47 protein-coding genes and 2 pseudogenes (2 of these 49 only partly in view) are annotated in these 57464 nt (G+C 72.4%); 19 read left to right on the top strand and 30 right to left on the bottom strand.

Annotated features, from left to right (window positions below):
- Both QFZ64_RS05775 and xylB read right to left on the bottom strand, forming a co-directional pair.
- Nucleotides 1-107: the 5' portion of an ROK family transcriptional regulator gene (locus QFZ64_RS05775; RefSeq protein WP_307062991.1), read on the bottom strand. Its footprint begins 1102 nt before the window's first position; the window shows 107 of its 1209 coding nt (coding positions 1-107); its start codon is at nt 105-107; the stop codon falls past the left edge of the window.
- Between the two features lie 82 nt (nt 108-189).
- Nucleotides 190-1629: a xylulokinase gene (gene xylB / locus QFZ64_RS05770; protein ID WP_307062989.1), complete on the bottom strand. Its 1440-nt coding sequence runs from the start codon at nt 1627-1629 to the stop codon at nt 190-192.
- Between the two features lie 206 nt (nt 1630-1835).
- On the opposite strand from xylB, the gene xylA reads away from it, so the two are divergent.
- Nucleotides 1836-3002 carry a xylose isomerase gene (xylA, locus tag QFZ64_RS05765; RefSeq protein ID WP_307062987.1) on the top strand — a complete coding sequence of 389 codons (1167 nt, stop codon included), beginning with the start codon at nt 1836-1838 and terminating at the stop codon, nt 3000-3002.
- Nucleotides 3003-3420: 418 nt separating this feature from the next.
- Entirely contained in the window at nt 3421-3603 is a 183-nt protein-coding gene (locus QFZ64_RS05760; protein ID WP_307062985.1) for a hypothetical protein, read from the top strand.
- A gap of 167 nt (nt 3604-3770) precedes the next feature.
- Here QFZ64_RS05760 and QFZ64_RS05755 read toward each other — a convergent pair whose 3' ends face one another.
- Both QFZ64_RS05755 and QFZ64_RS05750 read right to left on the bottom strand, forming a co-directional pair.
- Nucleotides 3771-4697, bottom strand: coding sequence for a hypothetical protein (locus QFZ64_RS05755; RefSeq protein ID WP_307062983.1), 927 nt, complete (start codon nt 4695-4697; stop codon nt 3771-3773).
- Between the two features lie 119 nt (nt 4698-4816).
- Nucleotides 4817-5416, bottom strand: a complete 600-nt coding sequence (locus QFZ64_RS05750) for a class I SAM-dependent methyltransferase (RefSeq protein ID WP_307062981.1) — start codon at nt 5414-5416, stop codon at nt 4817-4819.
- Nucleotides 5417-5628: 212 nt separating this feature from the next.
- On the opposite strand from QFZ64_RS05750, the gene QFZ64_RS05745 reads away from it, so the two are divergent.
- Both QFZ64_RS05745 and QFZ64_RS05740 read left to right on the top strand, forming a co-directional pair.
- Complete coding sequence (locus QFZ64_RS05745; protein WP_307062979.1) at nt 5629-6042, top strand: roadblock/LC7 domain-containing protein; 414 nt, start codon at nt 5629-5631, stop codon at nt 6040-6042.
- 307 nt (nt 6043-6349) lie between these two features.
- On the top strand, nt 6350-7396 hold the full coding sequence (locus QFZ64_RS05740) for a DUF6397 family protein (protein WP_307071592.1): 1047 nt from the start codon (nt 6350-6352) through the stop codon (nt 7394-7396).
- Here QFZ64_RS05740 and QFZ64_RS05735 read toward each other — a convergent pair.
- The gene (locus QFZ64_RS05735) at nt 7383-8252 is read right to left on the bottom strand and encodes an acyl-CoA thioesterase II (RefSeq protein WP_307062977.1); all 870 of its coding nucleotides are present in this window, start codon (nt 8250-8252) and stop codon (nt 7383-7385) included. The genes QFZ64_RS05740 and QFZ64_RS05735 overlap by 14 nt on opposite strands.
- A 19-nt stretch (nt 8253-8271) precedes the next feature.
- The gene (locus QFZ64_RS05730) at nt 8272-10785 is read right to left on the bottom strand and encodes an RNA helicase (protein ID WP_307062976.1); all 2514 of its coding nucleotides are present in this window, start codon (nt 10783-10785) and stop codon (nt 8272-8274) included.
- A 144-nt stretch (nt 10786-10929) separates the two neighbouring features.
- On the opposite strand from QFZ64_RS05730, the gene QFZ64_RS05725 reads away from it, so the two are divergent.
- Nucleotides 10930-11724, top strand: a complete 795-nt coding sequence (locus QFZ64_RS05725; protein ID WP_307062973.1) for a metal-dependent hydrolase — start codon at nt 10930-10932, stop codon at nt 11722-11724.
- A gap of 22 nt (nt 11725-11746) precedes the next feature.
- Here the strand turns inward: QFZ64_RS05725 and QFZ64_RS05720 are convergent, their stop codons facing one another.
- Nucleotides 11747-12220: a DUF5709 domain-containing protein gene (locus QFZ64_RS05720; RefSeq protein WP_307062971.1), complete on the bottom strand. Its 474-nt coding sequence runs from the start codon at nt 12218-12220 to the stop codon at nt 11747-11749.
- 450 nt (nt 12221-12670) lie between these two features.
- On the opposite strand from QFZ64_RS05720, the gene QFZ64_RS05715 reads away from it, so the two are divergent.
- The 4 genes from QFZ64_RS05715 (at nt 12671) to QFZ64_RS05700 (ending at nt 16278) form a co-directional block, all read left to right on the top strand.
- Entirely contained in the window at nt 12671-13189 is a 519-nt protein-coding gene (locus tag QFZ64_RS05715; RefSeq protein ID WP_307062969.1) for a hypothetical protein, read from the top strand.
- Between the two features lie 278 nt (nt 13190-13467).
- On the top strand, nt 13468-14310 hold the full coding sequence (locus QFZ64_RS05710; RefSeq protein ID WP_307062967.1) for a DUF4097 family beta strand repeat-containing protein: 843 nt from the start codon (nt 13468-13470) through the stop codon (nt 14308-14310).
- Between the two features lie 175 nt (nt 14311-14485).
- Entirely contained in the window at nt 14486-15499 is a 1014-nt protein-coding gene (locus tag QFZ64_RS05705; RefSeq protein WP_307071591.1) for an ATP-binding cassette domain-containing protein, read from the top strand.
- Nucleotides 15496-16278 carry an ABC transporter permease gene (locus QFZ64_RS05700; protein ID WP_307062965.1) on the top strand — a complete coding sequence of 261 codons (783 nt, stop codon included), beginning with the start codon at nt 15496-15498 and terminating at the stop codon, nt 16276-16278. Before QFZ64_RS05705 ends, QFZ64_RS05700 begins: the two co-directional genes overlap by 4 nt.
- Nucleotides 16279-16345: 67 nt before the next feature.
- On the opposite strand, the gene QFZ64_RS05695 is transcribed toward QFZ64_RS05700, so the two are convergent.
- Together QFZ64_RS05695 and QFZ64_RS05690 are read right to left on the bottom strand one after the other, a co-directional pair.
- Complete coding sequence (locus QFZ64_RS05695) at nt 16346-18127, bottom strand: ABC transporter ATP-binding protein (protein WP_307062963.1); 1782 nt, start codon at nt 18125-18127, stop codon at nt 16346-16348.
- Nucleotides 18124-19974: an ABC transporter ATP-binding protein gene (locus tag QFZ64_RS05690; protein WP_307062961.1), complete on the bottom strand. Its 1851-nt coding sequence runs from the start codon at nt 19972-19974 to the stop codon at nt 18124-18126. Before QFZ64_RS05690 ends, QFZ64_RS05695 begins: the two co-directional genes overlap by 4 nt.
- 270 nt (nt 19975-20244) lie before the next feature.
- Between QFZ64_RS05690 and QFZ64_RS05685 the strand changes: the two genes are divergently transcribed.
- Nucleotides 20245-20997 (top strand): hypothetical protein, encoded by a 753-nt coding sequence (locus QFZ64_RS05685; protein ID WP_307071590.1) that lies wholly within the window; start codon nt 20245-20247, stop codon nt 20995-20997.
- Here the strand turns inward: QFZ64_RS05685 and QFZ64_RS05680 are convergent.
- A complete protein-coding gene (locus QFZ64_RS05680) occupies nt 20966-21430 on the bottom strand; it encodes a MarR family winged helix-turn-helix transcriptional regulator (protein WP_307071589.1) in 465 nt (154 codons plus the stop codon). The two genes, QFZ64_RS05685 and QFZ64_RS05680, sit on opposite strands and share 32 nt — an antisense overlap.
- A gap of 192 nt (nt 21431-21622) precedes the next feature.
- On the opposite strand from QFZ64_RS05680, the gene QFZ64_RS05675 reads away from it, so the two are divergent.
- Entirely contained in the window at nt 21623-23425 is a 1803-nt protein-coding gene (locus QFZ64_RS05675) for an ABC transporter ATP-binding protein (protein ID WP_307062959.1), read from the top strand.
- 207 nt (nt 23426-23632) lie between these two features.
- Nucleotides 23633-23863, top strand: coding sequence for a hypothetical protein (locus QFZ64_RS05670; RefSeq protein ID WP_307062957.1), 231 nt, complete (start codon nt 23633-23635; stop codon nt 23861-23863).
- Nucleotides 23864-24153: 290 nt separating this feature from the next.
- On the opposite strand, the gene QFZ64_RS05665 is transcribed toward QFZ64_RS05670, so the two are convergent.
- Nucleotides 24154-25239, bottom strand: coding sequence for an NAD(P)-binding domain-containing protein (locus QFZ64_RS05665; protein ID WP_307062956.1), 1086 nt, complete (start codon nt 25237-25239; stop codon nt 24154-24156).
- A 100-nt stretch (nt 25240-25339) separates the two neighbouring features.
- On the opposite strand from QFZ64_RS05665, the gene QFZ64_RS05660 reads away from it, so the two are divergent.
- Complete coding sequence (locus QFZ64_RS05660) at nt 25340-25762, top strand: YjbQ family protein (protein WP_307062954.1); 423 nt, start codon at nt 25340-25342, stop codon at nt 25760-25762.
- A 25-nt stretch (nt 25763-25787) separates the two neighbouring features.
- Here QFZ64_RS05660 and QFZ64_RS05655 read toward each other — a convergent pair whose 3' ends face one another.
- Entirely contained in the window at nt 25788-27521 is a 1734-nt protein-coding gene (locus QFZ64_RS05655; RefSeq protein WP_307062952.1) for a SpoIIE family protein phosphatase, read from the bottom strand.
- A gap of 550 nt (nt 27522-28071) precedes the next feature.
- On the opposite strand from QFZ64_RS05655, the pseudogene QFZ64_RS05650 reads away from it, so the two are divergent.
- Both QFZ64_RS05650 and QFZ64_RS05645 read left to right on the top strand, forming a co-directional pair.
- A pseudogene (locus QFZ64_RS05650) lies at nt 28072-29635 on the top strand (NAD(P)-binding domain-containing protein).
- Complete coding sequence (locus tag QFZ64_RS05645) at nt 29628-31076, top strand: class I adenylate-forming enzyme family protein (protein WP_307062950.1); 1449 nt, start codon at nt 29628-29630, stop codon at nt 31074-31076. Before QFZ64_RS05650 ends, QFZ64_RS05645 begins: the two are co-directional and overlap by 8 nt.
- 70 nt (nt 31077-31146) lie before the next feature.
- Here QFZ64_RS05645 and QFZ64_RS05640 read toward each other — a convergent pair whose 3' ends face one another.
- Genes QFZ64_RS05640 through QFZ64_RS05625 form a run of 4 tightly spaced genes read right to left on the bottom strand, consistent with a single transcriptional unit; the run spans nt 31147 to nt 36869 of the window.
- Entirely contained in the window at nt 31147-32751 is a 1605-nt protein-coding gene (locus tag QFZ64_RS05640; RefSeq protein ID WP_307062949.1) for an MFS transporter, read from the bottom strand.
- Between the two features lie 52 nt (nt 32752-32803).
- Nucleotides 32804-34168, bottom strand: a complete 1365-nt coding sequence (locus tag QFZ64_RS05635) for a cytochrome P450 (RefSeq protein WP_307062947.1) — start codon at nt 34166-34168, stop codon at nt 32804-32806.
- Nucleotides 34165-35235: an alpha-hydroxy acid oxidase gene (locus QFZ64_RS05630; protein ID WP_307062945.1), complete on the bottom strand. Its 1071-nt coding sequence runs from the start codon at nt 35233-35235 to the stop codon at nt 34165-34167. The genes QFZ64_RS05635 and QFZ64_RS05630 overlap by 4 nt, the downstream gene beginning before the upstream one ends.
- Nucleotides 35232-36869, bottom strand: a complete 1638-nt coding sequence (locus tag QFZ64_RS05625; protein WP_307062944.1) for an NAD(P)-binding domain-containing protein — start codon at nt 36867-36869, stop codon at nt 35232-35234. Before QFZ64_RS05625 ends, QFZ64_RS05630 begins: the two co-directional genes overlap by 4 nt.
- Nucleotides 36870-36931: 62 nt before the next feature.
- Here QFZ64_RS05625 and QFZ64_RS05620 point away from each other — a divergent pair, with 62 nt between their 5' ends.
- A complete protein-coding gene (locus QFZ64_RS05620) occupies nt 36932-38446 on the top strand; it encodes an aromatic amino acid ammonia-lyase (protein ID WP_307062942.1) in 1515 nt (504 codons plus the stop codon).
- On the opposite strand, the gene QFZ64_RS05615 is transcribed toward QFZ64_RS05620, so the two are convergent.
- Both QFZ64_RS05615 and QFZ64_RS05610 read right to left on the bottom strand, forming a co-directional pair.
- Nucleotides 38352-39623 carry a HAMP domain-containing sensor histidine kinase gene (locus QFZ64_RS05615; protein WP_307062941.1) on the bottom strand — a complete coding sequence of 424 codons (1272 nt, stop codon included), beginning with the start codon at nt 39621-39623 and terminating at the stop codon, nt 38352-38354. The two genes, QFZ64_RS05620 and QFZ64_RS05615, sit on opposite strands and share 95 nt — an antisense overlap.
- Nucleotides 39624-39679: 56 nt before the next feature.
- Nucleotides 39680-40351: a response regulator transcription factor gene (locus tag QFZ64_RS05610; RefSeq protein WP_307071588.1), complete on the bottom strand. Its 672-nt coding sequence runs from the start codon at nt 40349-40351 to the stop codon at nt 39680-39682.
- 834 nt (nt 40352-41185) lie between these two features.
- Between QFZ64_RS05610 and QFZ64_RS05605 the strand changes: the two genes are divergently transcribed.
- Nucleotides 41186-41401 carry a DUF4177 domain-containing protein gene (locus QFZ64_RS05605; protein ID WP_307062939.1) on the top strand — a complete coding sequence of 72 codons (216 nt, stop codon included), beginning with the start codon at nt 41186-41188 and terminating at the stop codon, nt 41399-41401.
- A gap of 37 nt (nt 41402-41438) precedes the next feature.
- On the opposite strand, the pseudogene QFZ64_RS05600 reads toward QFZ64_RS05605, so the two are convergent.
- The 9 genes and pseudogenes from QFZ64_RS05600 to QFZ64_RS05560 form a co-directional block, all read right to left on the bottom strand.
- Nucleotides 41439-41959 (bottom strand): annotated as a pseudogene (locus tag QFZ64_RS05600) (VWA domain-containing protein).
- Nucleotides 41937-44291, bottom strand: a complete 2355-nt coding sequence (locus QFZ64_RS05595; RefSeq protein WP_307062937.1) for a glycoside hydrolase family 3 N-terminal domain-containing protein — start codon at nt 44289-44291, stop codon at nt 41937-41939. Before QFZ64_RS05595 ends, QFZ64_RS05600 begins: the two are co-directional and overlap by 23 nt.
- On the bottom strand, nt 44288-46222 hold the full coding sequence (locus QFZ64_RS05590; RefSeq protein ID WP_307062935.1) for a cellulase family glycosylhydrolase: 1935 nt from the start codon (nt 46220-46222) through the stop codon (nt 44288-44290). The genes QFZ64_RS05595 and QFZ64_RS05590 overlap by 4 nt, the downstream gene beginning before the upstream one ends.
- A gap of 56 nt (nt 46223-46278) precedes the next feature.
- A complete protein-coding gene (locus QFZ64_RS05585) occupies nt 46279-47322 on the bottom strand; it encodes a LacI family DNA-binding transcriptional regulator (RefSeq protein WP_307062933.1) in 1044 nt (347 codons plus the stop codon).
- Nucleotides 47319-48146, bottom strand: a complete 828-nt coding sequence (locus tag QFZ64_RS05580; RefSeq protein WP_307062931.1) for a carbohydrate ABC transporter permease — start codon at nt 48144-48146, stop codon at nt 47319-47321. The genes QFZ64_RS05585 and QFZ64_RS05580 overlap by 4 nt, the downstream gene beginning before the upstream one ends.
- 14 nt (nt 48147-48160) lie before the next feature.
- Nucleotides 48161-49102, bottom strand: a complete 942-nt coding sequence (locus tag QFZ64_RS05575) for a carbohydrate ABC transporter permease (RefSeq protein WP_307062929.1) — start codon at nt 49100-49102, stop codon at nt 48161-48163.
- A gap of 82 nt (nt 49103-49184) precedes the next feature.
- Nucleotides 49185-50474 (bottom strand): ABC transporter substrate-binding protein, encoded by a 1290-nt coding sequence (locus QFZ64_RS05570; protein WP_307071587.1) that lies wholly within the window; start codon nt 50472-50474, stop codon nt 49185-49187.
- 197 nt (nt 50475-50671) lie between these two features.
- Nucleotides 50672-51775, bottom strand: coding sequence for an epoxide hydrolase family protein (locus tag QFZ64_RS05565; protein ID WP_307062927.1), 1104 nt, complete (start codon nt 51773-51775; stop codon nt 50672-50674).
- A gap of 98 nt (nt 51776-51873) precedes the next feature.
- On the bottom strand, nt 51874-53205 hold the full coding sequence (locus QFZ64_RS05560) for an amidohydrolase family protein (protein ID WP_307062925.1): 1332 nt from the start codon (nt 53203-53205) through the stop codon (nt 51874-51876).
- A gap of 101 nt (nt 53206-53306) precedes the next feature.
- Between QFZ64_RS05560 and QFZ64_RS05555 the strand changes: the two genes are divergently transcribed.
- A complete protein-coding gene (locus QFZ64_RS05555) occupies nt 53307-53780 on the top strand; it encodes a MarR family winged helix-turn-helix transcriptional regulator (RefSeq protein ID WP_307062923.1) in 474 nt (157 codons plus the stop codon).
- A 255-nt stretch (nt 53781-54035) separates the two neighbouring features.
- On the opposite strand, the gene QFZ64_RS35305 is transcribed toward QFZ64_RS05555, so the two are convergent.
- Nucleotides 54036-54704: a hypothetical protein gene (locus tag QFZ64_RS35305; RefSeq protein ID WP_373430554.1), complete on the bottom strand. Its 669-nt coding sequence runs from the start codon at nt 54702-54704 to the stop codon at nt 54036-54038.
- Between QFZ64_RS35305 and QFZ64_RS35300 the strand changes: the two genes are divergently transcribed.
- Complete coding sequence (locus tag QFZ64_RS35300) at nt 54655-54858, top strand: hypothetical protein (protein ID WP_373430793.1); 204 nt, start codon at nt 54655-54657, stop codon at nt 54856-54858. The genes QFZ64_RS35305 and QFZ64_RS35300 overlap by 50 nt on opposite strands.
- A gap of 84 nt (nt 54859-54942) precedes the next feature.
- Here QFZ64_RS35300 and katG read toward each other — a convergent pair whose 3' ends face one another.
- Entirely contained in the window at nt 54943-57177 is a 2235-nt protein-coding gene (gene katG, locus QFZ64_RS05540; RefSeq protein ID WP_307062921.1) for a catalase/peroxidase HPI, read from the bottom strand.
- A 24-nt stretch (nt 57178-57201) separates the two neighbouring features.
- Nucleotides 57202-57464 carry the 3' portion of a Fur family transcriptional regulator gene (locus tag QFZ64_RS05535; RefSeq protein WP_307062920.1) on the bottom strand. It continues 181 nt past the right edge of the window, so the window shows 263 of its 444 coding nt (coding positions 182-444); its start codon lies beyond the right edge, outside the window; the stop codon is at nt 57202-57204.

Genomic DNA, 57464 nt, shown 5'->3' with positions numbered 1-57464 from the left:
ACGGTGTGCATCACGCGCGCCAGATTGCGCCGACGCATGCCCGCCTGGGTGTCCGGCAGCCGACGGCCGGGGCTGGTCGGATGGGCCTCGTGCAGCGGTGTGGTCATGCCTCCCCCGTCATCTCGTCGGTCCACCGGTCACACCCGGCGCCCGCTTGCACGGACGGGGTGGAACCGCGCCTCCGGTCACTCAGCGCGACTCCTTCTCCAGCAACGCGGCCGCGTCGGAGAGTACCCCGGTGATCCGTTCCATCGTCGCCTCGTCCCGTTCCACGGACTCCAGCACGGGCCCCCGGGCGGTGTCCCAGCGTCGCGCGACGGCCGCCGGGTCCTCGCCCGTCAGCAGCCCGGCGGCCTGGGCGGCGGCGCCGAGCGCGACCAGTTCCTTCGCCTCGGGCACCTGCACCGGGCGGCCCGACAGCCGGCGCACCGTCTGCTGCCACGCCGCGCCCCGGGCGCCGCCGCCGATGAGGAGCAAGGGGGTGTCCCGGTCCGCGTCCTCGTCCAGAACCAGGTCCAGGGCGCCCAGCAGTGCGTGGACGGCGCCGTCGTACGCCGCCTGGAGCAGCTGCCCGGGGGTCGTGTCGTGCCGCAGGCCGTGCAGCAGTCCGGAGGCGTGGGGGAGTGCGGGGGTGCGCTCGCCGTCCAGGTAGGGCAGCAGGGTGACGCCGGTGCCCGGTTCGACGGCCTCGCGGTCCAGGCCGAGCAGGGCCGCGATCCGGTCCACGGCGAGGGTGCAGTTCAGCGTGCACGCCAGCGGCAGCCAGTCACCGCGGGCATCGGCGAAGCCCGCCACCGTGCCGGTCGGATCGGCCGGGCGGCGTGTCGAGACGGCGTACACCGTGCCCGAGGTGCCCAGGCTCAGGACGGGGGTGCCGGGGCGCAGGCCGAGGCCCAGTGCGGCCGCCGCGTTGTCGCCGGTGCCGCAAGCTACCAGAGTGCCCTTGGCGAACGGCAGGTCGTGGCCGTCGCGCACGGTGCCGGCCACCTCGCCGGGCCGGACCACGCGGGGCAGCAGCGTCCGATCGAGCCCCACGCGGGCGAGGATCTCCGCGTCGTAGTCCTCCGTCGAGGACGCCCACCAGCCCGTGCCCGAGGCGTCACCACGGTCGGTGGTGCCCTCGCCCGTGAGGCGTTCGGTGAGGTAGTCGTGCGGCAGGCGCACCGCCGCGGTCGCGGCCGCCGCCTCCGGCTCGTGCTCCGCGAGCCAGGCCCACTTGGTGACCGTGAACGAGGCGCCCGGAACGCTTCCGGTGCGCTCCGCCCACGCCTTGGGACCGCCGAGCTCGTCCACCAGGCGGCGTGCCTGGGCGGCCGAGCGGACGTCGTTCCACAGCATCGCCGGACGCACCGGCTCGCCCCGGGCGTCGAGCGTCACCAGGCCGTGCTGCTGGCCGCCGATCGACACCGCGGCCGCCTCGCGCGCCGTGTCACCGCACTGGCGCAGCGCCTCGCCCAGCGCGTCCCACCACTGGCGCGGGTCGCTCTCGCGGCCCGCCCCGGACGAGACGGTGTGCGGCGCCTGACCGCTCGCGATCACCCGCCCGGTCGACGCGTCGACGACCAGCGCCTTGGTGGACTGGGTGGATGTGTCCACACCGACGACGAGCGGACCCTCGGCTGCTGACATCGGGCTCTCCCTCTTCCCGCGGCTCGCGGGAGCCGACCTGACCTGGTTGTTCGCGTGTCCCGGACCGCTCGCGGCCCAGGCGTGTCCCGCGCCTTCGGACCCCTGCGCCGGAGACGGCACCCCCGGGTGTCTTCCCAGAGCTGCGATCGCATACTAATTTGTAAAGCGCCATGACGAATAGTCCCCAGCATGCAAGGAGCCGTGGCATGAACTACCAGCCCACCCCCGAGGACAGGTTCACCTTCGGCCTGTGGACCGTCGGCTGGCAGGGTCGGGACCCCTTCGGGGACGCGACCCGCCGCGCCCTGGACCCGGTCGAGTCCGTGCAGCGCCTCGCCGAGCTCGGTGCCCACGGAGTCACCTTCCACGACGACGACCTGATCCCCTTCGGGTCGAGCGACACCGAGCGCGAGTCCCACATCAAGCGCTTCCGGCAGGCCCTGGACGCCACCGGCATGAAGGTGCCGATGGCCACCACCAACCTCTTCACGCACCCCGTCTTCAAGGACGGCGCGTTCACCGCGAACGACCGGGATGTGCGCCGCTACGCGCTGCGCAAGACGATCCGCAACATCGACCTGGCGGCCGAGCTGGGTGCGAAGACCTACGTGGCATGGGGCGGCCGTGAGGGCGCCGAGTCGGGCGCCGCCAAGGACGTGCGTGTCGCACTCGACCGCATGAAGGAGGCGTTCGACCTCCTCGGCGAGTACGTCGTCTCCCAGGGCTACGACCTCCGCTTCGCCATCGAGCCCAAGCCCAACGAGCCCCGCGGCGACATCCTGCTGCCCACGGTCGGTCACGCCCTCGCGTTCATCGAGCGCCTGGAGCGCCCGGAGATGTACGGCGTCAACCCTGAGGTCGGTCACGAGCAGATGGCCGGCCTGAACTTCCCGCACGGCATCGCCCAGGCGCTGTGGGCGGGCAAGCTGTTCCACATCGACCTCAACGGTCAGTCCGGCATCAAGTACGACCAGGACCTGCGTTTCGGCGCCGGTGACCTGCGTGCCGCCTTCTGGCTGGTCGACCTCCTGGAGAGCGCCGGTTACGACGGCCCGCGGCACTTCGACTTCAAGCCGCCGCGGACCGAGGACCTCGACGGCGTGTGGGCGTCCGCCGCCGGCTGCATGCGCAACTACCTCATCCTCAAGGAGCGCGCGGCCGCCTTCCGCGCGGATCCGGAGGTCCAGGAGGCCCTGCGTGCCTCGCGGCTGGACGAGCTGACGCAGCAGACCGCGGCCGACGGTCTCCAGGCGCTGCTCGCCGACCGGACCGCCTTCGAGGAGTTCGACGTGGACACGGCCGCCGCCCGCGGCATGGCCTTCGAGCGGCTGGACCAGCTGGCCATGGACCACCTGCTGGGTGCGCGCGGCTGACCGCACGCCCCGCACACGGGGGAGTGGGGAACGGGGGAGGGGAAAAGGGCGGTCCGACACGTGGGTGTGTCAGACCGCCCCGACCCGCGTTCGGACGCCGCTACGCCGCAAGCGCTTCCCGCGCTCGAGGTGCCCGGCTCCGCCGATGAGAGGACGGTGTTCCCGCGGATTCCGCCGGAGGTGAAGGACGCGCGTATGGGGGGAGACTGGGGGGTGTGGCTCAGGGTCGGCTCAGGGGTGCGATCAGGGATGTGTCAGGGTCGCGGAAGGAACCGCACAAGGCCCGCACCCGTTCTTTGCACAGAGGGCCGGAGCAGACTCCGCACCAGGGGCCGGCGCAGACGGCCGAGGGCAGTTCTGGAAAGGGTCCGGGCGGAGTCCGGACAAGGAGCGGCAGCTGCCGCGCAGGAGGCGACACATGTCGAGGAACGCGAAGATCGCCGTGGGCGGAGTGCTCGTCGGCCTCATCCTGTGGATCTGGCTGCCCTGGTGGGCGGCTCTGCTGATCGTCCTGGGGATACCGGCGGCCGCGTACCTGGCCCTGGACCCCTCGCAGCGTCGTCGGCTGCGGCGTGTGTCGCGCAAGGAACTCGGGCGCTGACCGAAACCCCGGGCATGGTCGGGGAGTCCTGACCCCCACATCACCGAGGCGCGCCCGAGCCGACGGGAGTGCCCGTGAGGCGGACCGGGTCGCCGGTCAGGCGGGTCGGGGGGCGGTCGTGCGGCTCGTCGGCCCGGAACCACTACGTAGTGTTCGCCGGTTCACGCTCAGGCCGGGCGGACCGCCATCCTGTCCAGAGCCTCCAGCAGGCCCGGCAGCTCGGGGCCGCGCCCCACAGGGAGGATTTCCCCGGGCTCGTCGTCCAGCAGAAGGAACGCCATGTCGTCGGTCCGGGCGACCAAGGACCAGCCCGGACCGTCGGCCCGCAACGTACGCGCGTTGTCGGACGCGAAGGAGGAACGGACCCGGCCCAGCGGCGGAGGATTGTCCGCATAGGCCCGCGCCTCGGCGAGGACGCGGCGGATTTCACGGGACTTGCTTCCCGGCGCCCCCTGCCCGCCGTTTCCGGCAGGTGCGCCCGCACCCGCGTCACCCTGCCCGGCTCCGCTGCTCCCGGCGCCCACTTCGGAGGGTGAGGCGTCCCCGGTCGTGCCGGAGCTGTCGGCTGTGGTGTTTCCTCCCGCTTGAGCGGAGACGTCGTCGTCGATCTGCGACCGCCAGGCCGCCCACTGCAGTGCGATCTCGTCGGCACCGAGCCGACGTTGAGCCGGACCCCAGACGGTGGTGTCCGGTGGGGCCAGCGGAGGCCGGTCCGTGAGCTCGGGCGGCGGATCATGTGGTGCGGGCACCCCGGGCGCCGCTACGGCGACCGCGAGGGGCCAGCCGGGCAGTGCGGCGACGACCGACCGCTCGTCGGGCGACAGGTCGTACTCCATCCCGCAGTCCCAGGAGGCGATGGCGACGGCGACCAGTGACACGTCGTCGACGACGACCGTCCACCGTGCGCCCTCACTGTCCTGACCGATCACAAGGCCGTACCCGTCCGCGAGAGGCGCCAGTCCCAGAGCCGCGCAGGCCGCCGGATAGTCGTCGCCCAGCACACTGGGGAAGTTCGCAGGCGTCAACAGGATTGCCGTCAGCACATACAGCGCATCGTCCTCGACAGTCACGACGTCCTCATCCGTCCCGGCCATTGCCCTCCTCCTCTCTGCTCGCCCCTCGGCGCTCCGCGCACCCTAATGCGCTCACGCACCAGTTGTCACGAGTGCGAAGCACACGCGGACCTGCGCGTGTGCCGCTCGCCCGGTCCTGCTCAGGGCTCACGCACGGCCAGTGCCAGGAACCGCGTGTCCTCGTCGACGTACGACGTCATGCGCCAGTCGGAACGCGCGAGCAGCGGTCCCAGATTCGCTTCGGCGCGCAGATCCCCAGAAGTGAGAGGGCGGCCCTGGCGCGCGGCGAGGGCCGCCCGGCCGATCGGATGGAACAGCGCGAGGACGCCACCAGAGCGCACGACACGCGCCAACTCCCGTAGATTTCCAGCCGGATCGGGCAGATGCGAGACAAGGCCTGCGGCGAACACGGCGTCGAACGACGCGTCGCGCATCGGCAGCCGTGCCACGTCGGCGAGCAGCAGTCGACCGGCCCGCTCCCGCCCGGCCCGTACGGCGGCCGCCAGCATCGCCGGGGTCAGATCGACGCCCACCACCGTCCCCGCGTCACCCACCACCGACCTCAGTGCCGGCAGGGCCCGCCCCGTGCCGCATCCCGCGTCCAGGACCCGGTCACCGGTCCGCAGCCCGAGGCCGGCGACGGCGGCGGCGTACGCGGGACCGTCGTCCGGGAACCTCCGGTCCCAGTCGGCGGCCCGAGCGGTGAAGAACTCCTGTACGCGTGCGTGGTCATCACTCATGCACGGCATGATCCCGCACCGCGGGGGAGACGCGCCGGTCGTCCCGCACCCGGTCCCGGCGCTCCCACTGTGCCGGGACCGGTAATCGGCCGCCGTCGGTCCTCGGTCAACTTCCGTGCCGCACCCCGGTCCTGCTTGCCCGTGCGCCGCCCGTGGTGAAGGCTGGCCGGGCGGACCCCGGAGAGGGGGAGCCGGACGGGGGGAGACGGACCATGGCACACAACAAGGGGCTCGGCTGGCTGCTCGACGACCTGACCCAACGCGTCGAGCACGTGAGGCACGCGCTGGTGCTGTCCAACGACGGGCTGGTGACCAGCACAAGCACGGGTTTACGCAGGGAGGACGCCGAGCATCTGGCGGCCGTCTCCTCAGGACTGCACAGCCTGGCCAAGGGATCGGGGCGGTACTTCGGTGCCGGTGGCGTCCGGCAGACCGTGATCGAGTTCGACGACGCCGTCCTCTTCGTGACCGCCGCCGGCGAGAGCAGCTGCCTGTGCGTCCTGAGTGCCGCCGAGGCCGACGTGGGCCGGCTCGCCTACGAGATGGCACTGCTCGTCAACCGAGTCGGTGAACACCTCGATGTGGACACACGAGGACCGGAGCGGCCACCCACCACCGGGTTCTGAGCCGGCCGCCGGCAGCCGCGCGTTGCCGGTCGCCGGTACTGGGTACTGCCCCGCCACCGGGCCCGCCGCCCACGGCCTCCGCCGGGTCCCGCATGCCCGTGCGCATGCGGTGCGTCCGGAACTCACTTCCGACCCTCGCCCCGACTCCTCCGTCCTGCGTGAACGATGCGCGCCGGTGAGTTATCCACAGGCTCACCCGGTGCTGCGCGAATGTGGCTACGTTTTTCCGAGGCGAGCGCACACCGGCGCGAGCACCGCTCCACGGGGGAGAACCACCATGTCCGGCAAGACCAAGTTCCTGAACGTCATGCACACGTCGGCCCCACCGCAGCACTCGCAACGGGCGCCGTACTCCGCACCCTCGGGCGCCACCGTCACGTTCGCCCGGGCCGCGCGTGAACTGCAACTGCGACGAGCCGAGTTCGACCTCGCCGTGCATCTCGGGCGCATCCGTACGGTGCCCGACGAGGGAGGCGGGGGCGAGAGCCACCGGGTGGCGCAGGAGGAGATCGAGCGGCTGCGCGACGATCCGGGATTCCCCGAGAGTCTGCGGGAACGCGTGCGCACCGTCGGCACCCAGGAGGGCGCGGAGCTGATGGGAGTGACGACAGCGCGGTTCACCCGGTTCGCCCGGCTGGGCCTGGTCGTGCCGGTCACGTTCTACCTCAACCGCTACCGGGCCGTGGTCTGGCTGTACCTGGCGGAGGAGACGCAGCGGTTCGCCGCCGACAGGAACAACGCCCCGTTGCTGACCGGCCGCACCCCGCAGGGACTGCGCGACCAACTGGAGGCCGGCCTGGACCTGCGGCCCCGCAACTGGCGCGGCAGGCATCTGCGCTTCCTGTTGCGCCGGACCGAGGACCCATGGGCACGGGCGGGCGCGACGGCCTCCCTGCTCGATCCCCTTCTCGTGGCGGAGCTGGTGCCCGACCCCTACGAGCGGGCACACCTCAACCGCCACCGGCCCGACCGGCCCGCCCTCTTCGTCGCGGAGTCACCAGCCGCCCGGATCACCGCACACGTCATGAAGGCCGACGACCCGGACGAGATCGACTGGCTCCAGGCCGGCCTGGAGCAGGAGCTCGCCGCGGCGCGGCGACACCGGCCCGCCCCACGCCCCACCCGGTCGCTGTCGCTCGTACAGCAGCCCGAGGCAGCCCAGGTGACCGGGCCAGGGCCGAGCCCGGCCGACCCGGAACGGGTCCGACGGCGACAACCGCTGCGATGGCTGGGCCGCGGCCGACTCCGTCCCCACAGGCGGGCGTACCGGGGGCCGGAAAGCCGGGGGCCGGTGTCTCGGGAGTCGGTGCCTCGGGGGAGGCACCGGAGCGACGCCTCCGCTACAACGCCCTGAACAGCCCCTCCTGGACCACTGACACCAGCATCCGCCCCTGACGGTCGTAGATGCGCCCGCGGGCCAGACCACGGCCGCCCACCGCGATCGGTGACTCCTGGTCGTAGAGGAACCATTCGTCCGCGCGGAAGGGGCGGTGGAACCACATGGCGTGGTCCAGCGAGGCCATGTCGAAGCCGCGCGGCCCCCACAGCGGCTCGACGGGCAGGCGCACGGCGTCCAGGAGCGTCATGTCGCTCGCATAGGTCAGCGCGCAGGTGTGCACGAGGGGGTCGTCGCCCAGCGCCCCGACGGCCCGCATCCACACGGCGCTGCGCGGTTCGGCGTTCCCGACATCCTCGGACGTCCAGCGCAGCCGATCCACATAGCGGATGTCGAAAGGCTGCCGCCGGGCCATCCGCTCCAGTACCTCCGGGACCGCGCCGAGATGCTCCCGCACCTCCTGCGACACCGTCGGCAGCGACTCAGGATCCGGCACCTCCCGCGCCGGAGGCAGCTGGTGTGTGAAACCCCCCTGTTCCGGCTTGTGGAAGGAGGCGGTCAAGGTGAAGATCGTGCGGCCCTGCTGCACGGCGGTGACGCGGCGGGTCGTGAAGGACCGCCCGTCACGCACCCGTTCGACCTGATACACGATGGGCACACCCGGGATGCCCGGGCGCAGGAAGTACGCGTGCAGCGAGTGCACCGGGCGTTCACCGTCGGTGGTACGGCCCGCCGCGACCAGTGCCTGGCCGGCGACCTGGCCGCCGAAGACCCGCTGCAGGGACTCCTGGGGGCTGCGGCCGCGGAAGATGTTGACCTCGATCTGCTCCAGATCGAGCAGGTCGACGAGTCTCTCCGCCGGATTCGGAGTCATGGAACGCGCCTTCCCGTGCTCAGAGCTGGCCGACGTCGGTGACTCGGATGACGGCGCGGCCCTCGGCGTCCGAGGCCGTCAGATCGACCTCGGCGCTGATGCCCCAGTCGTGGTCGCCGTTCGGGTCCGCGAAGGCCTGGCGGACCCGCCACACCCCGGCGCCCGCATCCTCCTCGATCATCAGCAGTCGGGGGCCGCGCGCGTCCGGACCGGTGCCGAGCTCCTCGTACTCGTCCCAGTACTTGTCCATCGCCTCGCCCCAGGCGTCCGCGTCCCAGCCGGCCTCCCCGTCCAGCTCGCCGAGTTCCTCGACATGATCCAACGCGGCCAGCTCGACCCGCCGGAACATGGCGTTGCGCACCAGCACCCGGAAGGCGCGGGAGTTGGCGGTGACCGGCTTGACCTGGTCGGCCTTCTCCTGGGCCTGCTCGGCGGTCATCACCTCCGGGTTGGCGAGCTGTTCCCACTCGTCCAGCAGGCTGGAATCGACCTGACGGACCATCTCGCCCAGCCAGGCGATGAGGTCCTCGAGGTCGTCGGACTTCAGGTCGTCGGGGACGGTGTGGTCGAGGGCCTTGTAGGCGCTGGCCAGGTAGCGCAGCACGATGCCCTCGGTGCGGGCGAGCTCGTACAACGACACGAACTCGGTGAAGGAAAGCGCCCGTTCGTACATGTCGCGGATGACGGACTTCGGCGACAGCGGATGGTCGCCGACCCACGGGTGGCTCTTGCGGTACGTGTGGTACGCGTGGAAGAGCAGTTCCTCCAGCGGTTTGGGGTACGTCACGTCCTGGAGCCGTTCCATCCGCTCCTCGTACTCGACGCCGTCCGCCTTCATCGCCGCCACGGCCTCACCACGCGCCTTGTTCTGCTGGGCGGCGAGGATCTGCCGGGGATCGTCCAGGGTGGACTCCACGACGGAGACCATGTCGAGCGCGTAGGACGGCGACTCGGGGTCCAGCAGTTCGAACGCGGCCAGCGCGAAGGTCGACAGCGGCTGGTTGAGCGCGAAGTCCTGCTGGAGGTCGACGGTGAGGCGCACGATCCGGCCGGTGGAGTCCGGAGTGTCGAGCTTCTCCACGACCCCGCCGTCAAGCAGCGAGCGATAGATGGCGATGGCCCGCCGGATGTGCCGCAACTGCTGCCTGCGCGGCTCGTGATTGTCCTCCAGCAGATGTCGCATCGCCTCGAAGGCGTTGCCCGGGCGGGCGATCACCGACAGCAGCATCGTGTGGGTCACGCGGAAACGGGAGGTGAGCGGCTCGGGCTGCGAGTCGATCAGCTTTTCGAAGGTGTTCTCGGTCCAGCTGACGAAACCCTCGGGCGCCTTCTTGCGTACCACCTTGCGGCGCTTCTTCGCATCGTCACCGGCCTTGGCGAGCGCCTTCTCGTTCTCGATGACATGCTCGGGCGCCTGGGCGACGACGAAACCGGCGGTGTCATAACCCGCCCGTCCCGCGCGGCCCGCGATCTGGTGGAACTCCCGCGCGCGCAGAGTGCGCACCCGATTGCCGTCGTACTTCGTCAGCGCGGTGAACAGCACGGTCCGGATGGGCACGTTCACCCCCACACCCAAGGTGTCGGTGCCGCAGATGACCTTCAGCAGACCGGCCTGTGCGAGCTTCTCCACCAACCGCCGGTACTTGGGCAGCATGCCGGCGTGGTGCACACCGATGCCATGGCGTACGTAGCGGGAGAGGTTGCTGCCGAACTTGGTGGTGAAGCGGAAGCTGCCGATCAGCTCCGCGATCTGCTCCTTCTCCTCCCTGGTGCACATGTTGATGCTCATCAGCGCCTGCGCCCGCTCCACGGCCTGCGCCTGGGTGAAGTGCACGATGTACACCGGCGCCTGCCGGTTGGCCAGCAGTTCGGTGAGCGTCTCGGTCATCGGGGTGTAGCGGTACTCGTACGACAGCGGCACCGGGCGGGTTGCCGAACGCACCACCGCGGTGGGGCGGCCGGTGCGGCGCGTGAGGTCGCTCTCGAAGAAGGAAACGTCGCCGAGCGTCGCCGACATCAGGACGAACTGGGCTTGCGGCAGCTCCAGGATCGGGATCTGCCAGGCCCAGCCGCGGTCGCCCTCGGCGTAGAAGTGGAACTCGTCCATCACGACCTGGCCGACGTCGGCCTGCCGACCGTCGCGCAGCGCGATGGACGCCAGCACCTCGGCCGTGCAGCAGATGACAGGGGCGTCGGCGTTGACGGAGGCGTCACCGGTGAGCATGCCGACGTTCTCGGTGCCGAACACCTTGCACAGCTCGAAGAACTTCTCCGAGACCAGCGCCTTGATCGGCGCGGTGTAGAACGTGACCTCGTCCCGGGCGAGCGCCGCGAAGTGCGCGGCGGCGGCGATCATGCTCTTGCCCGAACCCGTCGGGGTGGAGACGATCACATTCGCGCCGGAGACCACCTCGATCAGCGCCTCCTCCTGGTGCGGGTAGAGGGTCAGCCCCCGTTCCCCGACCCACGACTCGAAGGCTTCGTACAGGGCGTCGGGGTCGGGGGTCTGTGGGAGCTGATCGATAAGGGTCACCCTCCCATCTTGCCTGCCGACGGCACCGGAGGGGGAATCGGCTGCGGGCGCGAAGATCGCGAACGCTAGGCTGTGGCGCCGGTGCGGCGTCGGCTCACGCGCACAACTCGGCAGAGCGAACGAGGAATGGGGCGGGACACGGCCATGATGGGACCAGCGCACTCACTGTCGGGAGCGGCGGCCTGGCTCGGCGTCGGAGCGGCGACGGCCGCGGCCGGGCACCCGATGCCCTGGCCGGTGCTGCTGGTCGGCGCCCTGATCTGCGCGGGGGCCGCGCTGGCTCCCGACCTGGACCACAAGGCGGCCACCATCTCGAGGGCCTTCGGACCCTTGTCCCGCTGGCTGTGCGAAATTGTCGACAAACTGTCCTACGCCGCCTACAAGAGCACGAGGAAACAGGGCGACCCCCGACGCTCGGGCGGTCACCGCACGTTGACGCATACGTGGCTGTGGGCCGTACTGATCGGCGCCGGCACCTCCGTCCTCGCCATCACGGGCGGACGCTGGGCGGTGCTGGCGATCCTCTTCGTGCACATGGTGCTGGCCATTGAAGGCCTGCTGTGGCGCGCGGCGCGCGGGTCCAGTAGCGACGTCCTGGTGTGGTTGCTGGCCGCGACGAGCGCCTGGATCCTCGCGGGCATCCTCGACAAGCCGGGCAACGGGGCGGACTGGCTGTTCACGGCGCCGGGCCAGGAGTACCTGTGGCTGGGACTGCCGATCGTGCTGGGCGCGCTGGTGCATGACATCGGGGACGCGCTGACGGTCTCCGGCTGCCCGGTCCTGTGGCCGATACCGGTGGGCCGCAAGCGGTGGTATCCGATCGGCCCGCCGAAGGCGATGCGGTTCAGGGCGGGCAGCTGGGTCGAACTGAAAGTGCTCATGCCGGCGTTCATGGTGCTCGGCGGGGTCGGCGGCGCGGCGGCGCTCAACTACATCTGAGCCACGGCCCACCCGCCGGCCGTCAGGCGTACGGGGCGGTGTCCTCGTCGACGATGTGCACGGCCGCCTCCTCGGCGGACGCCGCGGCACCGTCGATGCCGACATCCGTGGCCAGGAGCCTGCTTTCCTCGTCCTCGTGAGCGCCTTCGTCGGGAGCCACCAGGCGACCGGAACGGGCGGCGCCCACCTCGTTGTCGACGGGCTCCCCGTCACCGTCCGGCGTGTCGCCGATGCCGTCGCCGTCCACGGCTGTCGGGTCGGGCAGCTCCTCCGCCAGACGTTGGTCCAGAGACTCGCCCCGCCTGCGCTCCGCCGCGGTCACCCCCGTGTGCTCCACCGCCCAGGGCCGCTCCGGGGGCGACCAGCCCCGATCGAGTGGATCGGCCACTCCGTCGCTCTCCAGGGTGTCCTCGACGTCGAGAAGTCCCGAGTCCTCCTGGATCTCGGATCCGTCGGGCTGGTAGACGTCGTCCCCCCATCCGTCGGCGCTGGACACGAGTACCTCCAAGGAAGGGGACGCGCGCCCGGGCCGCCTGGTGCGGCCGGAGGAGCGCACGTACCCGGCACGGACCGGGATGCCGTGAGCCGTACGGGCTACGGCGGTCTCCGCGACCGGTGACACCTCAAGCGTTCCACCTTGTCCGGACCCTTCGCAAACGGCCCGCTCGGGGGCGGGATTTCCGCAGGGCCCCTCGCGTGCTCGCACCGCCTGGAAGGCGCCGAGTGGCGCACGAGTGGCGCCATCGGGCGCAACGTGGTGCCAAGTGGCGCCATTTAGTGCCAAGCTCTTGCCTTGCGCGGCCTGTGCAGCCGGTGTGCCATGTGAACTCGTCGGATCGGGCTGCCAGGTGTCGTTGCAGCTCGGGCGCGTTTTCGGCGATCAGCGCCCCATGTCGGTCGCCGTGAGGGGTTGCAGGTGGCGCCACTGTGGTGCCATGATGGCGCCATGGACCTCACCCCGTACGTCGAGACCCTCCGCCGCGAACTCGCGGTGGCCGCCGAGGCCGGCGGCGAGGACGCCCGCGAGCTGGCCGAACGGCTCACCGCCCCCCTGGAGTCGGCGACCCGTCTGACCATGCTGAACGTGCTCTCGGCCGCGATGGACGAGATCACGCGGGAGCTCGCCCCGGGGTCCGTCGATCTACGGCTGCGCGGGCTGGACCCCGACTTCGTGGTGACACCACCGCCCGTCGACATCGTCGCCGCGGAAACGGCCGTCACCCACCACGTCCAGCCACTCAAGGCGTCGGCGTCCGTCGGAGGTGACGAGGGCGGCACCGCACGGGTGAACCTGCGCCTGCCTGCCCACCTCAAGGTGCGCGCGGAGGAGGCCGCGAGTCGCGAGGGGCTGTCGGTCAACGCCTGGCTGGTCCGGGCCGTGTCGGCCGCCGTCGAGGGCGGCACGCCGTCACGTACGGCGGAGCGGACCACCATCGGACAGAGCTTCAAGGGCTGGGTGCGCTAGGGCCTGTCTCTCAATTCCCGCCTGCCGGGCGACGCCATGCACGCACTCTCGCCGCACCGGCCCCTGACCCGAGTACATCCAGTACGAGGGCCAGGGGCCGGCACGCCGAGAGCACGCACTTGACGCCGCCCGGCCCGCCCTCCAGGCGGACGACGGGAATTGAGAGACAGGCCCTAGCCGCGCCCACGCCCACGCCCCCGCACCAGGAAAAGCGCGCTCACACGAGACCACGTCCCACCAGTGGGGACGACCACACGAGCCAAGAGGACGGGACAGCCATGCCTTCTTTCGACACTTCCGAGCCCATCGCGGTCACCGCCCACGTGGGCGCCGGCTCCCTCCGCCTCGCCGCGGGCGACCGCTCCGAGACGGTCGTCGAGGTGCGGCCCCGCGACCCGAAGCGGGACAAGGACGTACGGGCCGCCGAGCAGACCGAGATCGCGTACGCGGGCGGTGAGCTGACCATCAGGACGAAGGAGCGTCGCATGCTCGGGCCCTCCGGTCTTGTCGACGTGACGGTGGCACTGCCCGCGGACTCGCGCGTCGACGCCACCGGTTCCTGGACCCAGGTGATCGGCGTGGGCCGGCTCGGCGAGGTCCGGGTCAAGACTTCGGGGGGTGATGTCCGCCTCGACACGACAGGGCCACTGGCACTGACCGTCTCCCACGGGTCGATCACAGTGGAACGGGTCGAGGGCGCGGCCGAGGTCACCGCCAGCTTCGGCAGTTTGCGCTTCGGTACTCTCAGCGGTTCCGCGGTCCTGAAGAACTCGCACGGCACCACGGTCGTCGGCGCCGTCATCGGTGACCTGCGAGTGAGCGGGGCCAACGGCGACATCGACATCGCGCGGGCCGAAGGCTCCGTCACCGCCACCACCGCTCACGGCGCCCTGCGGATCGCCGATGTCGCCCGCGGCACCGTGCAGATGGAAACCTCCTACGGCGCCATAGAGGTGGGAATCCGCGAGGGCACGGCCGCCTGGATCGATGCGAGCTCCGGTTCCGGGCAGGTGCGCAACACCCTTTCGGTTTCCGACGCCCCGGCGACCACCGAGGAGACCGTCGAGGTCCGTGCCCGGACCCGGCACGGCAACATCGACGTGCTGCGCGCCCGGGCCTGAACGCCCTGTACGGCGCCCATGCTTGAACCCTCGCATCGCGCCCGGCCCTGAACACCCGTACCGCGCACCCGGCCACCCGCCGACCAGCCGTCACCGTCTGGTCGCCCGGGCCCCTCCCCTCGCGTCACCCTCCAGCCGCACCTTCCAGAAGGAGAACTCCATGGCTTCCTCTGTCATGCCCACATCCAAAAAGGAGGGCGGCTCACGCTCGGAGGCCGTCTCCACCGTCGGCCTGCGCAAGTCCTATGGCGACACGACCGTGCTCGACGGGATCGATCTGCGTGTCCCGGCCGGATCCGTCTTCGCGCTGCTCGGCCCCAACGGCGCCGGCAAGACCACCACCGTACAGATCCTGTCCACGCTGACCGCCGCCGACGGAGGGCAGGCCCAGGTCGCCGGTCACGATGTCGCCACGTCAGCGGACGGGGTGCGTGCCGCGATCGGGGTCACCGGACAGTTCGCCGCGCTCGACGACCTGCTCACCGCCGAGGAGAACCTGCTCCTGATGGCCGATCTACTGCGCCTCGGCAAGAGGGAAGGGCGCGACCGCGTGAAGGAGTTGCTCCAGCGGTTCAGCATCGCGGACATCGCGCACAAGCGGGCCGCGACCTTCTCCGGCGGCTTGCGGCGTCGTCTCGATCTCGCCATGACGCTGGTGGGCGACCCGCAGGTGATCTTCCTGGACGAGCCGACGACCGGGCTCGACCCACGTAGCCGACGCACCATGTGGGACACGGTGCGCTCGCTGGTCGCGGGCGGCACCACGATCTTCCTCACCACTCAATACCTTGAGGAGGCCGACCAGTTGGCCGACCGGATCGCCGTGCTCGACGGCGGCCGGATAGTCGCCGAGGGCACCGCCGACGAACTCAAGGCACAGATCCCGGGCAGTCATGTACGACTGCGGCTCACCGACTCGGACGAGTACGAGCGTGCGATCGCTGTCTTCCCCGGCGCGGTCCGCGACGACGAGAACCTCACCCTGCGCGTGGCGGGCGACAGCGGGCTCGACGCGCTGCGCGCCCTTCTCGACCGGCTCGATGCCGCCGGTGTCCGTGCCGCCGACTTCTCCGTGCACACCCCCGACCTCGACGACGTGTTCCTCGCCCTCACCGGCGACGGCACCACCGGTGCGGGCCCCGACATCGACACCAGCACCCCGACTCCCGCCAAGGAGACCTCGCGATGAGCACTGTCACCTACGCCGTGCACGACTCGATGACGATGCTGCGGCGCAACCTGAAACACGCGATTCGCTACCCGGCCGTCGGTTTCGGCAGCGCGTTGACGCCCATCCTGATGCTGCTGCTTTTCGTGTATGCCTTCGGTGACTCCATCGGCGCGGGGATGGGCGGAGGGCGGGACGCGTATCTCGACTACCTGACGCCCGGCATCATCATCATGGGTGTGGCCGCCGGCTCGATGTCCACCTCGATCGCGGTGTGCTCCGACATGACCGAGGGCATCATCAACCGCTTCCGCACCATGAACATCACACGCTCGTCGTTCATGACGGGACACGTCCTCGGCAGCGTGCTGCAGACGATGATGTGCCTCGTCCCGGTCGTGGGGATCGCGTTCGCCGTCGGTTTCCGGTCGGACGCGAGCCCTCTCGAATGGCTCGCCGCCACCGGCCTCCTCGCGGCCATCGCGTTCGCGGTGACCTGGTTGTCGGCCGCGCTCGGACTGATCTCGAAGACCGTCGAGTCGGCGAGCAACAAGCCCCTGCTGGTCCAGTTCCTCCCGTTCCTCGGCTCGGCGTTCGTACCGGCGGACTCGATGTCGCCGGGGCTGCGCTGGTTCGCCGAGAACCAGCCCTTCACACCGATGACCGAGACGCTGCGCGGGCTGCTCTCCGGTTCGGCGATCGGCACCAACGGCTGGATATCCCTCGCCTGGTGCGCCGGCATCGCCACGGTCGGCTACGTGTGGTGCCGCTCGTTGTTCAACAGCACCACCACGCGCTGAGGGGCGTGCCACGCCCGGCCTTCCCTCCGATCCCCTCCATCGACGAAGGCGGCCCCGTGCCATCGTGTCACCCGTGCCAGGAACGCCACAGGGCCGCGTACGCCCCGTCGGCGGCCACCAGGTCCACATGGCTGCCGAGCTCACTGATCCGGCCCTCCTCGACCACGGCGATGATGTCCGCGTCGTGCGCCGTGTGCAGCCGGTGGGCGATGGCGACGACGGTGCGGCCATCCAGCACTCGGGCGAGCGAACGCTCCAGATGGCGGGCGGCACGCGGGTCGAGCAGCGAGGTCGCCTCGTCCAGGACCAGGGTGTGCGGATCGGCGAGGACCAGCCTGGCCAGCGCGATCTGCTGGGCCTGGGCGGGGGTGAGGGCGAAGCCGCCGGAACCCACCTCGGTGTCCAGTCCCTCGGCCAGCGCCCGCGCCCAGTCGTCCGCGTCGACCGCACCCAGCGCCGCCCACAGTTCCGCGTCCTGCGCGCCGGTGCGGGCGAGCAGCAGGTTGTCGCGCAGGGAACCCACGAAGACGTGGTGCTCCTGGTTGACGAGGGCGACATGGGAGCGGACCCGCTCGGCGGGCATCCGGGACAGCTCGGCGCCGCCCAGGGTGATCGCTCCTTCACGAGGGGCGTAGATACCGGCGAGCAGCCGGCCCAGTGTGGACTTCCCCGCCCCGGACGGCCCGACCAGCGCGACCCGGGTTCCGGGCGCGACCGACAGCGACACCTGGTGCAGTACGTCGATGCCTTCCCGGTAGCCGAAGCGCACACGGTCGGCCCGGATGTCGCGGCCCTCGGGCGTCAGCGCACCGTCGCCCGCGTCGGGCTCGATGTCCCGGACGCCGACCAGCCGTGCCAGGGACACCTGGGCCACCTGCAACTCGTCGTACCAGCGCAGGATCATGCCCACCGGTTCGACCAGCATCTGCGCGATGAGGGCGCCCGTGGTGAGCTGTCCGACGTCGATCCAGCCGTTGAGGACGAAGACGCCGCCGACCATCAGCACCGAGCAGAGAACGGTGGTGTGCGTGAGGTTGACGACCGGGAACAGCACCGACCGCAGCCAGAGCGTGTACCGCTCCCACGCGGTCCACTGCCGCACACGCAGCTCCGACAGTGCGATCCGGCGTCCACCGAGACGGTGCGCCTCGACGGTGCGGCCGGAGTCCACGGTCTCGGCGAGGGCCGCGGCGACGGCGGCGTAGCCCGCGGCCTCGGAGCGGTAGGCGGACGGCGCCCGCCGGAAGTACCAGCGGCAGCCGACCACCAGCAGCGGCACGGCGAGCAGCACGGCCGGCGCGAGCGGCGGTGCGGTCACGGCGAGGCCGCCGATCAGCAGCGCCGCCCACACCACGCCGATGGCGAGCTGGGGGACGGCCTCGCGCATCGCGTTGGCCAGCCGGTCGATGTCGGTGGTGATCCGGGAGAGCAGGTCGCCGGTCCCGGCCCGCTCCAGGACCCCGGGCGGCAGTCCCACCGACCGTACAAGGAAGTCCTCACGCAGATCGGCGAGCATCCGCTCGCCGAGCACCGCGCCGCGCAGACGGAGTTCCCGCACGAACACGGCCTGGACCACGAGCGCCACCACGAACAGCGCGATGACGCGCTCCAGATGAATGTCGCGGGCGTGCTCGGAGACCCGCTCCACCAGGCCGCCCAGCAGGTACGGGCCCACCATCGAGGCGACCACGGCGATCGTGTTCACCGTGATGAGGAGGAGGAAGGCCCGGCGGTGCCGCCGGAACAGTTCGACGACGTACGCGCGCACGGTGGCCGGGGCGCCGACGGGGAGCGTGTGCGCCGTCGTCGGGGCCGCCGGGTCGTAGGCCGGGGGCGTCACGCCGATCATGCGTTCTCCTCGATCTCTTCGCGTACACCGTCCGCCGACGGTGACGCGTCCTCCGCGTCCGGGGTCGGTTCGGTTCCGGCCGGCGCACGGGCGTCCCCTCGGGCCGAGGCGGTCTCCTCGTCGGTCTCGCGCGTCACGACCGCCCGGTACCGAGGGTCGGTGTGCACCAGCTCGCGGTGCTCACCGACCGCCGCGACCGCACCGTGGTGCACCAGGACCACCCGGTCCGCCAGATCCAGCAGCAACGGCGAGGAGGTGAACACGACGGTGGTACGGCCGGCGCGCAGGGAGCGCAGACCCTCGGCGACACGCGCCTCGGTGTGCGCGTCGACGGCGGAGGTCGGCTCGTCCAGCACCAGCACCTCCGGATCGGTGAGCAGCGACCGGGCCAGGGCCAGCCGCTGGCGCTGCCCGCCCGACAGCGAACGCCCGCGCTCGGTGATCCGGGTCTCCAGCGGTTCCCGCGCGGACGGCGAGGCCTGCGCCAGGGCGTCCAGCACGTCACCGCACTGGGCGGCGGCGAGCGCCTCCTCGCTGCCGACGAGACCCGAGGTGGGCACGTCCAGCAGATCGCGCAGCGTGCCGGAGAGCAGCACCGGATCCTTGTCCTGCACCAGGACGGCGGTGCGGGCCACGTCGAGCGGCAGTTCGTCCAGCGCCACCCCGCCCAGCAGCACGGAGGTACTCCTCTCGGCGGGATGTCCGCCAAGCCGTTCGGCCAGCAGACCCGCCGCGTCGGGGTCCCCGCAGACCACCGCGGTCAGCCGCCCGGCGGGGGCGAGCAGCCCGGTCGCGGGGTCGTACAGGTCACCGGAGGGCACCGCGGCCTCTCCCGTTCCCCCGGCGTCGGTGGCGCGCTCCAGGGACAGCACCCGGGCCGCCCGCCGCGCGGAGGGCCGCGAGAAGGAGTACGCCATCGCGAACTCCTCGAAGTGCTGCAACGGATAGGTCAGCAGCAGCACCGAGCTGTAGACGGTGACCAGTTCACCGACGTCGATCCGGCCGTCCCGCGCCAGGGCCACGCCCCGCCAGACCACCGCGATCAGCAGCAGACCGGGCAGCAGCACCTGGACGGCGGAGATCAGCGACCACATCCGGGCGTTGTGCACCGCCGCCTTGCGTACCTCCTGGGAGGCCCGGCGGTAGCGGTCGAGGAAGAGCGCCTCACCACCGATGCCGCGCAGTACCCGCAACCCGGCGACGGTGTCCGAGGCCAGCTCGGTGGCACGGCCCGCCTTCTCGCGCTGGACGTCGGCGCGCCGGGTGGCGCGCGGCAGCAGCGGCAGCACGGCGAGCGCCAGCACGGGAACGCCGACGGCGACGAGCACGCCGAGCGCCGGCTGATAGACGACGAGGGCCACGCAGACCACGATGACGGTCACCGCCGCGGCGGTGAACCGGGACACGGCCTCGACCAGCCAGCCGATCTTCTCGACGTCACCGGTGGACACGGAGACGATCTCTCCGGCGGCCACCCGCCGGGTCAGCGCCGCGCCGACCAGTGCGGCCTTGCGGGCCAGCAACTGCTGGACGCGGGCGGCAGCGGTGATCCAGTTGGTCACCGCGGTGCGGTGCAGCATCGTGTCGCCCAGGGCGATGGCGGCCCCGCACAGGGCCAGCAGCCCGCCCGTCCAGGCCAGCCGGGTCGCGGAACCGTCGACGACGGACTGCACCGCCAGGCCGACGCAGAAGGACAGCCCGGAGACGGAGAGGAAGTGCAGCAGGCCCCACAGCAGGCTCCGCAACTGCCCCCCGAGCTGATTGCGGAAGAGCCACCACAGGAAGCGGGGACCCGAACGTGCGTCCGGCACGCCCGGATCGGGATACGGAAGGTCTTGGATCTGCATGACGTCCCAGCAGTTCGGGTGTGCTCGGGTGGGGCGGACGGTGCTCGGGGTGCGGTTCCGGTGCCGGTCCGTCCCGGTCGACGGGCCGGGGGAGCCGGCGGGCGGGTGCACAGCAAACCGTGTCAGGTTCGCCGCGCGGAGTACGTGGAGGCAACCGATTTTCCACCCGCTGCGTGCCCGTGTGCCCATCGGGACTCCGTCGTGTCTCAACCCGCCCACAAACGAGGGGCCGTGCGTGGTTGCCGAGGAAACGATGGGACGATGGACGGCATGCGAATAGGCGGTGTGAAGGATGCTGTACGCGCCGGAGCCGCGGCCGCGGCCTGTGGTGTCCTGCTGATGTCCCTGTCGGCATGCGGCGGTTCGGACGGCGGTGGCGGGGCGAAGGCCGACGGCGCGGCGGCCGTCCGCACCGGTCAGGCCAAGGCGCGGACGACCGGTCTGAAGGCGATCCCGGATGTCGGCGACCGGCTGCGGAGTCAGATCCCCTCCGCCTCCCGCCAGGTCGTGGCGGTCTACGGCGACGGCCGGAACTCCACCGGCTCCACGGTCGCCCTGTACACCCGGCACGGCTCCACCTGGGACCGCACCCGCGTCTGGCAGGGGCACAACGGCAAGAAGGGCTGGACCACCGATCATCACGAGGGCGACAACCGCAGCCCCGTGGGAGTGTTCACGCTCAGCGACGCCGGCGGTGTCCTCGCAGACCCCGGCGCCAAGCTGCCGTACACCCGGTCCGCGTCCTTCCAGGCGCCGCACTACTGGTCCAAGTCGCACTGGCACGACTTCGACTACGTCATCGCCATCGACTACAACCGCGTCAAGGGCACCTCGCCCAACGACCCGACCCGGCCCGAGGGACAGACCAAGGGTGGCAGCATCTGGCTGCACATGGACCACGGCAGCGGGACCTCCGCGTGCGTCAGCCTGTCCAAGTCCGGGATGGAGTACCTGCTGCGCACGCTCGACCCGAACCAGCACCCGGTGGTGGTCATGGGGGACAAGGCCGATCTGAAGGTCTAGCGGGCGCGTTCGGCGGTGGTGCGGTCCGCGTGCCGCCGCCGTGCGGTCCCTCCACCAGCGCGTCCAGCAGGTCCTCGAGCGCCGTGCGCTGATCGACCGACAGGGGCGCGAGGATCTCCTCCACCGCCGACCGGCGTGCCGCGTGCAGTTCGCGCAGTGACGCCAATCCGTCGTCCGTGAGTTCGATCCGGGTGACCCGGCGGTTCGTGGGATCGGGCACCCGGCGCACCTTGCCGCTCGCCTCCAATCCGTCGACCAGCGTCGTCACGGCCCGGGGAACGACCTCGAGCCGGGCGGCGAGATCCGCCATGCGCGGCGGCTCCCCGTAGTGCGCCAGAGTGCGCAGCAGCCGGGACTGGGCAGGGGTGACGCCCAGGTTGCGCTCCTGCAGATGATGCTTCTGAATGCGGTGCACCCGACGGGTGAGCCGCATCAACTGCTCGGCGAGCAGCCCTTCCGCGTCAAAACGGTCGGACGGGCCCTGAGGGTGGTGGGACGGGCCGTCGTGGTCGGCGGAGCCGGACATGGTCATGACGGAACAATATCAGGATGCAGTTCATTGTGAGTATAGGTAACAATGAGCTATGCTCCGTCCGTCATCGACGCCTCACCACCCGTAGGAGCCATGCCCCGCGACGACATCAACTGGACCCCGTCCCCCGGCACCTCGCCCGACCAGCCCCGGCAGGTGCGCCGCATCCTGAGACTCTTCAAGCCCTACCGCGGCCGGCTCACGGTCGTCGGCCTCCTGGTCGGCGCCTCCTCGCTGGTCGCCGTCGCGACACCCTTCCTGCTCAGGGAGATTCTCGACGTCGCGATCCCCCAGGGCCGCACCGGGCTGCTGAGCCTGCTGGCGCTCGGCATGATCCTCAGCGCCGTCGTCACCAGCGTCTTCGGTGTCCTGCAGACCCTGGTCTCCACGACCGTCGGCCAGCGCGTCATGCACGACCTGCGCACCCAGGTCTACGGTCGGCTGCAGCGCATGTCGCTCGCGTTCTTCACCCGCACCCGCACCGGCGAGGTGCAGTCCCGCATCGCCAACGACATCGGCGGCATGCAGGCGACCGTCACCTCCACCGCGACCTCCCTGGTCTCCAACGTCACCAGTGTCGTCGCCACCGTCGTGGCCATGATCGCCCTCGACTGGCGGCTCACCGTCGCCTCGCTGCTCCTGCTGCCGGTCTTCGTCTGGATCAGCCGCCGGGTGGGCAGGGAGCGCAAGAAGATCGCCACCCAGCGCCAGAAACAGATGGCCGTCATGGCGGCGACGGTCACCGAGTCGCTCTCGGTGAGCGGCATCCTGCTCGGCCGCACCATGGGCCGTGCCGATTCCCTCACCCACTCCTTCGCCGCCGAGTCCGAGAGCCTCGTCGACCTCGAAGTCCGGTCGAACATGGCCGGGCGCTGGCGCATGGCCGTCATCAGCGTCGTCATGGCCGCCATGCCCGCCTTCATCTACTGGGTGGCGGGCATCGCCCTCCAGGTCGGCGGACCGTCGATCTCCCTGGGCACGCTGGTCGCGTTCGTCTCCCTGCAACAGGGCCTGTTCCGGCCGACCGTCAGCCTGCTGGCCACGGGAGTACAGATCCAGACCTCCCTGGCACTGTTCCAGCGCATCTTCGAATACCTCGACCTTCCCATCGACATCACCGAGCGGGAGAACCCCGTCCACCTGGACAAGGTCAGGGGCGAGATCCGTTTCGAGAAGGTCGCCTTCGCCTACGACGACAAGAGCGGTCCCATCCTGCGGGACATCGACCTCTCGATCCCGGCCGGCGGCAGCCTCGCCGTCGTCGGCCCCACCGGCTCCGGCAAGTCCACGCTCAGCCATCTGGTGCCCAGGCTGTACGACGTCACGGGCGGCCGGGTCACCCTCGACGGCACCGACGTGCGCGACCTGGACTTCGACACGCTGGCCCGCGCGGTCGGCGTCGTCTCCCAGGAGACATACCTCTTCCACGCTTCGGTCGCCGAGAACCTCAGATTCGCCAAGCCCGAGGCCACCGACGAGGAGCTGTACGCGGCGGCCACGGCGGCGCAGATCCACGACCACATCGCGTCCCTGCCCGACGGCTACGACACGGTGGTGGGCGAGCGCGGCCACCGATTCTCGGGCGGGGAGAAACAACGCCTCGCCATCGCCCGCACCATCCTCCGGGACCCGCCCGTGCTCATCCTCGACGAGGCGACCAGCGCCCTGGACACCCGCACCGAGCACGCCGTGCAGGAGGCAATCGACGCGCTGTCGGCCAACCGCACCACCCTGACCATCGCCCACCGGCTCTCCACCATCCGCGGCGCCGATCAGATCGTGGTCCTGGACTCCGGGCGCACGGTCGAACGAGGGACGCACGACGAACTGCTGGCCCGGGGGGGCCGGTACGCGGCGCTCGTCAACCGGGACGCCCAGCTGGAGCCGACGGGATGAAGGTATGTCAGGTTCGTCAAAATATGCGGGTTGCGGTGCCGCATGCGGACGCACGCCCCAGCGAGGGCACACGAGGAGTTCGGTCCGTCTGACCCCTCGCGGCCGCGCCGCCCTCCTCACGGCCGGAGCCGTCCTCGCGGCCGCGCCGTGTCGGTGCCGCCGGCCACTGTGGGCGGCGGGAACCGGGAGCACCGGCCCCGGACACTCGTGATCCCGGAGGAGTGGCGGGCCGACCAGGTCCACGCGGCCGCCGACGAGGCCCTCGGACCGCCCGCGAGCACCACCGTGAAGTCCCTGCCGAAGGCGGACCTGAAGCTGCCGGCGCAGGCTCACGGCGACCCGGCGGGCTACCGTTTCCCGGCGACGTACCCGGTCGACGAGAAGACGACGCCGGGGCCCCTGCTGCGGTTGCTGGTCGACACCGTCAGGAAGAAGTGATCTCCAACCCCGGCGAGGACGTGCTGTGCGCCGCACTGAAACCGACCCCGGAACCGGCTGTGCTTCGTCACCGTCGAGCCGGGCGACCCCCGCTTCACCGCGGCGTACGAGGAACACCGGCGCAACATGGCCGCACTCGACCGGCTCCGGGCGAGCGGGACGCGTTCCGGCGTCGCGCTGACGCGAACGCCGCGTGCCGACACAAAAGCCACATGCCCGGCGCCGGAGCTGAACAACCGGCCCAAGGCCCCCGGCCTTTGGCTCCCGGCCCCGGCCCCCGGACGAGCGACTCAGGCGACCGCTGCCGGTTCCGCGGTCGGCAGACGGAGGATGTCCCGTACCGCCGCCCGGCCCGCCCGGTTGGCACCGATGGTGCTGGCCGAGGGACCGTAGCCGACGAGGTGGACGCGGGGGTCGGCCACCGCGCGGGTGCCCTCGACGCGGATGCCACCGCCCGGCTCACGCAGCCGCAGTGGGGCGAGGTGCCCGATGGCGGCCCGAAAACCGGTCGCCCACAGGACGACGTCGGCGTCCACCCGCTGCCCGTCGTCCCACTCCACGCCGTTCTCCGTCATCCGGTCGAACATCGGCCTGCGGTCCAGGACGCCGTCGGCGAGCGCCTGCCGGATCGCGTCGTTCAGCGGCAGCCCGGTCACCGAGACGACGCTCTGGGGCGGCAGCCCCCGGCGCACCCGTTCCTCGACCAGCGCCACGGCGGCCCGCCCCACGTCCTCGGTGAACGGAACGTCGCGGAAGACCGGCGGGCGCCGGGTGACCCACGTGGTCTCGGCGGCGTACGGGGCGATCTCCATCAGGTGCTGGGTCCCGGACGCGCCACCGCCCACCACGATCACCCGCTGCCCGGCGAACTCCTCGGGGCCGGGGTACTGGGCGGTGTGCAACTGCCGTCCGCGGAAGGTGTCCCGGCCCGGGTAGCGGGGCCAGAACGGGCGGTCCCAGGTGCCGGTCGCGTTGATCAGCGCCCGTGCCGACCAGACACCGGCGGAGGACTCCACACGTAGCCGGCCGCCCACGCCCTCCCGCACGGCGGAGACGTCCACCGGACGCCGCACCCGTAGGTCGAAGGCGCTCTCGTACGCGGCGAAATACGCGGCGATCACCTCGGAGGAGGGGCGCTCCGGGTCCGCGTCCGTCAGCTCCATGCCCGGCAGCGAGTGCATCCCGTGCACCTTGCCGTACGTCAGCGACGGCCAGCGGAACTGCCAGGCGCCACCCGGGCGCGGGGCGTGGTCCAGGACCACGAAACCGGTCTCCGGCTCGGAGCCTGTGCGCCGCAGATGGTACGCGGCGGACAGCCCCGCCTGCCCGGCACCGATGACCACGACGTCGACCTCACGCGCCCCACTGTCGTTCATGTTTCTACCAACCCCGGTGCAAGCGTCGGTCTTCCCGGTCCGCCCCGGCGGCGGGCGAGCCGAGGAGTGTGAAACAGCGCACCCGGGTGAGGATGGGGGCATGCCCGAAGCCTTCACCACTCGTGTCCTGAACGTGTCCTCCGGCAGCTCGGAGAGGGTCGTCGACCTCACCCGCGACTGCGAGGCCTTCCTGCGCGACGCCGCGGCGGGCCGTGACGGCCTGCTGAACGTCTTCGTCCCGCACGCCACCGCGGGCGTCGCGGTCATCGAGACCGGCGCCGGCAGCGACGACGACCTGCTCGCGGCCCTGCACACCCTGCTGCCCGCCGACGACCGCTGGCAGCACCGCCACGGCAGCCCCGGCCACGGCCGCGACCACGTCCTGCCGGCCCTCGTCCCGCCCCACGCCACCCTCCCGGTGGTCGACGGCACGCTCCAGCTCGGCACATGGCAGTCCGTGTGCCTGGTCGACACGAACGTGGACAATGCCGACCGCACGGTCCGGTTGAGCTTTTTGGGATGAATCGGGCGGTACGTCGTCGCCGAGGCTATGCCGCCGTGTGGAAGGGGGTGCGCAGCGCGAGCATGGCGACGTCGTCGTCGTTGTCGTCGGGGCGTACCCGTTCCAGCAGGGCGTCGCAGAAGGAGTCCAGGTTGCGGTGGGCGAGGGAGGCCGCGTGACGGTACAGGCGGCTGAGCCCGTGGTCGATGGAGTGATGGGGTGATTCGACCAGCCCGTCGGTGTAGAACAGCAGCGTGGACCGGGGCGGCAGGACGGTGACGGAGTCGGGGCGGGGTCTGACGACCTCTGTCCCGAGCAGCATGCCGTGGGCGCCGTCGAGGTACTCGGCCTGACCGTCGTGGGTGATGAGCAGGGGCGGCGGGTGGCCGGCGTTCGTCCAGTGCAGGCGCCACAGCGCGTCGTCACCGCGGGTGAGCCTGGCGAGGATCATGGTCACCATGGGGACCTCGGCTATGTGCATCACGGCCTCGTCGAGCTGGGTGACGACGGCGCTGGGTGCGGCCGCCGGCCGGGACCAGACGAAGGCGCGCAGCATGTTGCGGACCTGCGCCATGCCGGCCGCGGCGTCGAGGTCGTGGCCGACGACGTCGCCGATGGCCAGTGCGTGGGTGCCGTCGCCGAGTGTGAAGGCGTCGTACCAGTCGCCGCCCACGGACGAGGCATCCGGGGACGGCAGGTACCGCGCGGTCATCTCCAGTCCGCGCACGGTGGGGAGCTGGGGCAGCAGATGGCGCTGCATGGTCTCGGCGACCTTGCGCTGACGCTGGTACAGGCGCGCGTTGTCCAGGGCCAGGCCGGTGCGGCGGGTGAGATCTTCCAGCAACGGCAGGTCCGCGAGGGTGAAGGGCTCACGGTGCCGCGCGCGGCCCAGGGTGAGGGCGCCGAGCACGTCGCGCAGACCCCGGATCGGTGCGATGGCGGCGGAGTGCATGCCCGTCGCGGTGAACAGGCGCTGCTGTTCGACCGCGATGCCGGAATCGGGCGCGCCCTGGTAGGTGGAGGGGCCGGCCAGCGAGGAGGCGGTGCCGCGCAGCGCACGCGACAGCGGCATCGGGGACTCCTCCGGCACGGGAGGCATGGGGCCCTGCAGGTCGTCCCGTTCGACGAGGACCCCGTCCTTGTGCTCCACGACCAGGGCCCGTCGCACCTCGTCGCGTTCGGTGAGCAGGTCGAAGACCGCCCAGTCCGCCAGCCGGGGGATGGTGAGGGCCGCCAGCCGGTGCAGCGCCTCGTCCACGTCCAGGGTCGAGGTGAGCTGCGTGGTCGTCTCCGCGAGCAGGGCCAGCCGGTCGAGTTCGGTCAGTCGTGTGGAGTGGACGTCCTCGCCGGGGAGGGATTCGCCCGGCTGCGGCGGCTCGTACAGCAGTACGAGGGCGCCGGCCGTCTCCGGGGCCGACGTGTAGGGCGTGACCAGCCAGCACGACTGGAACAGGGTGCCGTCCCCCCGGGCGAACCACTCGGCGTCGCCGTGCCGGGTGTCCTTGCCGAGGACCGCGTTCCTCAGCCGGCAGCGGAGGCGGGGTACGGCGTTGCCGTGCTCGTCACGGTGCAGCAGGTCGTGGAAGTCCTTCCCGACGAGCTCCTCCAGCCGCCGGTCCAGCGTCCTGAGAGCCGGCTCGTTGGCCGCGACGACGAGGCCTGCCTGATCGAGGACGAGGGCAGCCGTGCCCACCCCCTCCAGCGTCGCGTCGAGAGGCGCACCGAGCCGTGCCCGTTGCCCGGGAGGGTTCCCCGAGCCGGCAGCGGCGGTGTCGTTCATGTCTCTCCTCGGTCCGAAACGCAAGTCCAGCTACCCCGCCTGGAGCATTCCATGGCAGACGGCCCGCGGTCACGCACACGTGCGCGAAACCATGTGGACTCGCACGACGCCGCACGACGGCGCACGACGGCGCACGACTGCGACGGCTTGCGGAGCCGCCTCACGCCGACACGGGCATCGTCACGGCCTCCGGCAGCCCGTGCACGGTGTCGTCGCGGCGTCGTCGCCGCGCCGCCGCTCGCCGGTGCCGCAGGTCGTTCCGGACCGCCCGCTCTCCCGCGCACAGTGGTGGCCGTTCTCACAGCCCTCCACCGTGAAGGCTCGCAGACGCCGAGGAGCGTGTGCAACCGGAGCGCCCGGAACCCCGCGGGTACGGCGGGCAGGCGGCGGGCAGGCGGCGGACCGCCGGCCCGGGGGAGCGAGGATCGGGGCCCGGGGCCCGAAGTCGGGTGCCGAAACCGGGCGAGCGGCCGCCGGGGCGCTCCGGGCGCGCCCCGGGACGCCGCCGAATCTCAAAGGCCTCTGATTTCGCCTCGCTAGCGTCCGGCCCATGGTGCGCGACTATCTCATCGTCGGGGCCGGACCGGCCGGACTTCAACTCGCCTCACTGCTGGAACGCGACGGGCGCGACTACGTCGTCCTGGAGCGGGGGAGCGGGCCGGGGACGTTCTTCACCCGGTACCCCCGCCATCGGCAACTGATATCGACCAACAAGGTGAACACGGGCTTCACGGACCCGGAGCTCAAGCTGCGCATGGACTGGAACTCGCTGCTCAGCGACGACCCGGAGCTGCTGTTCACCCGGTACACCGAGCGCTACTTCCCGCCGGCGGACGACTTCGTGCGCTATTTGACCGACTTCGCCGCACGTACCGGCGTACGCGTCGAGTACGGGACGGAGGTGGTCCGGGTCTCCCGCACGGACGGCGTCTTCACCGTGCACGACGGCGGCGGACGGACCTGGCGGGCCAGACGCCTCGTCATGGCCACCGGCATCTCCCGGCTCTACGAGCCGGACATCCCGGGCTTCGAACTCGCCGAGCGGTACGACACCTTCGACCCGGATCCCGCCTCCTTCACCAACCAGCGAGTGCTCGTCATCGGCAAGGGGAACTCCGCGTTCGAGACCGCGGACGGCCTCATCGAGAAGGCCGCGGTCATCCATCTGGCCGGACCGCACTCGGTCAAGCTCGCGTGGAAGACCCACTACCTCGGCCATCTGCGCGCGGTGAACAACAACTTCCTGGACACCTACCAGCTCAAGTCCCAGAACGCGGTGCTCGACGGCACCGTGGAGAGCATCGAGAAGGCCGACGGCGGCGGCTTCCGGGTGATGCTCCGCTACGCCCGGACCTCGGAACCGCTGCGCGAGCTGTACTACGACCGGATCATCGCGTGCACCGGCTTCCGCTTCGACGCCTCCGTCTTCGACGAGGACTGCCGCCCCGCCCTCGTCATCAAGGACCGCTTCCCGGAGCAGACCTCGTCCTTCGAATCCGTCAACGTGCCGGACCTCTACTTCACCGGCACGCTGATGCAGCAGCGGGACTTCAAGAAGTCGACCAACGGCTTCATCCACGGCTTCCGCTACGCGACCCGCGCCCTGCACCGCATCCTGGGCGCCCGCCACCTCGACACCCCCTGGCCGGCGCGGGAGTTGGAGGCGACACCGGAGGCGATCGCCGACGCCGTCATCGCCCGGGTCAACCGTTCCTCGGACCTGTGGCAGCAGTTCGCGTTCCTCGGTGACGTGGTCGGTGTGGACGGCGTAGGGGGCGTGGACGGCGACCGGGCCGTGTACCAGGAAGAGGTTCCGCTCGACTACGTCGTCGACGGGTCCCTCGGGACCGCCGCGCACCGGTTCGTCGTCGACCTGGAGTACGGGCTCGACCACGACCAGGCCGACCCCCTTCGACGTGGGCGTCCCGCGCGTCCTGGAGAACGACGTCGAGCACGCCATGGACTCCACGTATCTCCACCCCGTCGTCCGGCACTACCGGGACGGCGTGCTCGCGGGGACCCACCACCTGGCGGAGAACCTGGAGAACGAGTGGAACCTGCCGGCCGTCCACCGGCAGCCGCTCATCGCCTTTGTGAGGGAGAGCCTTGGCTGAGCAGTTCCCCGGCCCCGTGCTGGACCTCCTCGACGCGGCGGGCGGACGCACGGTGTTCGAGCACGGCGGCGAGGAGGTCTCGGGGGCCCGGCTCCTCGGCATGGTGCGGCGCGCGGTGCGCGGCCTGGGCAAACACGGGGTCGGACCCGGGGACGGCGTCGCCATGCTGCTGGGGGTCGGGCCCGGGGCGTTCGCCGCGATCATCGCCGCCCATGTCGTCGGGGCCCGTGTGGTCGGCGTGCGCCCCGGTCTCACGGGACCGCAGCGGGAGCATCTGCTGCGGGACGTCGCCGTGCGGGTCACCGACCGCTTCGACGACTCCGCCGCCCACGGGGCCGGGCTCGTCCTCGCGCTCGACGACCTGCTGTCGGCGCCCGACGGCGGCGAGCGGCCGCGGGTGCGGGCACGGCCCGGGGACGTCGCCCGGCTCCTGCACACCAGCGGCAGCACCGGCCTCCCCAAGGCGTGCGTCCAGACCTACGCGGCGATGACCGCGGGCTGGGCCCACCGCCCGGAGGCCTGGCCGCCCGCCGTGCGCGAACTCGCCGGGCGCCTGGACCGGTTCCTGGTGTTCGGCACCCTGGCCAGCCAGGTGATGATGGAGTACGGGCTGCTGGCGCTCGCCGCCGGCGGCACCCTCGTCACCGCCGACCCGCCGGTCCTCCCCGACGCCCTGGTGCGGTACCGGGCGACCGCGAGCGTCATCACGGTCGCCCGGCTGACGAAACTCGTGGCGTCGCAGCGCGCCTCGCCCGTGGACCTCGGCAGCCTGCGGGCGCTGATGGTGTCGGGTTCACCGCTGGAGCCGGGGCGGCTGCGGGAGGCCGCCGAGGTGCTCGGCCCGGTCGTCTTCCATGGCTACGGACAGACCGAGACCGGCATGATCTCCATGGCCACCCCGGACGAGCCGGCGGGCTCCCTCGGCCTGCCGCCCGTCGATCTGGAGATCCGCGACCGCTCCGGCCGCCCGGTCCCGCCCGGCACCGACGGCGAGCTGTTCGTCCGCACCCCGGCCCAGGGCTCCGGCTACTGGCGGGAACCGGACCTCAGCGCGGAGGTGTTCACCGACGGGTGGGTGCGCACCCGCGACCTCGGCCGTCTCGACGCGTCGGGACGACTGTGGCTCACGGGGCGCGTCCGCGACGTGGTCATCGTCAACGCCAACGTGTACTACGCCGGGCCCGTCGAGCGGCGGCTCGCCGCCCATCGCTCGGTGGCCGAGGCGTACGTGGTCGCCGTGCCCGACGACAGCACCGGCGAGGCCGTCCACGCCTTCGTGGTGCCCGCCGCCGGCCGCCTCCCGGACCTCGGCGAGCTGCGCGCGTGGGTGACGGCCGAGCTGGGCGGGGCCTGCGCGCCGACCCGGCTCACCCTCCTCGACGAGGTACCGCTCACCGCCGCCGGGAAGCCCGACAAGCGCCGCCTCGCGGTGGGGAGTTAGCGGGCCGGACCGTCGAGCGCCAACGGGCCGCATCGACGGGGCCGGGCCTACGGGCCGGATCGCCGAGGAGTCAGCGGGCCGGATCCGGGTCGCCTCCCGGCGCGTCCTCCTTCTCCGGTGTGCGCGATGCCGGCGCGGGCGCCTTGGTGGCGGGGACGCCCGCGCCGTGCACGAGGGCGTCGAGTTCGGCGTCCAGCCGGACGGTGGTGTCCCCGGGGCCGGCGGCGGCGGACCGGGGGTCGCTGCCGCGGAGGGCGACGGCGATCCCCGCCAGAGCCACGGGGAGCGCGACGAGGACCGCGGCGGTGCGCATGCCTCCCGGCGCGGAGAGGATCAGCGCGACCAGAGGGGGACCGAAGGCCCCGCCGGACTTCCCGACCGCCGCGGCCCAGCCGCCCGCCGTCCCCCGGATGGCCAGGGGGTAGATCTCGGCCGTGTAGGGGCCGATGAGCGCGATGACCCCGGCGGTTCCGGCGAACAGCAGCATCACGGCCGTCAGCAGGACGGGCCGGCCGCCGTTCATCCCGACGAGGGCCAGCAGGAGCAGGGCGGTGACGGTGAGCGCCGCGTAGACGACCATGGTGCCCTTCGCCGACCAGCGCATGTACAGCCACGCGGCCACCACACAGGTGGGGATCGACAACAGCGACGAGATGAACAGCAGGGTGGCGGCGGACATGCCGTGGGGGTGCGAGGACTCCAACTGGCTGGGCAGGAAGGTGATGAAGCCCCAGTAGACGAGGCCCCACGCCAGCGCGTAGCCGCCGACGACCAGAGTCTTCACCCGGTGGGGGCGCTTGAACAGGGTGGAGGCGGGCACGCGTCGGGTCCGCGCACGCTGGGCGGCGAAGGCGGCCGACTCCGGTATCCACCGGTTCAGCCCGATCAGGACGAGGACCAACGGGAGCTGGGCGAACCAGGCGATGCGCCACCCGGTGAGCGGGATGAGCACCGCGGCAAGACCGGCGGCGGTCATGTAGCCGCCGGTGGTGGTGAGTCCGGCCTGGAGCACCATGATGGCGGCGCGCCGGCCGGGCGGCAGGCTCTCGGTCATCAGCGCGTAGACGACGGGCAGCATGCCGCCGGCCGCCATCCCCATCAGCGCGCACATCACGAGGACGCCGGCGAAGGTCGGCATGGCGCCGCACACCGTCGTGCCGAGGAACAGCAGGGACGCGATGAGGATCGTGGCCCGGCGCCCGACGCGGTCCGCGGCGCGGCCCCCGAGGAGCGAGCCCAGTACCGTCCCGCTGAGCGCCACCGTGGGCAGCCACGCGATCCCGGAGGCGCCCAGGTGGAACTCGGCGCGCATGCCGGGCTGGATGAAGGCCAGGGTGGCGGGTTTCATCTGGTCCACCATCAGCGCGAAGCTCAGCACGCCGATGAGGCGGTGCCGGTCCCTCCGGGACGTCGCGGCCGGCGCGGGGGCCGCCGAGGGACCCGTCCCGGGAGGCTGCACCACCGAGAACCCGGAGACCAGCACGCCCGCGACGATGGCGGCCATGGCGGCCCACATCGTCCATGACGTCCCCATCATGGCCATGTGGTAGTCCATGGACGCGGAGTCGACGAACATCCACACGTGCTGGCCCACGCCGGCGCACGTGAGGGCGACGCCGGTCCAGAACATCAGGGGCCGGGGGATCAGCGCGGCCGGCCGCGCGGGAATCGTCACGTCTCCACTCCTCGAGCGGTCGGAACGGACACGGGCCCGGGCTCCGCGGGTGTCATCCCCTGCCTCCTTCCGCGGCGTGGACGACCGGGCAGCCGCCGGTCCGCCGCTCGTCGAAGTACCGGCCGGCCGGGCGCAGTCGGCGGGCGTGCAGCACCATGACCGTGCCGAGCACCAACTGCCGTACGCCCCGGGTGACGTCCTCCACACCGTCCCGCAGCCGGACGAAGGTCCGCAGCGCGCGCACCCGGCGGGACGCGGGGGGCAGACCGTGCGGGATCAGCAGGCAGGGCGCCCGGTGCGGAATGGAACGGGTGTGCGAGGCCGTGGAGTCGAGCCGGAACCGGCCGAGCACCTCGCGGACCGCCGCGCGCAGCACGAGCGGTGAGAGCCGCCAGGCCGGACAGGGCCGGTTCCTCGCCACGCCGTACGGGATGTGGTGCGCGTCCCTGGCGGCCAGAGCCGTCCAGCGGTCCGGGTCGAACACGTCGGGCCGGTCGTATCCGGTGGCGTGGTAGTCGGGGTAGCTGAAGCACACCACGGTGTCGGCCGGCAGTACCGTCTCGTCGTCGAGGGGGATCTCACCGGTGGTGACGCGGTGGGCGATGCCGAACAGCGGGTACCGGCGCATCGTCTCGTCGAGGACGTGCGTCAGGTACCGGTCGTCCTCGGGGGCCGCCGCCAGGCGCCCCTGTACCCGGGGGTGGTGGGCGAGGGCGAGCAGGACGTGCGCGGTCGCCTCGGAGAGCTGCACGACCGCCGTGTTGAAGAAGGTGCCCTGCAGATAGTGCACCTGCTCCGCCGGCGACAGGGAGGCCGGGAGGCGGTACGGCACGTCACCGGCCGCGACCCGCTCCCGCAGGTACTCCGTCAGCCGGGCCCGGCGCCGCGGGTGGCGCAGACCGGTGCACTTCAGGGCGGTGACCACGTCGTCGGCGTGCGCGACGATCAACTCCCGGGCACGCGGTGGGCACGGCTCCCGGAAGACCAGCTCGTAGGCGAACTCCGCCCACGCGGGCATCACCAGGTCCCGCAGCCGGACGAGACCGACGCGGTCGTCCGGCAGCGTGTCCAGCACGCCGGCGACCGCGCGGGCGGCCGCCGCGGTGAGCTCCTCGGAGCTTCCGGCGACGATGCGCCGCGTCGTCGCGGCCACGTCCTCGTAGCGCTCGCCGGGCTCCAGGTGCTCCTGGTGCACCTCGGGCCCCGGCGCCAGCCAGTACCAGAACAGGTCGGAGAGCCCCGCCCCCTCGCTGCGCCCGTTCGCCGCCGGGTGGGCGTAGACCCGCTCGAACACCTCAGGGCCGTGCGTGGCGTTGGGCAGCGTCACCGCACGGTCGCCGTTCACCTTCTCGAAGATGCGTACGCGCAGCGCCACCACGGCGCGCGGCAGCCACCACGTCTCCGTACCGCCGCTCATCGTGCCCCGCCCTCCCGCACCACCATGTCGGCGGTCAGATCGGCGTTCCGGCGGCCGCCGCACAGGGCGAGCGTGTGGTCGTACTCGTCCCGCAGTGTCGCCAGCACCCGCCGCACCCCCGCCTCGCCCTCGGCGGCCAGGCCCCACACCACGGGGCGGCCGACGCCGACGGCGCGCGCACCCAGGGCCAGTGCCACCGCCACGTCGCTGCCCCGGCGCACCCCTCCGTCGAGCAGGACCGGCACCCGGCCCGCGACCGCGTCGGCGACCGCGGGCAGACGGTCCACTGCCGCCGGGACCGCGTCGCTCTGGCGGCCGCCGTGGTTGGACACGATCACCCCGGCCGCGCCGTGCCCGACGGCCAGCCGCGCGTCGTCCGGGTGCAGCACCCCCTTGACCAGCACGGGCAGCGCGGCACCGCGCACGATCTCCGCGAGGTCCGGCCAGCCGGCCTCGGGCGACATGGGGATGTCGGTGAGGCCTCCCGGCGGGGAGCCGGGCAGATCGCGCATGTTCTCCGCGGCGTAGCCCGGCGGCAGGTCGGTGAACCCGTTGCGCAGGTCCCGGACGTGCCGGCCGAACACCGGCGAGTCGACGGTGACCACCAGGGCCGTGCAGCCCGCGTCCTCGGCACGCCGGACGAGGGCCGCGGTGACCTCCCGGCGGGGATGCGGATAGAGCTGGAACCACACGGCCGGGTCCGGGGCCGCCTCGCGCGCCGCGCCGACGACGTCGGCGACCGCGGTCGTCGCGGCCGCCCCCGTCACCAGGACGGCACCCTCGGCCGCGGCGGCGCGGGCCGTGGCCCGCTCGCCGCCCGGGTGCACCAGCCGGTGGAAGGCGGTGGGCGCGACGAGCACCGGTGCCGTACGCGGGGCGCCCGGCAGGTCGACGGCGGTGTCCCGGGTCGCGCTGCCGCGCAGCACCCGCGGCAGCAGCGCGTACCGTTCGAACGCCTGCTCGTTGCCGGTGAGGACGCGCTCCTCGCCCGCGCCGCCCGCCACGTAGTCGTAGACGACAGGGTCCAGCGTCCTTTGTGCCCTCTCGTGCAGTTCGCGCAGCGTCACGGCGCCACCGGGGCGGCGGCGCTCGGGGTGGCGGTGTGCGCGGCGGTGGTGGTCGGGGTGACGGCGCTCCGGTGCGTGGTGAGGAACGTTGTGAGCGGGGCGCGGTGGAACTCCTCGCTGTCCCACTCGTTCTCCAGGTTCTCGGTCAGGTGGTGGTCGGCGACGAACTCGCCGTCCCGGTACCAGCGCACGACCGGATGCAGATAGCGGCCGTCCAGCCCCGACGTGTCCTGTTGCGATTTGCGGCTCGCCGAGACGTCGAACGGGTCGATCCGGTCGTGGCCCTCCCCGTACTCCAGGGTGATCACCGCGTGGGCGGCCACCTCGCCGAAGTCTCCGGCGCGCACGGCTCCCGGTACATGGGCGACGGGCACCTCCTCGGCGTAGCGCAGGGTGCCGTCCGGGCCGAGGAGCAGCAGATCGCCGAGGACGGCGAACTGCTGCCACAGCGCGGAGGACCGGTTGACCCGGGTGATCACGGCGTCGACGGCCCGCTCGGTGGCGTCCCCGAGCTCGGTCGTCGGCCAGGGCACGCCGTCGTGACGCTGCCGCAGCCCGCGGTGCAGCGCCCGCACCGTGTAGCGGAAGCCGTGGATGAAGCCGGTGGTGGCCTTCCCGAAGTCGCGGCCCTGCATCAGCGTCCCCGCGAAGTACAGGCCGGGCACGTTGACCGACTCGCCGAGCGGCGTCAGCGCCGGGAAGCGGTCGTCGACGATCACGTCCGGCGTGCAGGTCTCGTCGAAGACCGAGCGGTCGAAACGGAACCCGGTCGCCACGATCACCCGGTCGTAGCGGATCTCCTTGACCACCTCGTCGACCCGCTCGAAGGAGACCCGCACGTGGTAGCCGTCCGATCGCTTCTCGATGGAGACGACCCGGCCGTCCAGGAGGGCGTTCTGCGACTTGAGCTGGTAGCTGTCCAGGAAGTTGTTGTAGACCGCGCGCAGATGCCCCACGTAGTGCGTCCGCCAGGCCATCTTCAGCGAGCCCGAGCCGACCATGTGGATGACCGCCGCGTGCTCCATCAGGTTCTCGGCCGTCTCGAAGGCGGAGTTGCCCCGGCCGATGAGGAGAACCCGCTGATCGGTGAAGTTCTCCGGATCGGTGTCGATCGTGTCGTACCGCTCGGCCAGTTCGACGCCCGGGACCGACGGCAGGTTCGGCACGGGCATCCCGGTGGCGACCACCAGGTGCCGGGCCCGCCACGCCGTGCCCGAGCCGTCGGTGACGGTGAAGCCCCCGGCGCCGCGGGAGACCTTCTCGACGGCGGTGTCGTACCGTACGCGCACCCCGGTGCGGGAGGCGAAGTCCGTCAGATAGCGCACCAGGTCGTCGGCCGGCGGGAAGTAGCGGGGGCTGTACCGGGTGAACACCAGCTCCGGATCGTCGCTCAGCAGGGAGTTCCAGTCCATCCGCAGCCGCAGCTCCGGATCGTCGTACCCCGTGTGCACCTTGTTGTTCGAGATCAGGTACCGGTGCCGGGGGAACCGGGTGAAGAACGTACCCGGACCACTGCCACGCTCCAGAACGACGTAGTCCGCGCCGTCCCGTTCCAGGAGGGCGGCGAGTTGCAGCCCGGCGGGCCCCGCGCCGATGATCAGGTAGTCGTGAGTCGTCAGGTAGTCATGGGTCATGTTCCGGAAGCTAGCCAGCGGTTTTCAGAACGCTCTGAGATTCACCGCCTACGTTTCGTCACGTGCTCACCACCACGAACACCGTCTCCCTCACCGGCCCCCCGGACTCCGCCGTCCTGCGCCGCGCGGCGGACCCGCTCACCGTCACCGTGGACGACGGGGCCCGCTCGCGTCTGGACCGCGGCCGCCGCTTCTTCCACGGCCTGCGGCACGGCGGCGACGGCGAGGCCCCCCGCATCTACGGCGCCACCACCGGGTTCGGCGCCCTCGTGGGGTACGCCGGCCGGCCCGACGAAGCCGACCAGTGCGACAACACTTTGGCCCACCTCGGGGCCGGCCAGGGGCCCGACCTGCCGCACGAGATCTGCCGTGCCGCCCTCCTGCTGCGCACCTGGTCCCTCGCCCAGGGCGTCTCCGGCGTGTCCGCCGAGGTCGTCGACCGGCTCGCCGCGATGTTCGCCACGACCTTCTCGCCCGCCGTTCCGCGCTACGGCTCCGTCGGGGCGAGCGGTGACCTCATCCCGCTCGCCTACGCCACCCAGGCACTGCGCGGCCGGGGACACGCCTACCTGGACGGCCGCCGCATGCCGGCCGACGAGGCACTGACCGCCGCCGGGCTGCGCCCGCTGGCCCTGAACGGCCGCGACGCGCTCGCCCTCGTCAACGGCACCTCCGTCACCACCGCGGCCACGGCCCTGGCCCGCGACGCCGTGCGCGCGGCGCACCGGTCACTGGCCGCCCTCACCTGTCTGCTGGCCGACCTCCTCGGCTGCGACCCCGGCTTCCTCGACGCGGACCTGCTGCGCGTCTACGGCCATCCGGGCGCGGTCGCCGTCGGCGCCCGGATGCGGGGCACGCTCACCGGCCTCACCCCGTCCGGCACCCGGCCGCTGCAGGAGCCGTACAGCATCCGTTGCGCCCCGCAGCTGCTCGGCGCCGCAGAGGACGCGCTGCGTTACGTCGACGGCGTGGTCGCCGCGGATCTCGGCGGCATCAGCGACAACCCGCTGTTCTTCCCCGACGACGGGACGGAGCAGGGAAAGGTGGTGCACGGCGGCAACTTCTTCGGCCAGCCCGCCGCGTTCGCGGCCGACCTGCTCGCCTCGGTCACCGCCCAGCTGGGCAACCTCGCCGAACGCCAGCTCGACCTGCTGACGGACCCGGCACGCAACGGCGGGCTGCCGCCGATGCTCGCCACGGCGCCGGGTCTGCAGCACGGCCTCCAGGGCGTGCAGCTCGCCGGCACCGCGTTCGTGGCGGAGATCCGCCGGAACGCGACACCGGCGAGCATGCAGAGCCTGCCGACGAACCTGCACAACCAGGACGTCGTACCGTTCGGCACCCAGGCCGCCCTGCGCTCCTACGACATGGCGGAGCTGCTCGGCCTGCTGTGCGGGTCGCTCGCGCTCGGTCTGCGCCAGGCGGTCCACGTCGGCGCCCGCCGCCCCACCGCGCCACGGTGCGCGGACCTCCTCGACGCGCTCATCGAGGAGATTCCCCCGGTCGAGCCGGACCGCCCGCTGGACGCGGACGTCCGCGCCGCGGCCCGGCTGCTCGCCACACGTGCACTGCCGTGACCGCACGCGCCGGGACCGGGACGGCGGGTACGTACTCGGGCAGCCGGATGGTGAACCGGGCGCCGTGGCCCGGGCGGCCGGTGGCGGCGACCGTGCCCCGGTGGCTCGTGACGACCTCGCGCAGCAGTGCGAGCCCCAGCCCGTACCGTCCGCCGTCGCCGCTGCCCCGGTGGAACCGCTGGAACAACTGGTCGACCGCGGCGGGGTCGAAGCCGGGCCCGGTGTCCGTGACGGTCAGTCCGACCACGCCGCCGGAGCGCGACAGGCCCACCTCGACCCGCCCCCCTGCCGGGGTGTGGCTGATCGCGTTGGACAGCAACTCGCCGACGGCGCGGCGCAGCGCGGACTCGATGCCGGCGACGACGAGGGGGTGCGGCGGGCCGTCCACGGCGACGGTGAGACGACGGGACCGCGCCCGGTCCGACTCCTCGGCCACCACCGACCGGGCCAGCGCGACCAGGTCGACCGGCCGGCGTTCCGCCGGGCGAGCCGGATCCGCCGCGAGGCTCGCGGACAGCAGCAGGTCGTCGAGCACCTCGCCGAGTCGGCCGGCCGAGTCGGCCAGCCGGATCAGATCGGCGCGGTGCGGGCCCGGCAACCGCTGGGCGGCGGCCTGGCGGGCCAGCACCTGGGCCCGCGTGTACACCTGGGTGATCGGTGTGCGCAGCTCGTGGCTGGCGTCCGTGACGAAGCGTTCCTGCCGGGTGAGGGCCTCCACCAGCGGGGCCACCGCCCGCCGGCCGAGGACCGCGCCGGTGACGGCGGCGGCGAACAGCCCCACCAGCTCCGCGACGGCCAGCGCGAACCACAGATGGCCGCGGTCGGCCAGCTGGAAACGCATGTCGAACGCCGCCTGTACGACGGTCCCGTCCGTCCGGACCTGCGTACGCACCACGTAGACCGTGCCGTTGCGCCGCACCGTGCGTTCCACGGCCTCGTGGCTCCCGCGCACCCGGTCCACGTCGGCGCGCGAGGGGAAGCCGGGTGGGGCGTCGGCCTGCGGTGTCACGCCGGGCGCGTACAGCCAGGTGCACGCCGGAGGGCTGGTCAGGTCGCCGTACTCGGCGCTGTAACGCACCTCGCGCCACACCTGGCCGTTCTGCGCGCGCACCATCACCGTGTACGCGACGCCGCCGACGACCGTGACCAGCAGGGTGATGATCGCCCCGGTGATCACGGCGATCCGTAACCGGGCCCGCCGCACCGCCGCACACTCGGCGGGCGACGACGGTCTCACAGCGCCCCCAGCCGGTAACCGGAGCCGCGAACCGTGCGCACGACCTTGCGGCCGAGCTTGCGGCGCAGGTAGTAGACGTACGTGTCGACGATCGACGACGCCGGCGCCTCCTGGAACACCAGCCGGCGAAGCTGTGCCCGCGAGAACACGGCGTCGGGGTGGGAGGCGAGCACCCAGAGCAGGGCGAACTCCCGGGCAGCCAGCGCTATCCGCTCGCCGCCGGCCAACTCCACTTCCCGGCGGCCGACGAACAGACGCCCCGAGCCGATGCTGAGGACGTCCGCGCTGTCGAGCGCCCGACGGCACAACGCCCTTAATCTGGCGCTCAGTTCGTCGAGGTCGAACGGTTTGACCAGATAGTCGTCGGCGCCGGCGTCCAGCCCGTCGATCCGGTCGTTCACCGCTCCCATCCCGGTCAGCATCAGCACCGGGGTACGGACCGCGCGGGATCTCAGCCGGCCGAGCAGGTCCAGGCCGTCGAGCGCCGGCAGGCGCCGGTCGACGACGAGGACGTCGTACTCCCGGGAGAGGCCGAGATGCAGGCCCCGTTGACCGTCGGTCGCGACATCGACCGCGTACCCCTCGTCGCGCAGTGTGCCGGAGAGCATGTCGGCCAGCTCCCGGTCGTCCTCGACCAACAGCAGCCGTCGAGGATCCCGCGCCTTCACTTGAGTCACAGTGCCACTCCCCTCGCCCCTGCCCGCAACCCCTGTCAACGCCCCTGTACGGGAAGGGGTTCCCGGGCGGAGGAGGAGACGGCCGGGAGTAGTGGTTCCGGTTCTCGCGGTGGTGGGTGAGGCCGGGTGAGGAGGACGAGTCGTTCTCGGCACAATGGCCGTCATGTCGCGATTCTCCGCGTACCCCGCCCTGGACCGCGCGCCGTCGGCGACGAGGTGCCACACGGGCTCCACGGTGCCGGGGGACGTCGGGAGCAGCCGGCAGGCGCCGGAACCCGCTGGTCCGACGCACGGGGAACCGCCTCGATGAGAGCGGGGCGGTCCCGCAGGGCGCCTTCGCGGCGTACCGGGCGGCCGGACGAGGGGCACGGCGCCCGGCCGTGCCCCGGTCCGTGTGACACAGGAGGACCACGTCGCCGCGTCCCGCCGCGAGTCCGGCGCGATGGCCGAGAAGTGCCGGTGGCTCTGCCCGGCGCACACGGACGACGGAACGGCGTGCAGACGTACTTCTGCAGCCGGGGAGAAGCCGGAGGCCGCCACCCGCACGGCCGGCCGGGCGGACGCTCCTGACCCGTGGCCCGCGAGGTCCAGAAGTCCGAGCCGGGAGCCGTACTCACCGGGGCGGGACGCGGCCGGAGCATCGACCGGGCCCGGCCCGACGGCCGTTCGTGTGCGGACAGGACCGGCGTGGTCCGTGGTCAGAACAGCGCCGGCGGGAGTGCTCCGGGACGCGGGTCGCGGCGCGGGAGGGTGCCGAGGGATGATGGGCCGGCCCCGGCAGTCCCACACCTACCCGGCTCAGCCGGCTGGAGGACCAGAACAACCATGAGCAGCTCCTACACGTACGAATACAAGGTCGTCACCTTCCGTGAGTCGTTGGTCGGTGACGCGTTGGACAGCGACAAGCTGGAGAAGGTCCTGAACAAGCACGCCGAGGACGGCTGGGGCCTCAAGGCCGTCACCTCCGCCGACGTCAAGGGCCGCATAGGTCCCGGCGCCGTCGAGGGACTGCTGCTGACCTTCGAGCGTCCGCGCGCGTAACCGTCCGGGCGGCACCCTCGCCCTCGACCCGGACGCCTCACCGCACGATGCCGGCGGTCCGGGCAGCGGTCGGCCGGTCGGGGAACTCCCGCAGCAGCCGATCGAAGAGCCGGTGGTCCGCAATGGCCCGCGGCGTGCGTCCGGCGTGGAAGAAGCCCGCGTTGTCGACGACGCGGCGGGCCGGAACGGCGAGGGTGTCCAGCTTGCGCCGGAAGGCGAACCCGTTGTCGTTCTGGCAGTTCATCGGCTTCGGCGACCCCGACGGCCGTCGACACCGGTGGAGAAGAACACCACCGGTACGGTGCCGTCGTCATCGAAGGGGGTGGAGAGCGACAGCACCTGTTCGGCCAGGTGCTGCATGCTGCCGTCCCGGTAATAGGGATGCATCGACCCGGAACGGTCCAGCACGAGATACACCGCGGCCCGTACGTCCTCCAGTCCGTGCCTGCGCACGCTGGAGCCCGCCGTCTTGTACAGGTCGACGAGATCGGGTGCCTTCTCCCGCACCTCGGTGAGGCCGGTGCCCGCGGCGCGCTCAATGCCGTTCGTCGAGATCATCGCCCCATGACGACGTCTCGCTCCGGCGGAGATCCGGCGTTCCGGCCGCGGCGGGTGCCGTGATCTCCAGGGGAGCCGGCTGAGTCCGGTCGGACGAGGGGCCCGTCTCCAGGGCGACCTCCCCGGGCTCCACCGTGAGGTGGAGGGCGCGGTCGGTCGAGGCCAGGGTGTCGCGGCCGATCGTGAAGACCGCCTCGGCCTCGGCGCCCGGGGCGAGGTCCAGGTGGACGAAGCCGCGCAGTTCCCGGACGCGGGGCCAGGACGTGGCGCCCGTCAGGCGGCGGACGTAGAGCTGGACCGTTTCGTGAGCCGGGCGCGGGCCGGTGTTGCGGACGGTGACCCGGCAGGTCAGGTCCGGCGCGTCGGCGCTGACGCACCCAGTCGACAGCCGGGGCGGGCCGTACTCGACGGTCGTGTACGACAGACCGTGGCCGAACGCGTGGCGGGGCCGGGCGCTCTGGTCGACGTAACCCCGGTAGCGGTGGTCCTTCCCGTTGTAGAAGACGGGCAGTTGGGCGGCCGAGCGCGGCACGGACACCGGCAGGCGTCCGCGCGGCTCGCACACGCCGAACAGGACGTCGGCCACGGCCCGGCCGCCCGGCGGCCCCGGGTACCAGGCGCTCAGCACCGCCGACGCGGTGCCGGTCACCTCCGGCAGGGCGTGCGGGCGGCCCTGGACGAGGACCACGACGACCGGGGTACCGGTCGCCGACACCGCCTCCAGCAGCGCCCGTTGCCCGGCCGGCAGCGCGAGGTCCGCCAGGTCGACGCCCTCCCCGCAGGTCATGCCGGAGGATGCCCCGGAGCCGGTCACGGCGGCCCCGTTGGCCGCGAAGACGGTGTCCCCGGTACGGGCGCTGGAACCGCCCAGCACGAGTACGGCCACATCGGACTCGGCCGCCGCCTCGAGCGCCGCGGGCACGCCCGAGACCTCGCCTCCCACCAGCTCGCAGCCCCGCGCGTGCACCACCTCGGTGCCGGGCGGGGCCGCCGCGCGGATGCCCTCCAGGACCGTGACGCCGGTGCCGGGCCGCTGCGGCGCCGTGTAGTCGCCGAGCTGCCGCGCCAGGGCGTCGGCGTTCGGGCCGAGGACGGCGATGCGCCGCAGCGCGCCGGGCGCACGGGACAGGGGCAGCACACCGCCCTCGTGCGAGAGCAGCGTCACCGAGGCGCGGGCGAGGCGTTCGCCCAGCTCGGCGGGGTCCGGCAGGGCCGCGGTTTTGGGGCCGGCGGACGGCACTGGCTGTTCGAACAGGCCGAGGCGGAACTTCAGCGTGAGAACCCGCGCCACCGCCGCGTCCAGCGCCGACTCGGTCACCAGACCGCGTTCCACCGCCTCGCCCAGCCGCGTGAAACAGTCGTCCCAGAGGCTCACGTCGCAGCCGGCGTCCAGGGCCAGGGCCCCGGCCGACACCGGATCACCGGTCAGCCGCACCAGCCGGTCCACCGCCGTGCCGTCCGCCATCACGATGCCGTCGAACCCCCAGCGCTCGCGCAGCACCTCGGTCAGCAGGTAGCGGTTCGCCACGCACGGCAGGCCGTCGAACTCGTTGTACGCCGCCATCACACCGGCCGCGCCCGCCGCCGCGCCCGCCCGCGCCGCCGCGAGGTGGATCTCGTGCAGCTCCCGTACCCCGAGCTCGGTCGCGGCGCTGTTGCGGCCGCCGACCGTGGCGCCCTGGCCGGCGAAGTGCTTGAGCACCACGCCCACCCCGGCCCGCCGGGCGCCCTCGACCAGCGCCTCGGTCAGCCGGGCCGCGAGGTACGGGTCCTCCCCGAAGCACTCCTCGGCCCGCCCCCAGCGCGGATCGCGCACCAGGTCCAGGGCGGACACCAGCGCCAGGTGCGCACCCCGGGCGCGCAGTCCGGCCGCGGCGGCCGCGGCCGCCTCGGCATACAGGTCCGGATCCCAGGTGGCGCCGACCGCCAGGTTCACCGGGAGCACGGTGCCGTCCAGGGCCTGGTGGCCGTGCGGCATCTCCTCCACCAGGAGGACCGGGATGCCGAGCCGGGTGTGCGCGCGCACGTGCCGCTGCACCTCGGCCGCCATGCGCGCGCCGTCCCGCGCGTCCAGCCCGTCCGCGAAGCCGACGCCGGACCACGCGTCGGCCCGCTGGAGCCCGTAGAGCGCGCCCATGCCGTCGAAGGCGGCGACCTCCTCACGGAAGGCGGAGGTGAGGCGGTGGCCGTCCCCGGTGCGCTCGTAGGCGTTCCAGCCGTACATGCGCTGGTTGACCTGCCCCACCTTCTCGGTGAGTGTCATCCGGCCCAGCAGGTCGCGGACCCGGTCCGCCACCGGGGCGGCCGGGTCCCGGTAGCGGGGGAGCGTCATCGCAGTTCCAGCACGGCGACCCCGTACGCGTCGAGCGCCACGTCTGCGACGGGGGCACCGTCCCCCAGACCGTGGAGCGTGCCGTCGGCGGCCGGTCGTACCACGAGCGGCTCCGGGTGCTGGCTGACGAGCCACACGAAGCGCCGTCCGTCGGCGTGCACCAGGACGTCCGCCGAGACGTGCGGGTCGGCGACCGTGACCGGCCGCCGAACGCCCGCGACCTCCGCCAGCGCCCGGTACAGGCGGTGCGTGGCGTCCGGGTTGGCGCGCGGGGTGCGGGCCGCCATGTGCTCCAGCGGGTAGGTGGCCAGCACCGTGCGCCCCGCCCCGGTCTCGCGCACGACCAGCGCCGGCCTGCCGTGCGCGTCCACGGCCACCACGCGGCCCGCACGGGGCACCACGGGCAGATAGGCGCGGCTGTCCTCGTTCCCGGCGACCGGGACCCGCAGCACCTCGCCCGCCCGCACCCCGCCGAAGTCCTCGGTGAACGTCATCTCCAGCACGTCGTCCTCGATCGGCTCGGCGACGCCGTACGACAACTGCAGCTCCACGCCGAACAGTCCGTCGAGGTCGTCGAACCAGGGGCCCCGGGTGGCCGGGTGTTCACCGGAGCAGAACGACAGGTAGACGGTGGCGCCCGCCTCCGCCCGGCGGGCCAGTTCGCGGCGGGTGCGGGTGGTGAGCTGGCGGGTGGCCGGCAGCAGGTAGAGCGACGCCTCACCGGGCAGGCCGTCGGCCTCGCGGGTGAACGCCACCGGCAGGTCGGCCGCGCGCGCGGTGACGTAACCCTGGTGCAGGGAGGTGAAGATGAGCGGCCGGTCGGCGGGACGGCTGTAGGGGTAGCCGCGTTCGAGGAAGGCGGGCACCACCAGGGCGGCGTCGGCGTCGGCGCGGGCGCAGTGCGCGAAGTCTACGGCCTTCAACACGTCCGCGAACGCGGCCAGTTCGCGCAGTGGTTCCTTGGGGGCGCCGGTGGAGTCGGTGATGCCGAAGTGCATCTCGAAGGGGTGGTGGTCGTAGGGAGCCTGGTCCCACAGGCCGTCGTAGTCGGTGTTGTTCCAGGCGATCCAGCCGGTGGCCCCGCCGAGCAGCGAGTTGTGCAGGGTCTGGCGGTAGAAGACACCCGCGTTGGCCGCCGAGACGGTGTCGGTGGACAGGCCGAACTCCTCCAGTACGACCGGCTGTCCGGTCACCGCGGCCAGCTCGCACTCGAAGGCGGCACGGTAGTGCTGGCGCGGCCGGTCGGTGTCCGAGCGGTACACGTGCGGGCCCACGAAGTCGACGTACTCGGCGGTCTCCCGCAGCGAGAAGCCGTTGTCGCGGCCGGTCACCTCGATGCCCCAGGCCCCGTCGCCCAGCGACACCGGCTGGGTGGCGCCGGCCGCGCGCACCGCGTTGCACATGGCCTGGGCCCACGCGGTCACCACGTCGCAGGACGGCGGGTCGACCTGGTAGACACGTCCGTAGCCGGGCATCTCGTTGGTGATCAGCCAGCCGGTGACCGCCGGGTGGTCCTTGAAGCGGCGGGCCATCCGCCGCACGAACCAGGCCTGCCGGCCCACCATCCACACGTCCTCGTACAGGTCCCGGCCGCCGCGCCAGGCCGGGTCCCAGTTCTCCCCGGACATGTGCCCGACGATGAACGTGGGCACCGTTCCCATGCCCGCCTCCCGGTGGGCGTCGAGGAAGTCCTCGAACCTGGCGCACAGTTCCTCGTCGATGCGGTGCGGCTCCGGGTGGAAGTCGGGCCAGTAGAAGAAGGACCGGGTCATGGTCAGCCCGTGGCCTGCGAGTACCCGCAGCTCCTCGCGGACGATCCCCGGGTCGTAGTTCCGCCACATCAGCGGACCGCCGGTGCGGGACCAGAAGTTGGCGCCGAGCCAGGGCAGGACGTCGGGCTGGTGGGCGAGCTGGGCGCTGTGGCGTCGCATGGTCCTTCTCGTGGGGGAGGGGGCTGGGCAGGGGTGGTGCGTGAGGGCCGCGGGGATCAGCCGGGGGCCGGGCCGGTGGACTCGCGGACGACGAGTCGCGGCCGTCCGGTGAGGGCGGGCTCCTCGACGTCCTCGCCGCACAGGGCGAGCAGCATGCGCGCGGCGGCCGCGCCGACCCGCTGCACCTGCTGGTCGACGGTGGTGAGCCGGGGGTGCAGCCAGCTCCCCAGCGGCAGGTTGTCGTAGCCGACGACGGACACGTCCGCGGGGACGGCCAGTCCGGCGCGCTGCGCGGTGCCGATGCCGCAGACGGCCATGGAGTCGTTGGCGAAGACGAGCGCGGTGGGCCGGTCGGCGGCGTCGAGGAGGGCTTCGGTGGCGCCGACCGCCCGCCGCTCGCTGAAGTCGGTGTGCAGCACGGCGAACGGGCGCAGCCCGGCCCCGCGCAGGGCGTCCTCGAAGGCGGCCCGGCGCACCCGGGTGTGCTGCAGCTCCGGCGGCCCGGCGACGTAGGCGATGCGCCGGTGGCCGAGCCCCAGCAGGTGCCGTACGGCCTCCGCGACCCCGGCGCCCTGGTCGCCCAGGCCGATCCGGGGGACGACGGCGGTGCCGTCCGGCGACCCGAGCAGCACCGCGGGCAGGCCGAGGCGGGCCAGCAGGGCGGGCCGGGTGTCGTCGTCGCGGGCGTCGGTGAGGACGGCGCCGTCCACCCGGCCCTCGGCGGCGAGGCGCTCGTACAGCGCGTGCTCCTCGGGCGGGCCGGTGACCAGGTGCAGCAGCAGACCGTAGCCGCGCGGCGCGAGTTCGCCCTCTATGCCGGTGATCAGCTCGCTGAAGTGCGGGTCGGAGCCGAGCACGTCGGTGGGGCGCCGCACCACCAGGGCGAGGCTGCGGGTGCGGGCGTTGCGCAGGGCGGCCGCCGGGGCGCTGGGGGACCAGCCGAGCTCCAGTGCCGCGTCGAGGATGCGGCGGCGGGTCGCCTCGGAGAGCCGTCCCTTGTGGTTGAAGGCCTGGGAGACGGCGGCGGTGGAGACGCCCGCCGCCGCCGCGACCGCCTTGATGGTGGGGCGCCGGCCCGCCCGTCCGGTGGGTGCGCTCACATCTTCACCGCGCCGTTGACCAGGGCCTGCTGCATGCGCTTCTGCAGGATCGTGTAGACCGCCCACACCGGGATCAGGGTCAGCACGGTGCCCGCGGTGAGCACGCCGTAGTCCGTGCCGGTGACCGACTTCAGCGTGGGCAGCGCCACCTGGACCGTGCGCTGCGAGGGGTCGGGGCCGATGATGACCAGGGAGTACAGGTACTCGTTCCAGAAGGTCAGGAAGTTCAGCAGCACCACCGTGGCGATGCCCGGGAGACACATCGGCGTGTAGACGTGCCGCAGCACCGCGTACGTGGACGCCCCGTCGAGCCGGGCGGCCTCCTCCATCTCGGCGGGAATGGTCCGCATGAACTGCACCAGGATCACGACCGACAGCGGCAGCGCCGTGGCCGGCAGGAACAGCACCATGAACGTGCGGGTGTGGAACAGCCCGGTGGCCGCCGCGAGGAGGAAGGTGGGGAAGAGGGCGGCGAAGGTGGGGATGAGGAAGCCCAGTGAGAAGACCTTCTCGATGAGCCCCGCCAGGCGTCCGGTCGTGCGCGCGAGGGCGAACGAGGCGGGGACCGCGAGGAGCAGGGTCAGCGCCAGCGAGAACACCGTCACCAGCGCGGAGTTGACGACCGCGAGCCCCAGGTCGCCGTTGTCGAAGGCGACGCGGAAGTTGCCGAGGCCGAGGGAGGACGGCGGGGCGAAGGGGTGGGCGAAGATGTCGTCGTTCGACTTGAACGCCGAGGCGAGGAAGTAGTAGAGCGGGACCACGAGCAGCACCGCGTACGTCCACACCAGGATGTGGGCCGGCAGCCAGCGTTTGCCGAGCTTCATCGTTGCTGCTCCGATCAGTAGGTCTGGCGGAAGACGCGGCGGATCGCCAGGAGCCCGACGAGCCCGACGAGGAAGAGGAAGACGCCGACGGTCTGGCTGTAACCGAGGTCCGCGGCGATGAACGCCTTCTGGTAGACGAGGAAGGACAGCGTCGTGGACGACGTGCCGGGGCCGCCCTGGGTGAGCAGCAGCACGTGCTGCGCGGAGCCGAACAGCGTCCACAGGAACTGCAGCATCGTCACGACGCCGACGTAGTCGCGGATCACCGGGAAGTGCACCGTCCACATCGTCCGCCAGTGCCCCGCCCCGTCGAGCTGCGCGGCCTCGCCGAGTTCGTCCGGCACGCTGCTCAGCCGGGCGGCGAACAGGACGGCGGTGAAGCCGATGCCGCTCCACACGTCCAGGGCGATCAGACAGGCCAGCGCGGTGGAGGGCGAGGCCAGCCAGGCATCGGTGAGCGAGCCCAGACCGACGCCCTCCAGCGCGCCGTTGACCAGGCCGTCCGGGGACAGGGCCGCGTAGAAGACCATGGCCTTCGCCGGTGTCGAGATCAGTCCGGGGATGAACAGCAGGTAGCGGATGACCCGGTGCCCCGGCGGGCGCTGGGCCACGTAGTAGCCGAGCATGTACGCGCACACGACCATCAGCGGCAGCGCGACGGCCAGTTGGACCGCGGTGTTCTGGACCGAGTCCCAGAACACCGGGTCGTCCAGGACCGTGCGGACGTTGTCGAGGCCCGCGTAGGAGACCGGTTGCAGCATGCCCGGCCAGTGCAGGGCCGCGATCACGAAGATGGCGAGCAGCGGCCCGACCATGAAGAGCAGGTACCACACCAGGGCGGGCACGGCGAGGACGGTGCCGCCCTGCCGGAGCGTGCGCGGGGCCGAGGAGCGGCCCGAGGGCGGGACGGGGCGGGGGGCCGCGGTCCCGTCCGGTGTCGTCGTCAGCGTCGTCATGCGGTGACTCCCGGGAATCGGGTCGGCTCAGGCGTCGTGTCCGTCGTGCGTGTGGTGCCTGTCGTGGGTGTCGGCCGGCGCATCAGGCGGACCGGTACGCGGACTCGAGGGCGGCGCGGACCTTCGCCGCGCTCGTGCCCCTGGTGAACGAGGTACTGGTCGCCGTGATCAGCGGCTGGGTGGCGGCGGGCGGCACGTACACGTCGGGCAGCAGCACCTCGCTCACACCGGAGCCGAGCCGCTGGGCCGCCGCCACCAGCGGGAAGCCCTTGCTGACGGTGTCCGAGCGCACGGCCATGTCGCGGCCGCTCTCGGTGATGAAGCGGGAGACGGTGTCGGGCCGGTACATGAAGCGCAGGAACTTCTCGACGTGCCCGATCTTGCGGACGCCGTTGGGGCTGATCCAGAACCCGATGAGGGTGAACGCCCGGATGATGGTGGGGTGTTCGTGCGCCGCCCCGTCGGCGAGCGGCCAGCCGCCCACCTCGGTGTGCCGGGCCACCTCCGCGGGCACCTTCGCCAGCGCGGAGGACATCGCCGACTCGATCGCCGCGGACCGGGTGTTGTACTGCGTGGTCATCGTGTCGGAGGTCAGCCCCTGGGCCTTGTCCGCGAAGACGCCCGCGTCGCGCAGGGTGGTGAAGTACTCGATGCCCTCGCGGGCGCCCCGGCTGCCGAAGTCGCCGGTGGAGTAGGCGTGCCGGGCCTCGTCCTGGGACAGGTACGTCTGGATGATCTGCGCGAGGAGCTTCTGGCCGGTCCAGTCGTTGCCGCCCACGGTCACGGGGGCGATGCCCTTGGCGCGCAGCTTGCGGGCGGCCGCGATGAGGGCGTCGCCGGTGGTGGGTATCTCGTCGACGCCCGCCCTGTCGAGCAGGGCGCGGTTGAAGGCGACGGGCCAGTTCGTGGCGAAGTAGGGGAAGGCGCGCAGCCTGCCCCTGCCGTCGGTCCACGCGGAGAGCGCGGCGGGCAGCACGCGGTCGCGCAGCCCCCAGTCGTCCAGGTAGGGCATGACGTCGACGGTGGCGTCGACATCCGTCCAGGCCAGGGTCTTGTCGTAGAGGTTGACCATCACGACGTCGGCCTCCTTGCGGGCCAGCCGCGAGGTCTCGTAGACCTGGCCGAGGTCGTCGCCGTTGATGAGGTTCTTGACCTTCAGACCGGGGTTCTCGTCCTGGAAGCGGTCGACGGCCTTCAGGTAGGTGGGGGAGCCCGGCGCGGTGGTGCCGAGCTGGGTGTGGACGACGAGGGTGTCGGGATCGGAGTCCGCCGCGGCCAGTGCCGAGCAGCCGGACAGGGCGGGCAGGGCGGCGGCCGCGGCCAGACCGGTACCGGCGGCGAGCAGGTCGCGCCGGGTCAGCGAGGAGCGCACAGCGGGGTCTCCAACCAAGCGGTTAACGATTGGTTAATCGATGTACCTCAGGAGGTGGGAGGACCTTAGGGAGTGCGGGGGCCGGGGTCAAGGGGTGGCGCGGAGCGGAAGGGAGCGGGGCGGCCGGGGCGGAGCCGACCGCCGTGAGCGGGCGGCACCACCCGGCCGGAAGGGGGGCGCGCCGCCCGCTCCGGCCCTCAGAGCCCGGCCAGGCCCACCGCCGTCCGTACGCCCGCCGCGTACTGCGCGGGGCACTCCCACGCCGCGAAGTGGCCCCCGGCGGAGTTCTCGACCCAGGAGCGGACGTCGAAGAAGCGGGCCGCGAACTCGCGCGGGGCGTTGACGAGGTCCTTCGGGAAGACGGTGAAGGCGGCCGGCGCGCCGATCCGCCCGGCCGGCTTCGGCCCGCTCTCCGCGTACGGCGTGAACGAGGTGCCGATGGCGCCACTGACCCAGTAGGCGGTGATCCAGGTGAGCAGCTCGTCCCGGGTGAACACGGATTCCACGCGGCCCCCGCAGTCCGTCCACGCGCGCAGCTTCTCGAGGATCCACGCGGCCAAACCCGCGGGCGAGTCACCGAGGCCGACCGCCAGCGTGTGCGGCCTGGTCGACTGCTCGTGCATGTACCCGCCCTCGGCCGCCTGCCAGTCGCGGCCGCGGCGGACGTAGGCCCGCTCCGCAGCGGACAGGTCCTGCGGGGTGTCCACCAGGAAGCGGTACTGGGAGACGTCCGTCAGATGCAGGGCCGCGACATGTTCGGGGTGCCCGGCGGCGAGTGCCTCGGCGACGTCGCACCCCACGTCACCGGCCGAGACGACGTACCGGTCGTACCCCAGCTCCGCCATCGACGCGGCGACCGCCTCGGCCGCCGCGGCAGACGACAGACCGCGGCGGGCGACCGGCGCCGCGAAGGGGAACCCGGGCAGCGCCGGGACGACCACATGCAGGTCGGACAGGAGCGGCAGCACCTTCTCGAACCGCAGGACCGAGTCGGGCCAGCCGTGCAGCAGCAGCACGGCTATCGCATCCGGGTCCGCCGCGCGCCGGTGCACCGCCCGGACGGGCGTGCCGCCGGTGCCCGTGAGTGTCCACGGCAGGCTCCGGATCCGGCTCTCGTGCTCCCGCCAGTCGTAGGCGCCGGCCCAGTGGCCGATCAGCTCGGCCAGGTAGTCACCGTCGACTCCGCGCTCCCAGCCGAAGCCGGGCGGGAGGTCGACCCGCCGGTAGGCGCGGAGCCGGGCCCGCAGGTCGTCGAGGACTGCCCGGGCGACCGGGGCCGGGGCGGATGGGACGCTCGTCATCGATGTGCTTCCTCTGTGCGGGGGGACGGCCGGGACGGATGGGGCCGGTGGGTACCGACGCCGACGAGGTCAACCGTCCGGTCCGCCCGCGCGTGCTGTCAACGCCCCGGCGTGCTCGCGGCCCCCGTCCACGATCCGTCGAGCGGCACGCCCGCGGCCTCGGCGATCCGGGCGCGGGACTCCAGCAGCCGGGTGCGCAGCGTCGGAAGGTCGACGCCGAGCAGCCGGCCGTCGCGCTTGACCGGCCGCCCGGCGACGAAGACGCTGTCCACCAGCCCGGGGTGCCCGGCACAGACGAGCGTGCCGACGGGGTCCGTGACCGGGAACACCGTCAGGTCCTCGGCGTCGAGGAGGAGGAAGTCCGCGTCCTTGCCGATGCCGAGACTGCCCGTCCGCGAGCCGCGCCCCAGGGTGCGGGCGCCGTCCACCGTGGCGAACTCCAGGACGTCCCGGGCCGTGAGGCCGCCGTCCGCGCCGCGCTGGACGGACAGCGCCGTGCGCATGGTGGCGAACATGTCACCGCCGGCCGTCAGACAGTTGTCGACGGACAGGGACGGCCGGATCCCGGCGGCCAGCATGCGGCCGGTCTCGGGCAGGCCGAGGCCCATCCGCAGCTCGACGTCCGGGCTGATGGACACCGAGCAGCCCGCGTCGGCCAGCATCGCCACCTCGTCGTCGGAAAGGCCGTTGCCGTGCACGAAGGTCGTGCGGTCGTCGAGCAGTCCCCGCGCCCGCATCCGCGCGACGGGGCGGTCGCCGCCGGGCGGGCTCGCGGCCGCGTGCACATGGACGCTGACCCGCAGCCCGAGCTCCCGCGCCAGGGCGACATCGGCGGCGATGGTGTCCATCGGGGTCCGCTGCGGGCCGCGCAGTCCCAACGCCATCCCCTCGTCCGGAAGCTGCGCCCGCACCCGCCCGACCTCGGCGGCGACCGGCTCGCCGGCGACTCCCGCGCCGTAGCAGAACACGGAGTGGCCGGGGGCGTCGCGCAGGGCCTGGATCGCGGCGTCGGCGTTCTCCGGGCGGTCGGAGCAGTGGAACCAGTCGAGCAGGGTCGTGACGCCCGAGCTCAGCGCCTCGAGCCGGCCCAGCAGATCGCCCACGTACACGTCCTCCGGGCGGTAGTGCGGCCGGAGCACGCCGTGCACGGCGGCGCCGTACGCGCCGAACGTCCAGTTCGTGCCGATGCCGCGGAAGGCGGTCTGCCAGGTGTGACGGTGGGTGTCGACGAAACCGGGCGTCACGATCATGCCGCGGGCGTCCACGATCTCCGCGCCGGGCGCGTCCACGTGCTCGGCGACCGCCGCGACGCGGCCGTCCTCGACGAGCAGGTCGCCCCGGGGGAGAGTGCCGATGACGGGGTCCATGGTGAGCACCGTGCCGCCCCGCACGAGCGTCCTCGCGGCTTTTCCTGTCTTCGTGACCCGCATCGAAGTGGCCCTTCCGTTGGAGTTGATGTGTCAACTCTGTCGACCCTAGACAGATCGAGTTGACGCGTCAACTCTGGAGCCCGGCGGGTAGCATCTCCGCCATGACGCAGATCCGCGACCTGGACCCCGAGGAGTGGGAACTCTGGGGTGCCTGGACCCACGCGCAACGGCTGCTCGCCCAGGAGGTCGACGCGGCCCTGCAACGCGACTTCGGCATCTCCAAGGCCGAGTTCAGCGTGCTGATGACCCTGTGGAGGGCGGACGGGCACTCCTTGCGCGTCGGCGGGATCGCCGAGTCGCTGCGGTGGGAGAAGAGCCGCGTCTCCCACCAGCTCACCCGCATGGAGAAGCGCGGCTTCGTGACCCGGGCCGAGGAGGGCGCCCGCGGCCGTCGCACCGGCATCGCACTGACCGGCGAGGGCCGCCGCGCCGTGCGCGACGCCCTCACCGGACACGCCGGCACCCTCCGCCGCCACTTCTTCGACCCGCTCACCCCGCGGCAGGCCGACGCCATCCGGTCCTGGAGCGAGCAGACGATCGCACGTCTGGAGGAACGCGGCGACGCCCCCGCGTGACAGGCTCGCCGCCGCCCGCCCCGTTCGTCGGGGCCGGTCGGCCCCACTCGCCCGCCCGGGTGGCTCCCCGCCGGGCCGGCCGGACCCGCCGATGGGGGCGGTCCGCCCGCCGGGAGGGGCCCTTCGGCCCTCTCCCGGCGGGCGCCCCGCCGCCGACAGTGGAACCGGGTCACCACGCTGGTGCACGGAGGCCCTGCGGCCCGGGCGCCCTCCGGTGCCGCATCACCGCGTGAGCGAAGGGACGGACGGCATGCATCAGCCGTCGAGGACGAAGAACGACAGCCCGGCGCCGGGTGCCGTACCCGGGCCCGCGCCTGTGCCCGGACGGGCCTGGCCGATGCCGGCGCCGGCCACCGTGGGTCTCGCCGTGAACTCCTGTGCCCCGGCGCTGCTCAGCCCGCTCGGCCCGCCCTTCAAGGAGAGCCTGGAGCTGTCCTCCTTCCAGCAGTCGCTGCTGGTGGCGGTGCCGGCCGAGGCCGAGGCCGCGTCCGGGATCCCGGCGGACCCGGCCGGCCGGGACCGCTCCTCGCCGCGCCGGCCGTGCTGCGCGCGCACATCCTCAAGGAGCGGGACGGCGTCTTCCCCGCCGCGCCGGCCTTCCTGAGTACCGAACAGTGGGAGGCCGTCGAGGCACCTCTCCGCCCGGGCGGGCGGAGAGGTGCCGGAGCCGACGCTCTGACCGGCCCCGCCGGTCCCGCCGGCTCCGACTCTCCCCGTGCCGCCCGCCGTGCCCCGCGCCGGGCGGCACGGGTGTGCGTCCGCTGCCCGGCCACCTCCCCGTCGGCCTGGAGTTCGCGGGCGGCGACGGCATTCGTCACCGCTGCCCACGATGTCGGCGACGGCCGTCGCGGACAGACCGAGCACGATGGTCAGGGTGAGCGAGACGTACATCGCCTTGTCGTCGCGGGTGGTGGCGGAGAACACCGGGCCGACCGTGCGCCGCCGGTACAGGCGCGGGGCGAGGCCACATGCCCACCGCCCCCTCGGCTACCTCACCCGGCCGTACCTCGTCCACCGCAGCCGCGACGACCGGCTCGGCAACCGGCCGCCGCGCCGGGGCTGGGAACGCGTCGGCTGACCACCCGCCCGGTACGGCGGCGTGTGGGCACAAAGCCGTGCGGGCCGGCCGGCGACATGCACCGGCCGGCCCGCACGCCGGGGATCAGGCCAGGTCGAACCGGTCGAGGTTCATGACCTTGTCCCAGGCCGCGACGAAGTCGCGCACGAACTTCTCCTTCGCGTCGTCGCTCGCGTAGACCTCCGCGAGCGCGCGCAGCTCGGAGTTGGACCCGAAGACCAGGTCCGCGCGGCTGCCGGTCCACTTCAGCTCGCCGGTGGCCGCGTCACGGCCCTCGAACGTGGTCTGGTCCGCGGAGGTCGACTTCCACGCCGTGCCCATGTCGAGCAGGTTGACGAAGAAGTCGTTGGTCAGCACGCCGGGCGTGGTGGTGAGCGCGCCGAGCTGCGAGCGCTGGTGGCTCGCGCCCAGCACGCGCAGGCCGCCGACGAGGACGGTCATCTCCGGGGCGCTCAGGGTGAGCAGGTTGGCCCGGTCGATCAGGAGGTACTCGGCAGGCAGGCGGTTGCCCTTGCCGTAGTAGTTGCGGAAGCCGTCGGCGGTCGGCTCGAGCGCCGCGAACGACTCGGTGTCCGTCTGCTCCTGCGAGGCGTCCACCCGGCCCGGGGTGAACGGCACCTCGGTCTCGAAGCCGGCCTCCTTGGCCGCGTGCTCCACGGCCGCGGAGCCGCCCAGCACGATCAGGTCGGCCAGCGAGACCTGCTTGCCGCCGGTCTGCGCGGAGTTGAAGGACGTCTGGACGCCTTCCAGGACGCGGAGCACGGACGCGAGCCGGTCCGGGTCGTTGACCTCCCAGCCGCGCTGCGGCTCCAGGCGGATGCGGGCGCCGTCGGCGCCGCCGCGCTTGTCGCTGCCGCGGAAGGTGGACGCCGACGCCCACGCGGTGGAGACCAGATCGGCCACCGACAGCTCCGAGCCGAGGATGCGCTCCTTGAGGGCGGCGATGTCGGCGGCGTCGATCAGCTCGTACGTCCGCTCCGGCAGCGGGTCCTGCCACAGCAGTGTCTCGGCGGGCACCTCCGGGCCGAGGTACAGCGACTTCGGGCCCATGTCACGGTGGGTCAGCTTGTACCAGGCCCGCGCGAAGGCGTCGGCGAACTCGTCCGGGTTCTCCAGGAAGCGGCGCGAGATCGGGCCGTAGACCGGGTCGAACCGCAGCGCGAGGTCGGTCGTCAGCATCGTCGGCTGGTGGCTCTTGGACGGGTCGTGCGCGTCGGGGACGGTGCCGGCCCCGGCGTTGTCCTTCGGCCGCCACTGGTTGGCCCCGGCGGGGCTCTTGAACAGCTCCCACTCGTAGCCGAAGAGGATCTCGAAGAAGCTGTTGTCCCAGGTCGTCGGGGTGTTGGTCCAGGTCACCTCGAGACCGCTGGTGATCGTGTCACCGCCCTTGCCGGAACCGAACCCGCTGCGCCAGCCCAGGCCCATCTCCTCCAGGCCGGCCGCCTCCGGGTCGGCGCCCACGTTGTCGGCGGGGCCGGCGCCGTGGGTCTTGCCGAAGGTGTGGCCGCCGGCGATGAGCGCGACGGTCTCCTCGTCGTTCATCGCCATCCGGCGGAACGTCTCCCGGATGTCGCGGGCCGAGGCGATCGGGTCCGGGTTGCCGTTGGGCCCCTCGGGGTTGACGTAGATGAGCCCCATCTGGACGGCGCCGAGCGGGCTCTCCAGGTCGCGGTCACCGGTGTAGCGCTCGTCGCCGAGCCAGGTGGTCTCGGGACCCCAGTACACGTCCTCCTCGGGCTCCCACACGTCCTCGCGGCCGCCGGCGAAGCCGAAGGGGGTGAAGCCCATGGACTCCAGGGCCACGTTGCCGGAGAGGACCAGCAGGTCCGCCCACGACAGGGCCTTGCCGTACTTCTTCTTCACCGGCCACAGCAGCCGGCGGGCCTTGTCGAGGTTGGCGTTGTCCGGCCAGCTGTTCAGCGGGGCGAAGCGCTGCTGGCCGGAGCCGGCGCCGCCGCGGCCGTCGCTGATCCGGTAGGTGCCGGCGCTGTGCCAGGCCATGCGGACGACGAGCGGGCCGTAGTGGCCGAAGTCGGCGGGCCACCAGTCCTGCGAGGTGGTCAGCACCTCGGCGATGTCCCGTTTCACGGCGGGCAGGTCGAGGCTGTTGAACGCCTCGGCGTAGTCGAACTCCTCGCCCAGCGGGTTCGCCACGGCGGGGTTCTTGGCGAGCACCTTGAGGTTCAGGCGCTCCGGCCACCACTGGCGGTTGCCACCGCCCTGCGTGGGGTGGGGGGCGCGCGTGTGCGCGACCGGGCAGCCGCCGCTCTCGCCCTCCGTCTTCGGGTCCGTGACGATCGCGTCGTGGTTCTCAGACATGCAAATCCTTCCGAACTGGGCGAATCACTGTGCTGAACTGCGAGCGGTGGAACAGCGGGGGCACAGGCCCCAGTAGATGACCTCGGCCTCGTCGACCGCGAAGCCGTGGTCGTCCGAGGCGGTCAGGCAGGGAGCGTGGCCGACGGCGCAGTCGACGTCGGCCACGACGCCGCAGGACCGGCACACGAGGTGGTGGTGGTTGTCACCGACCCGTCCCTCGTACAGCGAGGGGCTGCCGGGCGGTTCGAGCCGGCGGACGAGTCCGGCCTCGGTGAGCGCGTGCAGAG

Source organism: Streptomyces sp. B3I8 (assembly GCF_030816915.1).
In the GTDB taxonomy this organism is placed as follows: Bacteria; Actinomycetota; Actinomycetes; order Streptomycetales; family Streptomycetaceae; genus Streptomyces.
This window is presented reverse-complemented; position numbering and strand designations above follow the sequence as displayed.

Coding starts and splice junctions, on each gene's coding strand:
- xylB (WP_307062989.1), bottom strand. CDS start 1,629: ATGTCAGCAGCCGAGGGTCCGCTCGTCGTCGGTGTGGACACATCCACC.
- xylA (WP_307062987.1), top strand. CDS start 1,836: ATGAACTACCAGCCCACCCCCGAGGACAGGTTCACCTTCGGCCTGTGG.
- QFZ64_RS05760 (WP_307062985.1), top strand. CDS start 3,421: ATGTCGAGGAACGCGAAGATCGCCGTGGGCGGAGTGCTCGTCGGCCTC.
- QFZ64_RS05755 (WP_307062983.1), bottom strand. CDS start 4,697: ATGGCCGGGACGGATGAGGACGTCGTGACTGTCGAGGACGATGCGCTG.
- QFZ64_RS05750 (WP_307062981.1), bottom strand. CDS start 5,416: ATGAGTGATGACCACGCACGCGTACAGGAGTTCTTCACCGCTCGGGCC.
- QFZ64_RS05745 (WP_307062979.1), top strand. CDS start 5,629: ATGGCACACAACAAGGGGCTCGGCTGGCTGCTCGACGACCTGACCCAA.
- QFZ64_RS05740 (WP_307071592.1), top strand. CDS start 6,350: ATGCACACGTCGGCCCCACCGCAGCACTCGCAACGGGCGCCGTACTCC.
- QFZ64_RS05735 (WP_307062977.1), bottom strand. CDS start 8,252: ATGACTCCGAATCCGGCGGAGAGACTCGTCGACCTGCTCGATCTGGAG.
- QFZ64_RS05725 (WP_307062973.1), top strand. CDS start 10,930: ATGATGGGACCAGCGCACTCACTGTCGGGAGCGGCGGCCTGGCTCGGC.
- QFZ64_RS05715 (WP_307062969.1), top strand. CDS start 12,671: ATGGACCTCACCCCGTACGTCGAGACCCTCCGCCGCGAACTCGCGGTG.
- QFZ64_RS05710 (WP_307062967.1), top strand. CDS start 13,468: ATGCCTTCTTTCGACACTTCCGAGCCCATCGCGGTCACCGCCCACGTG.
- QFZ64_RS05705 (WP_307071591.1), top strand. CDS start 14,486: ATGCCCACATCCAAAAAGGAGGGCGGCTCACGCTCGGAGGCCGTCTCC.
- QFZ64_RS05700 (WP_307062965.1), top strand. CDS start 15,496: ATGAGCACTGTCACCTACGCCGTGCACGACTCGATGACGATGCTGCGG.
- QFZ64_RS05695 (WP_307062963.1), bottom strand. CDS start 18,127: ATGATCGGCGTGACGCCCCCGGCCTACGACCCGGCGGCCCCGACGACG.
- QFZ64_RS05690 (WP_307062961.1), bottom strand. CDS start 19,974: ATGCAGATCCAAGACCTTCCGTATCCCGATCCGGGCGTGCCGGACGCA.
- QFZ64_RS05685 (WP_307071590.1), top strand. CDS start 20,245: ATGCGAATAGGCGGTGTGAAGGATGCTGTACGCGCCGGAGCCGCGGCC.
- QFZ64_RS05680 (WP_307071589.1), bottom strand. CDS start 21,430: ATGCGGCTCACCCGTCGGGTGCACCGCATTCAGAAGCATCATCTGCAG.
- QFZ64_RS05675 (WP_307062959.1), top strand. CDS start 21,623: ATGCCCCGCGACGACATCAACTGGACCCCGTCCCCCGGCACCTCGCCC.
- QFZ64_RS05665 (WP_307062956.1), bottom strand. CDS start 25,239: ATGAACGACAGTGGGGCGCGTGAGGTCGACGTCGTGGTCATCGGTGCC.
- QFZ64_RS05660 (WP_307062954.1), top strand. CDS start 25,340: ATGCCCGAAGCCTTCACCACTCGTGTCCTGAACGTGTCCTCCGGCAGC.
- QFZ64_RS05655 (WP_307062952.1), bottom strand. CDS start 27,521: ATGAACGACACCGCCGCTGCCGGCTCGGGGAACCCTCCCGGGCAACGG.
- QFZ64_RS05635 (WP_307062947.1), bottom strand. CDS start 34,168: ATGAGCGGCGGTACGGAGACGTGGTGGCTGCCGCGCGCCGTGGTGGCG.
- QFZ64_RS05625 (WP_307062944.1), bottom strand. CDS start 36,869: ATGACCCATGACTACCTGACGACTCACGACTACCTGATCATCGGCGCG.
- QFZ64_RS05605 (WP_307062939.1), top strand. CDS start 41,186: ATGAGCAGCTCCTACACGTACGAATACAAGGTCGTCACCTTCCGTGAG.
- QFZ64_RS05595 (WP_307062937.1), bottom strand. CDS start 44,291: ATGACGCTCCCCCGCTACCGGGACCCGGCCGCCCCGGTGGCGGACCGG.
- QFZ64_RS05590 (WP_307062935.1), bottom strand. CDS start 46,222: ATGCGACGCCACAGCGCCCAGCTCGCCCACCAGCCCGACGTCCTGCCC.
- QFZ64_RS05580 (WP_307062931.1), bottom strand. CDS start 48,146: ATGAAGCTCGGCAAACGCTGGCTGCCGGCCCACATCCTGGTGTGGACG.
- QFZ64_RS05575 (WP_307062929.1), bottom strand. CDS start 49,102: ATGACGACGCTGACGACGACACCGGACGGGACCGCGGCCCCCCGCCCC.
- QFZ64_RS05565 (WP_307062927.1), bottom strand. CDS start 51,775: ATGACGAGCGTCCCATCCGCCCCGGCCCCGGTCGCCCGGGCAGTCCTC.
- QFZ64_RS05560 (WP_307062925.1), bottom strand. CDS start 53,205: ATGCGGGTCACGAAGACAGGAAAAGCCGCGAGGACGCTCGTGCGGGGC.
- QFZ64_RS05555 (WP_307062923.1), top strand. CDS start 53,307: ATGACGCAGATCCGCGACCTGGACCCCGAGGAGTGGGAACTCTGGGGT.
- katG (WP_307062921.1), bottom strand. CDS start 57,177: ATGTCTGAGAACCACGACGCGATCGTCACGGACCCGAAGACGGAGGGC.